This is a genomic window from Selenihalanaerobacter shriftii, from assembly GCF_900167185.1.
Taxonomy (GTDB): Bacteria; Bacillota; Halanaerobiia; order Halobacteroidales; family Acetohalobiaceae; genus Selenihalanaerobacter; species Selenihalanaerobacter shriftii.
Window position 1 is genome coordinate 230,685 of sequence record NZ_FUWM01000003.1, and the last position, 53,777, is coordinate 284,461.

The window sequence follows — 53,777 nt, forward strand, 5'->3', positions numbered from 1 at the left end:
TTTATATCTTCCTTGACCTAAATGAAGATCTAATTTAATTTTAATCTCATCTTGAGCCAGTAAATTTCGTAATTTATCTTCGTCTATTAAATTTTTTTGCCCATTTACCAATAATTTCTCACCATTAATCTCAACATCTAATCTATCTAATTCAACTTGACCTCCAGAATAACCAGCAGCAGCTACAATTCGTCCCCAATTTGGATCTTCACCAAAAATAGCAGTCTTAACCAATTGAGAATTCCCTATAGCTCTAGTAATTAATTTCGCATCACTTAATGTTAAAGCGTTGATTACTTCGATTTCTACAAATTTAGTCGCTCCTTCTCCATCACGAACTATTTGCTGAGCTAAGTACTTTGTTACTTCTTCTAAAACATTTAAAAATTTATAATAATTATCATCTTTAGTATTAATTAATTTATTTTCAGCAGTTTTGTTAGCTAAAATAGCCACTGTGTCATTAGTGCTTTGATCTCCATCAACAGTTATTAGATTAAAAGTACGATTAACTGCTGTTGATAATGCTTCCTGTAATAATGGTTGAGAAATATTTAAATTTGTTGATAAAAATCCTAACATTGTAGCCATATTAGGTTCAATCATTCCGGAACCTTTAGCCATTCCACCTATAATTACCTCTTTACCATCTATCTCAAAAGAAACTGCTATTTCTTTAGGATAAGTATCTGTAGTCATAATTGCTCTAACTGCTCGTTTACCACCTGCTGAATGAAGCTGTTCGCTGATGTCATTTATACCAGTAGTTATAGCATCCATTGGTAGTTGTTGTCCTATTATCCCTGTTGAAGCTGGAAATACTAAATCACTACTAATTCCCAATTTCTCACCAGTCAGTTCACAGATCCTCTCTGCATTCTTAAACCCTTCATCTCCAGTACAAGCATTAGCATTACCGCTATTAATAATTAAAGCTTGAGCTTTACCATTCTTTCTAAGCTTTTGACCGATAAATACTGGAGCAGCTTTTACCTGATTTTGGGTAAAAACCGCTGCTAACCTTGCTTCGGATTCACTATATATTAATGCTAAATCTCTATCATCCTTCTTAATCCCACAATTAATACCAGCTCCCGAAAAACCTGGGGTACTAGTAATACCTCCTGATATATCTTTAAACTGAATTTTTTTTAAATCTTCAGACATGATATTCCCTCCTCTTATTTATAGCTACATTTATTTATGGAAAGATTCCTGAAAATTTTAAACCAGTAGTTTCTGATAAACCTGATAATAAATTAAAATTCTGAATAGCCTGCCCACTAGAACCTTTAATTAAATTATCTATAGTAGATACTATTACTAATCGATTAGTTCTAGAATCTACCTTTAATCCAATGTCACAATAATTGGAATTCACTACATACTTAGTTTCTGGTAACTTCCCAACTTTATGTATTCGCACAAAAGGATGAGAACTATAAAAATCTTGATATAACTCTCTTAATTCTTTAGTAGTAAAATTCTGTTTAAGTTGGGTATAAACTGTACTTAAAATTCCTCGCTTCATTGGTACTAAATGGGGAGTAAAAGATAATACAACCTCTTTATTTGCTACCATTTTTACTCCATTTTCAATCTCTGATGTATGTCTATGTTGAGCTACCTTATAAGCTTTAAAATTTTCACTAACCTCACAAAAATGAGTAGCTCTACTTGGAGTTCTTCCGGCACCGGTTGCCCCGGATTTAGAATCAATAATAATTGAATTAAGATCTATAAGCCCTTTATTAACTACAGGTGTTAAAGCTAAAATAGCTGATGTCGGATAACATCCAGGATTAGCTATTAATCTACTCTCTTTAATAACTTCTCTATTTAATTCTGGCAAACCATACACAGCCTCACTTAATAAGTCTGGACTTTGATGTGACTCTGTATACCATTCTTCATATAATTCTTGGTCTTGATAACGATAATCACCACTTAAATCTATAACTTTAACTCCAACTTGTAATAGCTTAGGCACTACAGACATTGAAACTCCGTGTGGTAAAGCAGTAAAGACTACTTCTACTCTATCGGCAATCTCTGTGAAATCTAATTCTTCACATTCTAAATCTACAATCCCTTGTAAGTTAGGATAAATATCGGCAATCTTCTTCCCAGAAAAACTTCTAGAAGTAATTAATTTTAAACTAACTTTTGGATGTCTACTCAATAAACGTACTAATTCTACTCCTGTATATCCAGTTGAACCAACAACCCCTACTTTAATCATTATCTTCACCTCACTCAACTCTTTACCATTTACTATTTAAATTACTCATTTATATATAACGTTAGTTATAATTATACATAATAACGAATAAAAATGCAAACATTTTTTTAATAAACTTTTTACTTACCAAATCTTTGCAATTTTTTAATTAATCTACAAACATCTAATATGATAAATAATTCGCCGAGCACCCTCTTTTCTAAACTACACCACTTTAACCTCATGATAATTACTTTCATCTAAATTTTATTAAATCATACATGCATAAATCTTAAAACAATCTATATACTATTAATACGAGTAACATACTGTGTTTGAATTCAAACACAGATGTCACTCTTAAAGCAGGTGTCTATCTCTCCGAGACACCTGTCTTTATTTTTCTGATTTAGATGCTTTCTTGCCGGTCACTTTGATTCCATCATTTAAGCCATTAACTCCTTTTACATTTCTAATTATATCACGTACAACTTTAATAGCTGTTTCATGTTGTTCGGGACTATCTACTTCACCATCTAAGAAAATAGACCCACCAACAACATAAACTTTAACTTGTACAGGACTAACTCCATCTGTCTGCCCTAATTCACGTCTAATCATCGCTTCTAAAGCCGTATCTCCACCCACTCCACCTTTATGAGTAACTAACTCATTATTAATCTCTTGTAACCCTTCTATCTCTGCTAATAAATGATTAACCAATTCCTTAATTTCTATATTCAATACCGAACCTGTTAATATTGCCTTACCATCTTCAACTTCTATTGTAATCGCTGCTGAATCCACACGCTGGTCACTATTTAAAACTCTACTAACTTCATTACCAATAATACTATCCTCTTTAGAAATTATTTTTAAATTACTAACTATATCTTTAACACCAATAATTTGTCTAGTAAGCTGCATAGCTTTCTGTTCTTGGGCTACCTTCTTAATTTTCCCCTTCAAAAATACCCTACCACTTTTAACTATCACACCTATATTTAATAAATCGGATTCTTCATTAAATTTAGCGGTAATAATTTTACTTAATTCCTTATCTTTTCTAATACCATCTTGAGCTACAGCCAACCTGTTTTCTACTCCCTTGACCCCTCTTACTCTACTAGCAATTCTCTCTGCTTCTTCTTTGTCAGCTAATACATCTACTATTCCGTCTAAATGAATTATTCCATTTTCAGTATTGACCCTAACATCTAACGCCCCAACTTCTAAATCCTCTGTTAATGCTTTCTTCACTAACATGCTCAACCCTTCACCTTTGACTTCTTCATTAGACATTATATACAACCTCCTTTCTTACTCCCTATTATTGACATAACTAATTAGATAATACTATTTAAAAAGATTTCTGTATGATATGATTATTTGGTAGTTCATCTAAATCTAAACTTAATAAATCATTCTCTGGATTAATCAAACTTTCTAAAATAGTAGTACCTAAACCGATTTCATCACTTACATCATTTACTATATTATCTAATCCACCTATTACTGACTCAAAAAGATCAATCTTTTGGTATAATAAATTTAGTACTTTTTCTTCAATAGTACCTTGAGTAGATAGATTATAAATCTCTACATCCTTAGTTTGACCTAATCTGTGCACCCGACCGATCCTTTGCTCTAAGTTCATAGGATTCCAAGGCAAATCATAATTAATAATTACATTACAAAACTGCAAATTAATACCTTGTCCTCCAGCTTCAGTACTAACTAATACATCACCATGTTCAGCAAATATATGCTTAGCCCATTCCTTTTGATTATCACTTAACCCACCATCAAATCTGACCGGCATTATCCCACGATTATATAAATAATTACAGATATAATGTTGAGTAGCTAAATATTCTGTAAATATAACTGCTTGTCCATCTACTTTTCCTAAAATCTCCTCAATTACTTTAACTTTTTGATTAACTTCAATATTCTGGGCTAATACTAATAATCGTTCTATTTTGGGTTTGAGCATCTTAGGAGCTGATTTTAAAAATTTTCTTAATGTACCAACTACTGCAAATGAACTACTACATACTTCTCTTTGTAAAGTAATTAAATGCAATATACTTTTATCCTCAGAAATACAACGTTCATATTCTTTTTTAACTAAGTTAGTAACTCCATCATAAAGTTCTTGTTCAGGTGAGGTTAATTTGAGAGGAATTAACTTTACATTACGTTCAGTATATTCTAGTTTAGAATTAATTCTTTGATTTCTAATCATTATTTTAGATAATTTATTTTTTATAGCTTTATAGTCAGGAGAATTACTATTGAATTTAGATTTAAAATTACTATAACTATTAAATACTTTTGGTTTAAGAATAGAAACTAAATTATAAATTTCTTTCAAATTATTCTGAATAGGGGTAGCAGTTAAAAATAACATATATTTAGAAGAAAGTTTATTAACAAACTTCCAATTTAATGTGTCACTATTCTTTAATTTATGAGCTTCATCAACCACAACCATATCAAAATCTCGTTCATAAATCATATCACAATGCGGTTCTCTTTTAGCTAAATCAATAGAAGCAATCTGATTATTAAAATAATGCCAGGCTCTTCCTTTGCGATTATGAAATAAATCTATATTAAATTTATTAGTTAACTCATACCACCATTGATAACCCAAAGAAGCGGGAGTCAAGATTAATATTTTTTCAATCTCTCCTCGCAAAAGATACTCTTTTAAAATTAATCCTGCTTCAATTGTCTTACCTAAACCTACTTCATCAGCCAACAAAGCTCTACCATCAAATTTATTAATTACTCGGTGAGCCGTTTCTATCTGATGAGGAAATAAAGAAAACTCTACTTCTTCCCAAAACTCTTTTAATTCTTCCAATACTAATAGATTATTATCAATTGCTTGCTGGTTAACAACCATTCAACTATCTACCTCCCTTTCCACATTAAACTTCAAAGCTTATCTTTAGACTATCCACTTATTATCTAAATAATAAAGGTAGTTTAATGCAGAAAAGAAAATAAATGATTTTATTATTACTTTTTACTCTTCCAAGTACCTTCTTCTAAATCTAACCTTAATTCTAGCTGATTAATATTTTCTTCTTCTTCAGATATTAAATTTAAAATATCTTCTAATCTATTAAGTGCAGCCTTCAATTCCGATGGATCAACACTTTCTATCTCAGCAATAATCTCTATTCCTTGATATTCAAATTCAAATTCAAATTTAGGAATTTCTGATTTTTTCTTTTTAGAATCAATAAATAAACCTTTAAATTTACTCCAAATCTCTTTGCCAATCTCTTTTAAAAAACCACTGGTAATAGTTCCAAGAGCAAAGCTTAAAATCGCTGGTAGCCAATTAATTCCTCCTACATCTACAGATACGAATTCATCATTACTATATATCCTCTTGAATTCTATATTAAGTACCTCACTAATTTCTTTTGAATTCTTTCCTCGTAAATCAATATTTTCTTTATGATTACTTATCTTAATCACCTCGTTTACTGAAGATTAATTCCTAACATTCCACCAATAAACCCAGTTACTGTTCCAATAGCCAACATACCTCCAACTCCTACGGCTGATAAATTCTCTACCCAAAAAGTACTAATAATAAATATAACTGCCATATGACTAAGTCCAACTAAGCTACCATTTAACCATCCTTTCTTCTTAACTTCACCACCAGTTAAAAAAGAACCAACTAAAATAGAAATATAGTTAAAGATAATCAATATTCTTTGAACTACAATTTTATCAAAGTTAGCGAAAGTTATTATGAGACCAATTAAAATACTTCCTGACAATAAAAGGCCTAAACTAATCAATATTCCCCTTGATACACTTTGCACTTTTAACGATGTTTCATTAGCATTACGATCTTTAGCCATAAAAAAACCTCCTATAGAATATTTTATTATAAACTATTCATAAGAGGAAGATTTATGTTTATTTTATTCAACTTTATCTAAAAAAGTTCTAATTCTTTCTCATTTAAAGCTTTAATTTCTTTAAAATCTGTTAAATTAAGTCGAACAGGTGTAATAGATATTTGTTTTTGATTAATAGCAGTTACATCGGTACCTTCGTCATTGCCTTCCTCTACAATATCACCTGCTAGCCAATAATATACCTCTCCTCGAGGGTCAAACCTTTCATCAAACATATTAGTATAACTTCTATTTCCTAATTTAGTAATCTTGACACCTTTTAATTCATCTTTATCTAAAGAAGGTATATTAATATTTAACAATACTTCTGAACTTAAATCTTTTTGATTAAGATTTTGTACTAAACCACTAATAAATTCAGCAGCGTAAGTAAAGTTCCAATCTTCATAGGTAGCTAAAGAAACCGCTATAGAAGGAATACCTAATAACAACCCCTCAAAACCAGCTGAAACAGTACCGGAATATAAAACATCACATCCTAAATTAGGCCCACGATTAATTCCCGAAACAACAATATCTGGCTTCTCATCTAAAATAGCTTCTACTCCTAATTTCACACAGTCTGCAGGCGTTCCGTCAACAGCTAAAGTTTTTGAATCAATATCCTCAAAATTCATTTCCTTAACTCTTAATGGTCGATGCAAAGTAATAGCATGACCAGTAGCACTCTGTTCTCTATCTGGTGCTACGACTATTATTTCATGCTTATTTTCTTTTTCCAAAGCTTTAACTAAATACTGAATACCATCTGAATAAATTCCATCATCATTAGTAACCAAGATTTTCATTTTTTCTCTCCCCTTTATCTTTTTCTATATCCATGCTGTATTTTAAGCATTAGTTAGTGTAAACTAGTTTAATTAATGTAATTCTACTTTATAACAATTATTTAAGATTGACATCTGAAATGATATAAGTTATACTATTCATTGTCGCAACAGAAAATAGTATACTTTTCGGAGCGTGGCGCAGCCTGGTAGCGCACCTGGTTTGGGACCAGGGGGTCGAAGGTTCAAATCCTTTCGCTCCGACCATTGTGGACCCATAGCTCAGTTGGTCAGAGCACTCGGCTCATAACCGAGTAGTCCTAGGTTCGAATCCTAGTGGGTCCACCATTTCTTTAAATACATGATAATAACTTAGAGCCTATAATATATAAGGCTCTTTTCTAATTTACCACACTAAATAAATAATCATAACTATTATTAAATTCCAGGTAGCATGAGCAATAATATTTGTATATAAAGATTGACTAATTTCATAAATAATAATTAACCCTAATCCACCTAAGGCAGTAGCTAGAAAAGTCCATAAATTCAGATGAGCTATTCCAAATATACCAGAAGCTAATAATGCTCCATTAATAACTCCTAACCTATCTTTCAAATACTGGTATAATATCCCTCTAAAGAAGATTTCTTCAGTAATTGGTGCAATTATTACTATCAATAAAACATATGTTAAAAAGACAAATTCATTTTGACTATTAGTTAACTTAGATATTATCGATTGTGGTGGCATATTAATATTTAATAACTCCTCAACTAATCTTTGCAAACCAAAATTAGTTAATATAACGATTAGACAAATTAATACCCCTCCTATTATTCCTAAACCTAATATTCTATCTAAAGGTATTAATCTAAATCCAAAAGATTTTAAAGATAGATTATATTTAAAGGAAATAATATACCAACTTAATGCTAACATAGTGACAAATTGCAATAGATTAAGTAAAATTGATTTATAAAGCATCAAATTAGGATAAATTGTAGCTAAATAATCTAATAATAAATTTAATAAAAAACCACAACTAATAGTAATACTTAAAGTAACTAAAATCATAAATATAATATCTTGCCCATTCCAAATAACATTAATAGGTTCTGCTTGGTTCCTATCCATCTATACTTCACTTCCTATCATAATATATGAAAAACAAAATATATGAAAAACAAAAGGATATATTTAGGCTAATTCTAAATATATCCATAATTAAATCTGATTTTTTAAATTTAAAAAACTATTCAGAATTTAATTTAAATTCTTTCTCTATCACTTCACCTTGTTGACCAAAAGGACCAAATATTTTACCATTAGAAATAACCTTAACACCTGCAGCATTAGCAGTCAAAACTTTCATTCTCTGATCAGCATGCCAACTCTTCTTCTCGCCACTATTCAATATTTTTTCACAAACTACTTTCCCATCTATAACTACTTTAACCCAAGATGATTCTAATGCTTCAATAGTAACATTTAATTTTTGAGCCAATGATTGTGATTGATTAATCTGGTTTGTTTCATTACTATTTGTCTCTTTTTGAGCAGAACTAATTTTATCCTTCTTTACTTTTACATCTTCTTCATTTAATACTAGTTTTTCTTTCTTTACTGGATTTTCATTTATTTTCCGAACTTCTTTAGCTAGTTTAACTAAAGCTCTACTACGATATAAACCGAAAACTATAAGTAAGACTAATACTGTAATTGCTGTTGCAGTTACTACCCTTGTCCAATTGTTCTTCACTCTATTCTGTACCTTTTCCATTAAAGAGATTTTTTGATTTTCTTCCTCATTTAATTTATCTAATTCCTTCTTTTGTAAAGCTTTTAAATGATTATAGTCTTTTAAAATTTGACTACCATCAAGACCGACATGATTAGCATACACACGTAAAAAACCTTTAAGAAAAACTTCTTGGGGGATGATATTAAAATTCCCTTCTTCAATTGCTTTAAGATATTTACTACGAACTTTTGTTTCCTGCTGAACTTCTTCTATATCGATTTCCTTTGCTAAACGAGCCTCCTTAATCTTTTGGCCTATTTCTTTCATCTAGGTTACTCCTTCCTTTATTAAATTACCATTTTTCCCAGTTCCCCCTCTTAGTAACCAATTAACTTTACTATCTATATATGAAGTAATCCCTTATACTTAATCTCTCTATTATATTATTTTTCAATGTAAAGAAGATAATTCCTCTATATTTAACAAATATTTAATATGAATAATGTTAAATATCTAATTAAAGTTTAAAATCAAGATTAAGACTCCTATTCCCCAGACATAATAAGCAAAATAATTCAAATTCTCATTCTCTAAAAGTTTCAATAAAAATTTAATAGATAAATATCCAACTATTGTAGAAATAATCATTCCCGTAAACAAAGCTACAGTATTTATTCCTATAACTCCAGCTTGAATAACATCTAAAGTTTCTAATAAAGTCGCACCTAATACTGCTGGAATAAAAATTAAAAAAGAAAATCGAGCTGCCTCTTTCCTGCCTAATCCTAACAAAAGTCCAGCTACAATTGTAGAACCTGACCGAGAAACCCCAGGAGTAATTGCCATCCCTTGCGCAATGCCTATCAATATAACATGAAACCAACTTAAATCTAAAATGCTTTTATTAAACTTTATATCTAAATTTTCAACTAACCAAAGTAATAATCCGGTTACTACTAAAGCAACTCCCACAGCCAAAATAGAACCAAATAAGCTCTCAAAGATATCTTTTAAACCAAAACCTATTATAGCAGTAGGAATTGAAGCCATAATAATTAAAAAACGTTCTTTATTATGCTTAGGATCTAAGCTTAGTAATCTTTTAATATCCTTCCAATAAAAGATTAAAACTGCAATTAAGGTTCCAAAATGTAAGAATACATTATAAATTAACTGTGGTTCTTTAAGTCCCAGTAATCTTTGGAAAATGACTAGGTGTCCTGAACTACTAATAGGCAAGAATTCAGTTATTCCTTGTACTATCCCCAAAATAATACTTTCTAATGTAGACATTAATTTGTCACTTCCTTAACCCTAAAAATTTTACTATCTATTCTTTATTATTCTACGTTAAATATAAATTTTTAATTACTCTCTTTAAAATCTTCCTATCTGCAAATTAATTCTCTATTATAACCTTATCTATAATACTTATATAATCTAATAAAGCTAATCCTGTAGGAACTAACTTGTACTTTTCTTTAGCTATCTCATCATACGGAATACTCTTTCTTCCGCCTTGGCGTTGATGAACCATATACTTATCTAATAATTCAAAGGGTAGATAATATGCTTCATCTAACCCTTTGAACCTAATCAATAAAAAGGCAATAGCACCACATTCATATTGATCCTTTAGATATCTATACTGATGTTGTTTAATATTCTTCAAATCAAATCTAGTATCAACATTAGTCCCTTTAGCATCAAAAACTATAGTCCTACCTTGATAAGTACCTATATAATCCACTGTTGACTTTTTTTCATAAAAAGCACTAGTAATCTTGCCACTTTGTGAATTAACATTAAGTACTTTAATAGGAATCGGTATCTTTTGGATTTTCGCTATCCCTTGTGAATTATAATATTGGTTAGTAGTTTCTAATTCAATTTCTAACTGTTTACCACGGTTAGCATAACTCCTATTATATTTGACCACTATATCACCCCAAATAGCCTTTTAATTGCTTAATACGAGTAGGATGTTTTAATCTATTTAATGCTTTTAATTGAATTTGTCTAATTCTTTCACGAGTTACTCCAAATTCCTCGCCAACTTCTTTTAAAGTTCTTGGTCTACTATCTCTTAAACCAAATCGAAGTCTAATTACTTCAGCTTCTCTATCTGATAGTTGAGTTAATAGTTCTTCTAAATCTTCTCTTAATAACTGCCTGCTAGTTCCTTCTACAGGGTCATCTGCACCATTACTAGGTACTAATTCTCCTAATTCCGTGCTATCATCATCACCTACTAATTGATTCAAAGAAGTTAAATTTTGATCAGTTACTATCTGTAATACCTCTTTTACTTTTTCTAATGATATATCTGTCTCATTAGCTATATCCTCAGCAGTAGGCTCTCTTCCTAACTCATTTTGTAATTTTCCTTTAGTCTTAAATATTTTATTTGTCTTCTGCCAAACATGAACCGGTATCCTAATTGTCTTACCTTGATTAGCTATAGCTCTAGTCACCCTTTGCTTAATCCACCAGGAAGCATAAGTACTAAACCGATACCCTTTATCAGGATCAAATTTCTCTACAGCTGTAATTAAACCTATATTCCCCTCCTGTACTAAATCTTGTAAATCTAAACCTTTTCCTTGGTATTTATTAGCTATACTTACTACTAAACGCAAATTATGTTCTATAAGTTTATCCTTAGCTTCTGAATCACCTTTTTGGGCTCTTTTAGCTAATGAAATTTCTTCCTTTTTTGACAAAATATCATGAGAGATATCTTTATAGTATTGATTAATAGAATTAATCGTATTTCCCTCCTAAACTAATAATCTTAGCTCTTAAATTTAATTTTATTATTTTATACAGTTACCATGTTATCCTTCTTTAAAACCCCCTATCATTCCTGCCTAATTGATGAAGTTAAATAAATTATTATAATTTTCTTACCAAAAATTAATTATAATAAATTACATATTATTATCCATCATGTTACAGACTAACTCATAAATAAAGTTTAAACATAAAGGAGTTGATATAACTTGGATACTTTAAATAAACTAGCACTTATTCTAATAATTGTTGGCGCCTTAAATTGGGGATCTATTGGATTATTTCAATATGATCTAGTAGCTGCTTTATTTGGTGGTCAAGCTTCAGCACTTAGTAGAGCAGTCTATTCCTTAGTTGGATTAGCAGGACTTTATTCCATACTCTTTTTATTTAATGACCAAACTGTTACCGAAGAAGAATAAGGCAAAAGCGACTACCATCATGGTAGTCGCTTTTCATTAAAGTCAATTAAAATTCAATTTCTACTCTATCACGGTCTAACCTTCTCCCATTAGTGTTTACAAAGTATGCACTATAAAATCCTTCTTCTACAAATTGATCTTTTGGTACTGTAACCAAATGATATCCTCTAGCCTTTCGTTCAACTTCTACTGTAATCATGTTATCTTCTAAAGACATATCTACAATATTATATTCTATAGCTCCAATTACTATTTCTTCATTAAAATCTATTCCACTTGGAACTCTAATATCAAATCGTTCTAATATTCTTCGTAATTGGAATCTAGTACTGACAGCAAAAAATCTTTCATCTAATCTTGCTCTATAATTAATCTCATTATCTATTGCCACAGTTTTAAAATCTAGTCCACCTACACCATTCTCATCTCCATCCTCATCTGGACATGGTACAATTAATCTTCGTCCTGGGAATATTAAATCAGGATTGCTAATACTATTAAAGAAGACTAGCTGACTAACAGTTGTATCAAATTCTTGAGCTATTTCAAATAAAGTATCTCCTTGGCTTACTGTATACTCATTGAAACAATCAGGTGGTGGTGGTAAAAGAATTGGTAAATTAATTACCATACCAGCTTGAATCTCATCTGGATCTTCAATATCCGGATTTAACCTTAATAAAGTTCGCACTGTAGTATTATATTTTTGAGCAAGTACGAACAGGGTTTCACCTGGCTGCACAACATGTTGGGCATATCTAATATCTGGAGCAGGAGCTTCCCCTAAGTCATCAATCAATTCATTTAACATATCAATTTGATTCATTTGACATTCCATTAATCGATCAACCATATCATTTAAATCTGGATCAGTAACTTGATTATTTAATTCTCTATATAAAGTCAGCAATGCTTTCTCTCTACTTAAAATCTCTCTAGCTGTTAACAAACCATCCATGCTTTTTCCTCCTTTCACATTTCATTTCTACACTTTATGATATGTTTATGCACTAAAGTACAATCTGTGAATCATAAAATAAAAAAAGACCTTCAAATATTTGAAGGTCTTTAAGAATTTATCGTTTTCCTTTTTCAAATGGTTCACCAACAGCTGCCGGTGGAGTTGCTTTTCCAATAACTCCAGCTAAAGCAATAATAGTAAAGATATATGGAATCATCTGTATAAATTCAGTAGGAATACCCATCCCTTGTAAGCGAATCTGTACTGCTTGAGCAAATCCAAACAATAAGCTAGCTCCTAATGCCCCAAATGGTGTCCATTTACCAAAAATCATGGCTGCTAAAGCTATAAATCCTCGTCCAGCTGTCATTCCTTCTCGAAAACTATCCAATACACCTAAAGAAAGATGAGCGCCTGCTAGACCAGCTAATACTCCACTGATTCCTACACAGATATATCTAAGTTTTTCTACATCAATCCCAACAGAATCAGCAGCATGAGGATGCTCACCTACTGATCTTACTCGTAAGCCAAAAGGAGTATAAAATAAAATATAATGAGCTATAGCAACAACTCCTAAACCTAAATAAACTGTTGGTTTAAATGGGCCCCAATAGGGCAATGCTTGGACTCCATCAGAAGTACCAGAAGTATTAAATATAATATTTAATAGAAAAACAGTTCCTCCAGTAGCTAACATATTAATAGCTACCCCACTAACAACTTGATCAGCATGATATTTAATACTAACTATAGCATGAATCATAGAAAATAACCCGCCAAAAATTAATGCACCTATAATTCCTAACCAAGGACTTCCTGTAAAATAACTAACAACTACCGCTACAAAGGCTCCTGCTAACATTAATCCTTCTAGTGCAATATTAATAATTCCGGCACGCTCAGAATAGAGTCCTCCTACAGCAGCTATCATTAGAGGTGTAGCCATTCTTAGAGTTGAAGCTAAGGTTTTTAAATTAAATATTTCTGATAAAATATCCATTATGCTACACCTCCTTTACTTTTATTAGGAATAAACTTTCTAAAGAAAGCATCAGCTGCTACAAAGAAGATAATAATGGACTGAATAATAGTTACTAGATCAATCGGCACTCCGGCAGACATATTCATAAAGGTTCGTCCATTAGCTAAAGCCCCAAATAGAATACCAGCTAATAAGATTCCTGCTGGATGATTTCTACCTAATAAAGCAACAGCAATTCCCGTAAAACCATAACCTGGTGAAAAACCTTGAATATAATAGTGATATAATCCTAATGCCCGTTCTGCTCCTCCTAAACCAGCCAAACCACCACTGATTAACATAGCTAAAACAATATTTTTTGGAGCACTAATACCGCCGTATTCAGCGGCATCAGGATTAATCCCTACCGCCCTAATTTCATATCCAATAGTTGTCTTCCATAATAAATAATAGATAAATAATAATACGATTAAAACTATTATAAAACCTAAATTCAAATAAGATCTAATATTCAAAATATTAGAGAAACGCCATAAGTATGCACTTGATTCAATTGGAGGCGTCTTAATCTGACCAGGATTCGCTAACACTTTTAAACTTATATATGCTACTAAAGCATAAGATATATAATTCATCATAATTGTCGTAATTACTTCATGAACACCTAAAAAAGCCTTTAAAACTGCTGGAACTGCAATCCATAAGGCTCCAGCTACAACTGCTGCAGTAATAGCTAAAGGTAAATGTAGTATTAAAGGTAACCCTTTAAATGTACCAACCCATGCTGCTGCTATCCCCCCTACTAACAATTGACCTTCTCCGCCAATATTAAATATTCCACATCTAAAAGCAAATGCGACTGATAACCCAGTCAAAATCAATGGTGTAGCAGATAATAATGTGTCAGCAAATCTGTTTAAATTTCCAAAAGCACCTTGCAAAAGTGCAGAATATGTGGCAACAGGATCATATCCAAAAGCTAATACGATCACTGCCCCAATAATAAATGAAAAGATAATTGCTAAAACTGGAATCAAAAGTTCAATAGCAAGTGATTTAAAATCAATCTTATCTAGCCCCATTGTAGTACCTCCTATCGCTTAATTTACTTCTTCTAGACTTCCTCCAGCCATTAAGATACCTAACTTTTCCTCAGTAGCTTCATCAGCATCAACAATTTCTACAATTTCTCCCTCATACATAACTGCAATTCGATCACTTAATGACATTACTTCCGGTAGTTCTGCCGAAACTAGTAAAATAGCTTTTCCTTGAGCTCGTTGTTTAAGGATTCTCCGATGAATGAATTCAATCGCTCCAACATCAACTCCTCTAGTAGGTTGAGAAGCAATTAAAAATTCTGGATCTAAATATAATTCTCTGGCAACAATAATTTTTTGTTGATTTCCTCCAGATAAAGAACGAACCAAAGCTTCTTTATTTCTAGGGCGAATATCATATTCTGGAATTAAATGTTTGGCATGTTTATTTAATTCATTAAAATCTAAATTGATCCCTTTAGCAAATGGCTTACGATAGTAATATCCTAACACTAGATTATCTTCAACAGTGTAATCTAATACTAAACCATGTTTATGTCTATCCTCAGGAATATGAGCAACTTTAGCCTCTTGAATATTTCTAGCAGATTCATTGTAAAGACTTTTTTCATGTACAGTATAATCTCCACTAATTGCCTCTCTTAATCCACTTAAGACTTCAACTAATTCTGTTTGACCATTTCCTTCCACTCCTGCTATTCCTAGAATTTCACCTGAGTGAATCTGAAACGAAACCGAATCTAAAGCCGATATATTCTTTTCATTAGTAACAGATAGATCATTAACATCTACTACTACTTCTCCTAAATCAACCTCTTCTTTCTCTACTTCTAATAATACTTCTCTACCTACCATCATTTTAGCTAAACTTTCTTGTGTAGCCTCTTCTGTATCAACTGTTCCTATTGACTTTCCTTTTCTTAAAACTGTAATACGATCTGAAACTGTTAAAACTTCTTTCAATTTATGGGTAATAAATATAATTGATTTACCTTGCTTTGTTAATGAATTCATAATTTTATATAATCCTTCTACTTCTTGAGGAGTCAATACAGCAGTTGGTTCATCTAGAATTAATATTTCAGCACCTCGATATAATGCTTTTAAAATTTCCACCCGTTGCTGCATACCTACTGGTATATCCTTAATTTTAGCAGTAGCATCAACCTCTAAGCCAAATTTATCTGATAATTCATCAACCTCTTTAATAGCTTCTTTGATATTGATTCTTAAACCTTTAGTTGGTTCAGAACCCAATACTATATTTTCAGCTACTGTTAACGTCGGTACCAACATAAAGTGTTGATGTACCATTCCAATACCACGTTCAATGGCATCTTGAGGATCATCTATATCCAATTCTTCTCCTCTATAAAAAATTTTACCTTCCTCAGGAGTATACATACCAAAGAGAACACTCATTAAAGTTGATTTCCCAGCTCCATTTTCACCGATTAAAGCATGAATTTCTCCTTGGCACAGATCTAAATTAACTTGATCATTGGCTATAACTCCTGGAAAACGCTTAGTAATATTCCTCATCTCCAGGATTTTATTCAACTAAATTACCCCCTTCATTATTAATATAAATTATCAATTTGTGAATATTAAGTATTAATAACAATGATACCCAAATAAATAATTACTAATGAATAAAGTAGTTATTAGGGGAATTCCCCTAATAACTACTTTGCCTACTAAAGTTATCTTATATAGATATAGATCTTACTCTTGACTTTGCTTTAAATAATTAGGTACCTCGATTTCACCAGAGATAATCTTCTTTCTAATATCCATGATTCTTTCTTTAATATCTTCTGGAATTCTATTCTTCATTTTCTTGATATCTTCTACATCTTCTTTAGTAATATCTCCTAACTTCTGAGCTGATTTAACTGTAGGACCTACCCCAGTTAATGGTGTTAAACCTACACCTTCCTCTTCTAAACCAAACTCCTGAACTCCTGCTTGGAAATTATCATTCTTAACAGCTTTAACTGTTTGATATACAGCATTATCTACTTGCTTTAACATACTAGTTAAAACAAAGCCAGGCTGCACCCAATCTTGGTCTGAATCAACTCCAATAGCATAATTACCTGTTTTAGCAGCAGCTTTAAATAATCCACCGCCAGTACCACCAGAAGCATGATAAATAATATCTGCACCATTGTCATATTGAGATAGTGCAATTTCTTTTCCTTTAGCTGGGTTATTAAACGCTGATGGAGAAGTTCCAGCATAAGCAATCTTCACCTTTACATTAGTTCCTTCTTGCTTATTTATATACTCTACTCCGGACGTATAACCTAACTCAAACTTATGAATTAATGGCATATTCATTCCGCCTAAAAATCCTACCACTTCTTCATTATTAATCCCTTTAACTTCTTCATGAGTAGTTAATAAAGCAGATAAAGCTCCTGCTAAAAATGAACCCTCATGCTCTTTAAAAGTTAAAGAAGCTACATTATCACGTTTGACAACATCATCAATTAAAGCAAATTTAGTATCCTTAAATTCCTTAGAAACCTTATCTACTGCATCCTTTTGCATAAATCCAACACCAATTACTAAATCATAACCATTTTGTGCTAAAAATCTTAATCCTTTTTCTGCTGCTGAAACCTCTTTCGGCTCTATATATTTATATTCAATATCGAATTCTTTCTTAGCTCTCTCTAATCCACGAATAGCTGAGTCATTAAAGGACTTATCACCTTTACCTCCGCTCGATAAAACAATACCTACTTTGAAGTTTTCCCCTTGCTCATTTGGTACACCTTCTTCAGTTTGATTACCCCCACCAGCACAACCAGCTACTATAATTCCTAACATTAAAATAGTTACTAATAATGCAGTGCTTCGCTTAAATTTAAACATTAAATTACCTCCTAGTTAGAATTTTATTAATTCACAAATTAAGTAAGTAGGTTAATCTTTTATCAATTTTAAGTCATATTCACCCCCTATTAACTTCGTTTCCTTACTACGTGAAATCTAAACTTATCACTTCTAAAATAACTCTCTGAATATAGTATTGGCCTATCTTCAGCATCATAATGCATCTGCTTTAAAAGTAACAAAGGAACTCTATCATCACTAATTCCTAAAATCTTATTTACTTCATGGTCAATAGTAATTGGAATAACATCGGAAACAGCATGAGTAATAAATATACCACATTTATCTTGTAACAATTCAAAAATAGAACCATACAAATCCTCATGATCGACCATATCTGTTAATACTTCTTTTAATAAATAATCATTACAATAAGCAACTGGCTCCTCATCGGCAGTCCTAATTCTTTGAATATTTAATAGCAAACTACCTTCTTTGGTATCAAACCTTTTTGCTAATTCACCATTTGCTTTTATATCTTCACTATCTAAACAAGTAGTCCCGGCATTTAAACCTAAGTCCTCTATCATTTCAGTTAAACTAGATAATTCTTCAATGCCACCTTCAAACCATAATGAATCTTCTTTAATAAATGTCCCTACACCATGCTTCCTATTAACTTTACCTTCTTCTAGTACTCTCAATCCTTCTCTCAAAGTAGCCCTGCTCACTCCAAATTCTTCAGCAAGCTTGGATTCAGAAGGCAATTGATCACCTGGTTGATATATGCCATCTGCTATCAATTCTTCAAGCTTATTTTTAACTAATATATATAATGGTCTAGAATCCTGTCTGATTAGACTCATTTTCTATCCTCCTAGCTACTTATTTAACACCTAATTCAAGCTCTATCTTTTTTTAAAGTCTATAAGTAATTTTGATTTAAACCAATTTTCAAACAATTTAAGTTAACTGCTAGACGTCTAACATCTAACAACTACCATTATAATACCAAACCTAATTTTAAATGTCAAGTAATGTCTATAACATAAAGAATAGTGAGAATTGCAGACTTACTATCATCAATCTAATTTCAACTTAAAATCACTCTGATAAATCTAAATTTTGAGTACGAAGGTCAGCCACTGCATCTGTTATCTTCTCATTTAGATTTATAATATTCTGATTTACTTCTTCTATATTTTGTACTAAATTACTAGACTTATTGGCTAAATCTTTTACAGCACCAGCAACTACTGAAAAACCTTTTCCTGATTCTCCAGCATGCGCAGCTTCAATTGAAGCATTAATCGCTAACATATTTAAATCACTGGTCACTTTTTCAATCTCCATTACTGATTTATTGACATCTCGTGAATTTTCTCCAATATTATCATGTACTTCTACTAAATGATTGGTTACAGTTTCCAATAGTTCCTGTTGAGAACGTTTATATTCTTGGATAATATTAAAGAGTAAGAAAGAAGCATTACCTGTAATTACATTTACTTCTGATCTCTTATTCTCTTCAATGATGGCTAAAACTTCTTTAGAACCCGTAACTTCTATGATTAAATCAATCTCTCTTGCTTTAATCACATCCATAATTTCAGTAGTAGTCTTAACCCCTTCTTCTTTAGCTAATAAGATTGCTGGTGCATCTACATCTATATCTGCTATACAATTAACTTTAATAGAATCCATAGATAAAAATATTTTTAGTAATTCTTCGCCTCCAGTGCCGCCACCAATAATCCCTATTCTTACTTTTTCTAAACTCATTTATCTATCCTCCTATTACTACTATTAGATATAATTATTCTACTCCTGAATCAAATATATCCTCTAAATCTTCTTCACTAATCAAAACTTCTCTAGCTTTACTACCTCGATGTTCACCTACAATCCCTTCTTCTTCCATAGTATCTATTAATCTAGCAGCTCTAGTATAGCCAATCCGTAATCTGCGTTGTAACATAGATATGGAAGCTCTCTTATCTACTACTAAATGTACCGCTTTTTCATATAATTCATCTTTATCTTCTGTGTCTATAGTAATATCTTTATTCTTAATTTCAGCAATCTTTTCGGCATATTCTGGATCATCTTGTTCCTTTACATACTTAACCAAATTCTTCACTTCCTGCTCTGAAATGAATGCCCCTTGAATTCTAGTTGATTTTTGTGAACCTACTGGTGAATATAACATATCACCTTTACCTAATAATTTTTCAGCCCCTCCAGTATCTAAAATAGTCCGAGAATCTGTCTGGGAGGAAACCGCGAATGAAATTCTACTAGGTATATTAGCTTTAATTAATCCAGTAATTACATCTACTGAAGGCCGCTGAGTAGCTATGATTAAATGAATTCCTGCTGCTCTAGCCATTTGAGCTAAACGGCAAATAGCATCCTCTACTTGATTGGCTGCTACCATCATTAAATCAGACAATTCATCTATAACCACTACCACATAAGGCAGTCTTTCATCAGCTTCATCTGAATATTGCCTATTATAACTTTCAATCCCTTTAGCACCACTAGAAGCAAATAGTTCATAACGATTCTCCATCTCTTCTACTATCCATTTAAGTGCAGTAGCGGCTTTTTTAGCATCAGTTATTACTGGAGCTATTAAATGAGGTATCTTATTATATATAGATAATTCCACCATCTTAGGGTCAATGAGCATTAATTTAATATCATCAGGATTACCTTTATAAAGCAGACTACTAATAATTGAATTAATACAGACACTCTTACCAGATCCAGTAGCCCCTGCTACTAATAAGTGAGGCATCTGTGCTAAATTAGCTACTATTGGTTTCCCTGCTATATCCTTACCTAAGGCAACACTTAATTTAGATTTAGAGTTCTTAAATTCTTTAGTATCCAATATTTCTCGTAAATGAACCATAACTTGTTCTTGATTAGGCACCTCAATACCAACGGCTGCCTTTCCAGGAATAGGTGCTTCAATTCTAACATCAGCTGCTGCTAAAGAAAGAGCAATATCATTAGCTAAATTAGATATCTTACTTACTTTAACACCTGGAGCCGGTTGAATTTCATAACGTGTAATTGTCGGCCCATAGCTAACATCTACCACTTTAGCTTGTACACCAAAACTACTTAAAGTCTCCTCTAATAATTTAGCGTTAGCCTGATTAACATCAGCACTATCTACTACTTCAATAGATTGAAGTAATGATAATGGCGGAAGTGTATATCCATCTGCATCCTCAACTGCTATCTCATCAGCTGAACATTCTGGTTCCCCTATATTCTCTTCATTTGTTTTATTTATCTCACTTGTTTCATCTTTTACTTCATCATTAGTCAATGAAGAGGATAATTGATTAGAGTCCTGCTCATCATCAACTGAAGTTTCTTCTTCTGGCTCAATTAAAACTTCATCTACTTCTTCCAAATCTTCTACATCTTCTTGTCGTTTTATTAATTTCTGCTTCAATTTGCTAAACTGTAACTTTTCTTTTAAAGTACTTATGAAATTTATAATCTTCTCTTTTATATTTCTTATTATAGTAACTAAAAACAAATTAGTCATTAATAAAAAACCAACTAAACTTAAAGCACCTAAGATAACATAAACCCCAATTTGTCCTACAGCTTGTCTCAATATGTATAAAGTTCCAGCACCAATTATTCCGCCACCTTTACCTTTTAAAGCTATCTCAAATTCAGTACCTGGCTGAACGTTTACATGTAACATTGTAACTCCTGCCAAAGCCAGTAAAAACAGACCTACTCCTCGAACAGTAATTTCAAATTCTTCTGATTTTATTAAACCAATCCCCCATAATAAGAATACCATAGGTAAAATATATGCTCCATCTCCTATAAAACGCTTAAATCCGGTGGTTAATACCTCTCCTATTAAGCCTGCAACTTCAAAATAAAAATTAAACCCTAATATAATAGCTAATACAATTAAAAATATTCCTAATAATTCATTATTTCTCTCTTTATATATTTTAATTAACACGGATTTCAATTTTACCACCTCACCTCCTGTATTCTATATTAAATTAAAATAATCCTGCATTTAAGTAGTTATGTATAAAGTCAAATCATTTCTATTAATTAATTTAAATATAATAAAGAGAAATGTGTACACACATTTCTCTTTATCTTTGTTATCAATTATTCAGATTTTAAGTCTTCTAAAACCGAATGAGCAACTTTAGTAGCTTGATCACCTATATGTTCAACAGCCTGTAAAATTTCTAAGAAAACAACACCTGAAACCGGTAAACAATCACCAGCATTTAAACGTCCAAGATGAGCATTACGATAATCTGCTTCTAAAGTATCAATTTCACCTTCTAGTTCTAAGATCCACTTTGCCTTTTCAACATCTAATTCTTCTAATGCAATTATCGAAGTATCTATGATATTCTCTGCCTTTGTAAACATATTCTTAACATCATCTTTCCCTTGCTCAGAAAATTCTAATTCATGTTCAATCTTATATTCTGCTAATTCAATAATATTTTCAGCATGATCTCCCATGCTCTCAACAGCATCTGCTATATTCAAAAAACCATTTAACCTCTTAACATCCTCCTCAGCTAAAGAATGATTTGATATTTCAGCTAAATAAGCCACAATACTATGTTCTAAATCATCAATAATATCTTCCTTTTTTTGAACTTCAGCTATAATATCCTCATCTCCATTTAAGAAAGCCTCTCCTGCTTGAGATACTGATTCTTTAGCTAACTTAGTCATTCTAATTAACTCTTTATTAGTCTGGTCTAAAGCAACACCTGGAGTTTCTAACATTCTCTTATCAATATATTTAGTTCCTTCTTCCATCTTCTCTTCTTTTTCTGGAATTATTTTATTAACTATTTTAACTATAATCCCTACAAACGGTAACCAAATAAGAGCATTCAAAATATTGAATGCTGAATGAGTATTCGCTAACATTCTATTAGCACTTATTTCCTGTCCAAAATAATGAGAAATATTAATAAAGAATCTTTCTAATACCCCTGGTAAATCAGGAATTACATATAATGCTACAATAAAGACAACAGTTCCTATTACATTAAATACCATATGTGCTAAGGCTGCACGCTTAGCAGTAGAATTAGTGCCAATACTAGATAATAAAGCAGTAACAGTAGTTCCTATATTATCACCTAGTAAAATTGGAACTGCCATCTGATAACTAATAATACCTGTTGACATCAACCCCATTAAAATACCTATACTAGCACTACTACTCTGGACTATAACCGTTATTAAAGTCCCTAAGATTACACCTAAAATTGGTGAAGCTCCAAATTTAGCCATAACATCTAAAAATACTTGAGAATCACGTAAAGGCTTCATGGTATCTTTCATAGTACTTAATCCTAAAAATAAAATACCAAACCCTAGAAAAACTTGTCCAATATTTTTAGTCTTCTGCTTCTTTCCAAATAGATATAATGCTGCACCAATAGCTATTGCATGAAAAGAATAATGAGTTAATTTAAAAGCAATCAACTGAGCTGTAATTGTTGTACCAATATTAGCTCCCATAATAACACCAATTGACTGCTTTAAATTCATTAATCCAGCATTTACAAACCCAACCACCATCACAGTAGTCGCACTACTACTTTGAATAATAGCTGTTACTCCGGTTCCTACTAATACTCCTGCTATCCGATTAGTAGTTAGCATTTCTAAAAGTTTTCTTAGTTTCCTACCTGCTGTCTTCTGTAACCCATCTCCCATCTGTTTCATCCCATAAATAAATAAACCTAAACCACCTAATAATTTAAATACCATTTCTACCGACAAAAGATCCCACTCCTCTCCAAACTATTTAGCCACAATTATTATAACATACAAAAGTTATGGATGCTAGTTTAAAAAAAGAATTAATTAAATTATTCACTTATCTTTTTTACTATTTCTATAAATTTATCAAAAAAGAAATAGAATAAAACAGCATTAATTAAATTAAAAATTGTATGTCCATTAGCTATCTGCCTTACAATTTGATTACTCGTTAAAGCCACTAAATATGAAAAGGGAGTTACTAAAGGATAAAAAAATATTACACCTAATAAGTTAAAAATTATATGCCCCACTGCCACCTGAATTGCCTTTAATGACCCATTAACTGATGCTATGACAGCTGTAATACAAGTTCCTATATTACTACCTAATAATAATAAAATTGCTGTAGGCAATTGAATTAATCCCTCTTTACTCAAAGTTAAAATCACTCCTATAAAAGCACTACTACTCTGTAAAATAGATGTCCCTAAAGTACCACTTAACAACGCTAAAAAATTATTATGAGATAGATTTATGATAAACTTTAAAAAAAATTCTGTATCCTTGAGAGGAGTTAAAGCATCACCTAAGAAATTTAATCCTAAAAAAATCAAGCCAAAACCGATAAAAGTTTTGGCTAAAATTAACCATTTATTTTTTTGTCTATTATAGATTCGATAAATTAAATAAAAGACTAATCCAATTAAAAAGAACAACCAAAAATTATCTTCTAAATTAAAAGAAATAATCTGTCCAGTAATTGTAGTTCCAATATTTGTTCCAATTATCATTCCTAATGCCTGAGCTAAACCTAATAATTCGGCATTTACAAAGCTAATAATCAAAACAATAGTAGCACTACTACTCTGCATTAAAGCAGTTACTAATATACCACTTAAAATACTTAATAATTTTGTTCCTGTAATATATTTCAGCAAATACCTACTTTGAGTGTTAACCCTATCTTGTAATCCTACCTTCACTACATGCATCCCATATATGAAAATAATTAAACCACTTATTAAATATAAAATTGTTAATAACATTTAATCTTTCTCCTCTTTTTCCATTATCTTATTAAATTAATATACAACTCAGAGGAGATTTATTCATTATAAAATTGAGGAGTAAATTCAATTTTATTTCCCGGTTGATAATCTAATTGCATATAATCCTGAGGGTCTGAACTAATAACTTTAACTACTTTCCCTTTATCTATTTCCGTTTGATCAATTACCATTGTCACTCCATTAACCTCTACTTCTAATAGTTCCACCTCATTTTCTTCTTCTTCCGTAAATATCATATCACCAGGGATTATAGAATAATATACCATACTCTACCACCTCTACTCTTCATTATCTTCAATTACTGACTCAATTGATGAATCTAAGTCAGGTGATACTTTATCTGATGTAGCTAATTCATTAGATTCATTAGATTCTTTACCATCTTCACCAATCATACTATTTAATGATTTAATAGCTTGACTTAATCCACCTGTTCCATCAATAAGACCTTCCTTAACGGCTTCATCCCCAATTAATACTGTTCCTACATCTCTAACTAATTCACCAGTTTGAAACATTAATCTCCTGAAGTTTTCTTCTGTTATATCTGAATGCTTACTAACAAAATCAACAACCCTATCCTGCATCTTATCTAAATATTCATAAGTCTGTGGCACACCAATTACCATTCCAGTCAATCTTATAGGATGAATTATCATAGTAGCAGTTGGAGCAATAAAAGACTTATTAGTAGCTACTGCAATGGGAACACCAATGCTATGTCCGCCTCCTAATACTAAAGATACTGTAGGGATTGAAAGGCTACTTAACATCTCTGAAATAGCTAATCCAGCTTCTATATCTCCACCAACTGTATTTAGAATTAAAATTACACCTTTTATCTTAGGATTCTGTTCTATAGCAACTAATTGTGGAATTAAATGTTCATACTTAGTAGTTTTGTTCTTTGGCGGCAAATTCCTATGTCCCTCTATCTGACCTACAATATTTATACAATGAATATTGGATCCTGCATTGTCAGGTAAATCAGTCTGACCTAACTGTTTTAAGGTTTGTAAGGTATTCCCTTTTTGAGGAGATTTTTTTCCCTTCTTACGGCGACTAGGTTTGGAAGCGGGTTTTGCAATTCGAGAAGGGTTTATCCTCTGTCTATAATTATCATATCGAGTCAAAATAATCACTCTCCTGAGTAATAGTTTAATTTTAGTATGATTAAATCAAACTTATTTATACATTACCTCATTAAATAATTTATTTATAATATTTGTGAAGAATATAAAAAAGACAGATAGAAAGTATATACTTTCTATCTGTCTTAATAATTATACTTCCATAATAATTGGAAGTATCATTGGTCTCCGCTTTATTTTATGATAAATAAAGCTACCTAAAGCATTTTTAATTTTTGATTTTAAGACTGACCATTCTGTAACATTATTTTCTTCACATTCTTCTAATGCGTTCTCTACCCTACTTGTAGCAGCAGAAATTAACGCTTCTGATTCACGTACATAAACAAAACCACGAGAGATAATATCTGGACCAGCAACATTCTTTCCTTTTTTATCAATAGTTACAACAACAATTAAAATTCCATCTTGAGAGAGTAAACGACGGTCTCTTAAAACAATATTCCCTACATCTCCTACACCTAAACCATCTACTAAAACTCGACCAGCTTTAACTGAACCAGCAGTTTGACCATTGCTATTACTAAATTCTAATACATTTCCTGGCTCAGTTATAAAGATATTTTCTTCAGGAATTCCTACCTCTTTAGCTAGATTAGCATGTCGATGCAAATGACGGTATTCACCATGGACGGGAACAAAAAACTTAGGCTGTACTAAGTTCATCATTAATTTCAATTCTTCTTGGCTGGCATGTCCAGAAACATGAACGCCAGAAACTGACTCATATATAACTTCAGCTCCTCGCTTAAGAAGTTTATTAATAGTTCTTCCAACCGACCGTTCATTACCAGGAATTGCTCTAGCAGAAACAACAACTGTGTCACCATCTTGAATATTTATATGTCTATGGTCACCACGAGCCATCCTAGTTAAGGCTGCCATTGGTTCCCCTTGACTTCCAGTAGTTATTAATACAATCTTATCATCATTTAGACCACTTAAATCCTGCATATCTACTAACATACCATCAGGAATATTTAAATAACCTAACTCTTTAGCAATATGAACATTATTAATCATGCTTCTTCCTGTAACAGCAATTTTACGATTGTTTTCGAAAGCTGAATCTATAAATTGCTGAATTCTATCAATATTAGAAGCAAATGATGCAACAATAATTCTTCCCCTAGCATTACTAAATATTTCATCGATAGATTCACCGACTACCTTCTCTGACATAGTATATCCTGGCCGTTCTGCATTGGTACTATCAGAAAATAAAGCTAGTACACCTTCATCACCTAACTCTGCCAATCGGTGAATATCGGCCATCTGCCCATTAGTAGGGGTTTGATCAAATTTAAAATCACTAGCATATACTAAAACACCAGCAGGGGTATGAATTGCTAAAGCACAAGCATCAGCAATGCTGTGATTTACCCGAATAAATTCCACATTAAAATTTTGACCAATTTCTACTGAATGTCCTGGGTAAACATGCTTTAAATAAGAATCACTTAAGACACCATGTTCCTTTAACTTACCTCTTAATAAACCTAAAGTAAGTTTTGTCCCATAAACTGGAACATTAATCTCTTTTAAAATATAAGGCAAAGCCCCAATATGGTCTAGGTGCCCATGAGTAAGCACGATTCCTTTAATACGCTCTTGATTCTTTTTTAAATAAGTAATATCTGGAATTACTAGATCTATCCCTAATAGATCATCTTCTGGAAACATAATTCCAGCATCAACTATTAATATCTCATCTTCTACTTCAACTACCATCATATTCTTTCCGATCTCCCCAACCCCACCTAATGGAATTAAAGAAACATTATCTATTTGATTGTGATTATTCGACATTTAATTAATTAACACCTCCATAGTTTTTTTAATATTATCTCTCAATTATACTTTTAACTACTTTTTAATTTATTTAAAAGCCGATCCCGCTCTCAAGATCTAAAAAATAACAAAACCCGTCCCTAATTATCCTATTTATTATTATAAAGGATTTATCCCATTAAAACAAGGAAAAAAATAAAAAAGGCCAATATATCTCTCTTAAAAGATATATTGACCAATAAATAGATTTATAATAACTTAAATATATAATCTAATTTAATCTAATCCAATCTCTCCTGTTTCAGCATCTAGTGCATGACAGCTGACACAACCTGCTGTTCCACTCTTTACATCTGCTAGAAAATGATTTTCTTCAGGAGTTCCTACTAAATGCACCTCATGTAATATCTTACCAAAATTACTTGAGTGACAAGTCATACACTTTTCAGGTCCCTCATTACTTACCATAGAAGAAACATCAGCATGCTTCCCTTCTTTAGCCATAGCCTTAATTTCGTTCTTTAAATTATATTTACTATCCGGTTTATGGCAACTTACAGCACAACCCTTATTCTGTTTTACCATATCTTCAACTGATTTAGGACTACTAGCAAAAACTAGTGTAGTCATTAAAGTAATCATGACTGCAACCATTAATAAAATTAACAACGATTTTTTCATACCTACCCCTCCTAATAATAAACATCATTTTATAGATTTTTTATATTCCTTATGTATATTATTTCACATATAAATCATCATCAAAAGATGTCAAATGTCCTAATATTTTTGTGATATTTGTCCTATAATAAAATACAAGTTAAAAATGCTATAAACTTAGAAAACTAAGTTATAAATAAAAAAGGTGTGTAGTTAACTACACACCTTTAATCTTACACTAAATTATACTCTTTTAAAAGTACCTCTAATACTGCTTTTTCTTCTTGATCAATATCAGCTAAAGGCGGCCTAACCGGTCCCACTTTTTGCCCTAATAAGTTTAAAGAACATTTAACAGGTATTGGATTAGGAGTTATAAACATTTTGCCAAATAGTTCTCCTAATTCAGCATTTAAATCTGCTGCTTCCTTTACTTTACCAGCTTTATAAAGAGTAATCATTTCTTTAATCTGATTACCTACTAAATGGGAAGATACACTAATCACTCCAGTTCCTCCTATACTTAAAATAGGTAAAGTTAATCCATCATCACCACTATAAATCAAAAATTCATCATCTGTTAGACGATTAATAGTAGCCGCCTGCTCTACATCTCCACTGGCTTCTTTAATAGCTACTATGTTTTCAATTTCAGCTAACTTAGCCACTGTTTCAGGTTCAATATTTCTAGAAGTTCTTCCAGGAACATTATATAAAATCACTGGTAGGTCAGTTTCTTTAGCTACCATTTTAAAATGACGGTATAAGCCTGATTGAGGTGGTTTGTTATAATACGGAGTAACTAACATTACACCATCTACTCCTATTGCTTCTATCTTTTTAGTCATTTCTATACTAGCACTAGTTGAATAAGATCCAGTTCCTACAATAACTTTAGCTCTTCCACCTACTTCTTCCTTAACAGTTTTTACTAATTTAATCTTTTCATCTTTAGTTAAAGTCGGTACTTCACCAGTAGTTCCTAAGACTAATATTCCATCTGAACCATTTTCAACTAAGTAATTAGCTAGTTCTGCTGTAGCTTCATAATCAACTTCTAAATCAGTATTAAACGGAGTCACCATTGCCGTTATCACTTCACCAAATTCCATATTAAACCCCTCCATAAAATTAATCTGCTAAATTAAATTGATCATGTAATGCACATAGAGCCTTCTTTTCATCTTCTTTGTTAATTAAACAAGAAATAGTAGTATGTGAATCAGTTGTTTGATAAATGGATATATTATTACCATCTAAAGCTTTCGTTACCCGGGCCATTACTCCAGGAAGCCCAGTCATTCCTGCTCCTACAACGGAAACTTTAATCAAACTATTTCCTATTTCATAATTATATTCAGTTTCAGATAATACTTCTTCTGTCTTCTCTACCAAGCGTTCATCAATTATAAATGTAATCATCTCCGGTCGCACATTAATAAAGTCAACACTAATCCCTGTATTGGCTAAAACTTCAAAACAGCCTAAAGCAGTAGCATTCTCTTTTTCTGCTCGAGGAATAATTTTGACTAAACTAACATTAGTACGACTAGTAACTCCGGTTACTGGTCTATCTCCTTTTATATCTATTTCATTATTATGCTTAAATGCATTAGAAATAACAGTGCCTGAACTATCACTAAATGTAGATTTAATCATTAAAGGAACTCTTTCCCGCATAGCTATTTCTGCTGCTCGTGGATGGATGACTCGAGCTCCTTGATAAGCTAATTCACATGCTTCATTGTAAGTAACATGTTTTAAAGTCTTAGCATTAGGTACTAAATTAGGATCAGCTGTCATGACTCCTTCTACATCAGTATAAATCTCTACCATTTCTGCATGTAATGCAGCCCCTAATACACAAGCTGTTGTATCACTACCTCCTCTACCTAAAGTAGTTATATCACCATCCTTAGTAATACCCTGAAATCCAGCTACTATAGGTATTAAATTATCATCTAGTGTCTCTCTAATTTTAGTAGGTTTCACTTCTAAAATCCTAGTGTCCCCATAATTATCATCTGTTATAATACCGGCCTGAGCTCCTGTTAAAGATCTATAATCATACCCTCGAGCTTTTAATCCTTGCCCTATTATGACTGTAGAGATAATCTCACCACAAGACATTATAAGATCCTTATCTCTAGGATTAATATGCTCATAAGCACCTTCAGCTAAGCCAATTAAAGTGTCTGTAGCATAAGGGGCTCCTTCTCGTCCCATAGCTGATACAACAATTACTGGTCTATAGCCTTGATTAATACTATTAATCACCTTTTCAACGACCATTTGTCTCTTTTTTTCTGTATCTAAAGAAGATCCCCCAAATTTTTGAATTAAGGTATTTCGCATTCCCCCACCTCTCTTTCTAACTATAAAGCATTATTCTCAATTAATTTTTCAGCAATCTGAACTGTATTTAATGCTGCTCCTTTCCGTAGGTTGTTAGCTACAATCCAAAGGTTTAAACCTGCATCTATAGTATTATCCTTTCGAATTCTACCTACTAAGATATCATCTATTTCCTCTATTTGATTCTGCATTGGATAAACTAATTCTTCTGGATTATCAACTACCCTTACTCCTTCAGCAGCATCTAACAGTTCTTTTGCTTCTTTTACTTCTAATTCAGCCCCTAGCTCTAAATTAACGGATTCTGCATGACCAATTAATACTGGAATCCTTACTGTAGTTGCTGTTACTTTAATAGAATCATCACCCATAATCTTTTTAGTTTCATTAACCATCTTCATCTCTTCTTTAGTATAGCCATCATCAAAAAAGATATCAATATGTGGCAAAGCATTAAAAGCAATTTGGTGTGGATATACTTCAGCCTTAGCTTCTTTTCCTTCTAAAATACTCTTAGACTGTTCTAATAATTCATCCATAGCAGCTTTACCAGATCCTGAAACCGCTTGATAAGTCGACACTACAATTCTTTTAATCCCTACCTGATCGTAAATTGGTTTCAAAGCACCTACCATTTGAATAGTAGAACAATTAGGATTAGCAATAATACCTTTATGATTATTAATATCTTCTGGATTCACTTCTGGAACTACTAATGGTATTTCTGGATCCATTCTAAATGCACTACTATTATCAACTACCACTGTTCCCCTCTTAGCTGCTTCTGGTGCAAGTTTTTTACTAGCTGCACTACCAGCACTAAATAAAGCAATATCAATATCCTCAAATACTTCAGGAGTAGCTTCTATCGCCTCATATTCTACTCCATCCTCAGTAGTAAATGTTCCATCTTCTTTTTCTAATAATCTTAATTCATTATATGGAAGTCCTCTTTCTTGAACTATACTTAACATTTCTCTTCCTACTGCTCCCGCAGCACCGACTATCGCTACATTATATTTTCCCATAATTATTAATACCTCCTATACATTTTAGTGTATAAATTTATATTTAATCCATAATTAATAACATAATTAGTAAGTAACTATTCTTTTATATTAAACTCATTAATTATCACCATATAATTATTATATACCATTATATTCTATAATTACAGGCTGAATTTGCTTCTCATCTAAAGCATACTCTATAACTTCAGGAATTAAATCAATTCTAGCAATTAATGAATTAACTTTCTCTTGAGGATTATCTTGCCCAAAAGGAACAAAGTATATATTTTTAGTATTTAATAACTTACCTATATTCTGGGCATTATTCCCTAATCCATCATTAGTTGCTATTGCTATAACTACCGGCCTATCATTTCTTAAATGCGCTTTAATAGCCATTAAAACTGTAGTATCTGTGATTGCATTAGCAAGTTTAGCTACAGTATTTCCAGTACAAGGTGCTACTATTAATATATCTAAAAGCTTGCCTGGACCAATAGGTTCCGCTTCTATAATGTTAGTTCTTAACTCATTTCCTGTAATATCCTCTATTTTATTTATCCATTTATCTGTTGTACCAAACTTAGTATCTGTCTCTTGAACAACTTCAGAAATGATAGGATAAACTATTCCCCCCGCCTCTACTATTCTTTTTAATTGAGGGATGATTTTAGCTAAAGTACAGAATGAACCAGTAACTGCAAAACCTATTCTTTTACCCTTTAATTTCAAATATGCACACCTCCTTTGGAAGGTCAATATCTATAATTCTTCTATAATTAAACGTGGAATAACATCTCCTAAAATTTGACCAGCAGTCTTAGGGGCTACTTTTCCTGGTAAACCTAAACTCAGTATTGATTTAATACCTAATTCCTCTGCAGCGTCAAAATCTGTGCCACCAGGACTAGATGCTAGGTCGATAATTATAGCTTCCTGCTTTACTCTAGTTAAGATATCTCTAGTTAAGACCATTTTCGGAACAGTATTAAAAATAAAATCCATATCCGTAATGGTTACTTTTAACTCAGAAAAATCAACAGGGATAATTCCCATTTCTTTTGCTCTAGCTCTATCAGCTGGATTTCTAGCTACCCCATAAGTCTTACTTCCTAATCCAGCTAACATCCTAGCTTGAGTTAAGCCAACCCTACCTAAACCTAAAACCATGGATTTATTACTATGTAGTGTAATGTTTGATTCTTCCATTGCAACCTGAATTGCACCTTCAGCAGTAGGAATGGCATTAAGAATAGCTATTTCATCTAATTTGGCCATTTCAACCAGTTTTATATTATGTTTCTCACAATAATCTACTAACTTACCTCTAGCTATTCCAATAAAAAATAAAGTTCCAAATTCTAAATTAGCAAAGAATTCTTCTGTTAATTTGATCTCTTTATCAATAAAAGTAGCCTTAAGATATCCTGTTTCATCAGCACTGACCATAGGAGCAATAACTACATCAACATTATTAGTAACTTCTGATAACTCATCTTTTACTATAATATCTAAGTCTTCATCTGCAGGCATTCCTAAAGTTTTAATATGAGCTCCTGTAGCTACTAAGAGTTTAAGCATTCTTTGTTCACGTCTGTCCCCGCCTAAAACTGCTATTTTAGTTCCTTTTAATCCCGTTTTCATTTAATCCTCCTTCCTCGCAACTTTTCTAATCATTAATATTATATGGTTAACCTTCCAAAGTAGTGCTTGTCAACTTTAAAATTTCATTAAATTATCTAATCCATAAACTACTCCATCTATATTCTTTAGCTTGTCAATAGCTAATTTAACCCCTGGCATAAATGAACGACGATCAATCGAATCATGTCTAATCTTTAATGTCTGCCCTACTCCTCCAAAAATCACTTCTTGATGAGCAACTAAACCTGGTAAACGAACACTATGTATATTTAATCCTTCTTGCTCTCCACCACGAGCACCTGGAATCTTTTCTATCACATCTTTTTCAACCTTTTTGTTCTTTCTAACCTGATTAATCAATTCCGCTGTTTTAATTGCAGTCCCAGAAGGTGCATCTAACTTTTGATCATGATGTAATTCAATAATTTCTGCCTGGTCTAAATATTTAGCAGCCATCTTAGAAAACTCCATCATCAAAATAGCACCTATAGCAAAATTAGGAGCAATAATAATATTAGTTTCTGTCTCCATAGCTAATACTTCTAGATTTTCAATGTCTACTTCAGTAATCCCAGTCGTTCCTACTACCATATCAACCCCAGCTTCTAAACCAGTTTTGATATTCTCCATTACTACCTGAGGAGTTGTAAAATCTACAATAACATCCGGAGATTTGTCTGCAATAGCTAACTTTAAATCAGTTTCAATCTCTACCTCCCCTGATAAACTCAATAACTCACCAATATCCTCATCTACATCTACTAAATCAACTGCTCCTGCTAACTCTAAGTCTTCTTTTCTATCTATTAACTTTACTACTTCTTCTCCCATCTTTCCTCTAGCACCATTTACTAATACTCTTTTCATATCTTTTTTACAGCTCCTTTCTAATTTAGGTAATTAATATTTAATAACCACCTACTTATGATTAATAATTATAACTTATAATAATCAAAAAATGATTGGCAAGAACACCAATCATTATAAATATACAGGTTTATAACGATTAAGATAGTCCTCCACCAGTTTAGCTGATGACAGTCTTAAAGTTATTAACTTTAAGCCCAACCTAAATTCAATGTACCAAATTGAATCTAAATTTCGGCAATGACCCCTTTCTTTAAAGAAAAATTGGCCTTAACTCTTTAAATACTAATAATCACTGCTCCTCAACCTCAATCTTATTCAGATTTTAATATAATTTTTAATTCTCTTTTATTTTCTAACAAATTATATTAAATGTCAAGTCTAAATAGAAAAAGGAGAGAAATTATTTCTCTCCTTTTAAATTATTTATTTAATATAATTCAACATCTACAGCACCATTTCGCTGCATAATAGCCGCTATTTCAGCTGTATCTTCTTCATTCTCAGCTCCTTCAAATACAGCCAACATATTACCTCTACGAATATGATCTTCATAATCTTGACTAACTTCTTCTGGAATCCCATAATCAACTAAGGCTCCAGCTAGTCCACCAGCCACTGCTCCACTTAAACCAGCAGCAATTGGACCAGCAGCAACAATAGCGCCAATTCCAGGGATAGCCAAGGCCCCGGCTCCAGCCAATAAACCAGCAACACCCCCAAAAGTCCCACCAGCCGCAGTTCCATCAGTTAAATTTTGTTCTTGAAAATTCATTTCTGTGCCGCCAACATCCTTTTGAGCCGCATAATTTCCTTCTCTATCATAGACTGATTCACCGTAATCATCTCCATAGTAGCCACCTTCTCCATACTCTTCTTCATCCTTATGCAGTTCCCCAGTAGCATTTTGAGCCTGTTTAGCTACTAAAGATATCTCCTGTTCTTCATAGCCAGATTTCCTAATTTCATTGACTGCTCTCTCTGCTTGATCTCTTTGATTAAAAACACCTATTACAGATGCCATAAAATATTTAACCTCCTTTGATATCTTTAAAATTAACATATCCAAAAGCTAAGGAGGATATTCTAAAACCACATTTACATAGAAGCACGCTGTGGTTGTAAATCATTCTCTAAATCTACAATAATTACTTCTGTTCCAACCTTTTTCACTGCTTGCCAAGGAATTATCAAGTACTTTTCTTCACTGAAGACACTTAATAAACCACCTTGATTTGGAATAATAATTGATTCGACATCTCCACTATTAGAATCCAAAATCAATTCACTTTCACCTATTATCCCTAATCTACATCCATCATACATATTTATAATCTCTTTTCCTTGTAATTCACTTAATTTCATTTTAATACCTCCTGATAACCTATTCTTATAATATTCTATGCAAAGATTTCAGAAGGTATTAAAAGATCCAAGGTTAATCTAAAATTCCTGTATGCCCAAAGCCGCCTTCACCTCTAACTGTATTAGATAATTCATCTACTTCTTCCCATCTAACTTCTTCATATTTTTGAATAATTAATTGAGCAATTCTTGCTCCTTTATTGACTCTAAAAGACTCTTTACCATGATTAATTAAAGGAACTCCAATTTCACCACGATAACCAGGATCAATTACACCATCAGCATTTAAAACTGTAACCCCATAATTAACAGCTAAACCACTTCTAGGATTAACAAATCCCGCATAACCACGTGGTAATTCAATCGCTATTCCTGTCTTAAACATTCTATATTCACCAGGTTCTAAAACTCCTTCTTCTCTAGAACAAAGATCTAAACCAACATCTTCTCCTGGATGCTTATATTCTGGTAGAGATATTGAATCATCTAGGCGTTTAATTTTAATTTTCATATTTAGTTTCCTCCATTATCTAGTTTAGTATGAAATTAACCTTAAAATAAAAATCATCAAAATATTATATGATAATAAAACAAAAAGGTTATATTGAAAAAATTATTTTATAGAGAAATATAACCTTTTTGTAACCAATTCCTTATATGCTTTTAATTTAATTCATTAAAAAAAAATTTATTCCTGCCTTTTGCCTAATATTTTAATTACTACTTGTCGTCCATAAACACTACCCTTAATTATTATTGGAAAAGAATATTGATTATAAAATTTAAAATCTAATATTTCCCACACAACTGCTGCATCTTGACCTTTAGGTACATATCTAACCGGTTTAGAATGAGGGGATCGTTCGACCACTTTCAAATCGGCTTCTTGCACAGCATTATACAAAGTACTAGAAGTTTGACAAATGCCTCCACCTACTCCTGGCATAACAACTCCATTAAAGAATACTGGTGCTTCTTGATAACCTCGTTTTTTAGTTCGAGGACCTACTACTTCATTAAACGAAAAAATTTCTTCAGATAAAACTAAGGTATTATTAATGCTTTTAGTAGCTAACCTAATATTCTTAACTCTACTTGAACTCCCACCTATAGAAGTACGATAAATACCTATTACTTCTGTAACTTCTTTCAAGACTTCTTTAGTCATATAAGGTCTAACTTTATAAATATTTGGACTTACTTCAGTATTTGCTTCAGCAGCCATAATTTCATTTGCAGTACTTTCTACATCTAAAATTATTCCTAGCCGTTCAGCATTTATCTTGCCGGTTTTAGAATCTATTGTCGCTTCTTTACTCCAGATTCGCTTTTCAATGGCGTCTTCTGTTATCCGTTGATAAACTTCTTTTCGAAAAAAATATTCCATCTTTTCTCCTTGATAAGTAACTCCTGGTTTTACTCCATATAATTTCCTAGTTATCTTTTCTAACATTAAATTAGTAATCAAAAAAAATAATATTATTATTAAAATGACTGCTATAATCAAATTGCAATTAATAATCTGAACTCGAAATTTCTTTAACATTTAATCACCCTGTCCCATTAACAACTGAGTTACCGTTACTAATTCATATCCTTCCTTTCTTAATTTGTCTATCATGGTTGGTAAAGACTTAGCAGTTGGTGCAGTAGGATGCATTAAGACAATTCCTCCATTACTAGCTTTTTTAGTTATTCTACTTATTATTACCTCTGGGGCAGGACGTTGCCAATCAATAGTATCAGCTGTCCAAAGGATCGTTCTATATCCTAAGTCATCAGCTATCTTTACTACTCTATCATTATATTCTCCATAAGGAGGAGCAAATAATTTAGTTTGATGACCAGTTACTTCAATCAATAACTCTTCATTCTTTTTAATTAAATTTGTCAAAGCCTGTTTGGATAACTGATTAGGATGCGAGTGACGATAACCATGATTTCCTATCTCATGCCCGCCTTCAGCTATTTGTTTAGTTAATTCTGGAAACTTTTCTACCCATCTTCCTATAAAGAAGAAAGTAGCTTTAACCTCTTTTTCTTTTAATACTTTTAACATTTGTGGTATATGTTCCTGTCCCCAAGCTACATTAATAGTCAAAGCCATCTCTGCTTTATCTTCTGACCCATGATAATATGGTTTTACTTCATTAAATACCGGCTCTACTTCATTCATAAAACTATTAGCTAAAAAGCTAATAGCTATCAATAAAAATAATATCCCTAATAAAACTCCACGATGCAAAGGTATAAAATAAAACTTAATCTTTTTATTAAACACTTAGTCCACCCTCCCTGGATTGATTCTACGTTTTTGAACTCCAGAATGGCTCTCAATATAATAATTATCTTTATATACTAATTCCGAAAGCTTAACTACTTCATATCCTTTTGCCTTTAATTTTGGTAATAATACTTCTAATGCATCAGCTGTATGCAAACCATTATTATGCATTAAAATGATATCACCTGGCCCTATTTTCTTTGAAATACGATCTGTAATTACATCAGCTCCTGGTTCTTTCCAGTCCAAGGAATCTATACTCCATTGGATTGTTTGAAAGTTTAAATCTTTTGCTACATTAATTACTTTATTACTATATTCACCAAACGGTGGTCTAAATAATTTTGGCTGTTCACCTACTAGATTTTTTATTAATTGCTGATTTCTAACTAATTCTTCTTCTATTTCTTCTTTGGTTAAAGAATTTAAATGAGGGTGACTATAGGTATGATTTCCAATTTCATGTCCATTATCAACTATCTTTTTAGCCATATCTGGATAATCCTCTAACCAATTACCGCCAAAAAAGAAAGTAATTTGTATATCGTTTTCTTTGAAAATCTCTAATAATCGTGGAGTATATTTCGCTCCCCACATACCATCTAAAGTAATAGCTACTTTTTTCTTTCGCGTGTCAACCTTATAAACAGGAACTAATCTGTCTGAGGTCAGCATCATCACCTGCTTACTCAAATTCGGGCTTAAATTTCCTAAAAGAAAGATTCCTATTCCAATAATTAAAGTTAACATAAACGCAATTCTTTTTGAAAGATATAAACTCATCATTAATTCCTCCTTATAATGACCATCCCTGCTAACTACTTATTCATAACAGAGTTTAAATATACCTAGAATATATACTGGTAAATTTTACTGAACATATTTTCTTTAGAATTTAATATAATTTTATAGATAGACACACAAGGAGCTTAAAAGATGAAAAGAACTAGTTTTTTAATTATTACTAAACAAAAGTTAATTATTGGAATTGCTATCCTCTTCTTTATTTGTAGTATATTTGCCAGCGGTATCACTCAAAATAATAATTATTCAACGTTAGAAAAGAGAATCATAATAGATGCTGGTCATGGTGGGATAGACACAGGCACTCGTAATAACGGTACTCATGAAAAGGATATTAATTTATCAATAGCTAAACATTTAGCTAATTACCTAAATAAAGGTAACATGAAAATAATAATGTCTCGTGCAAGTGACTCTTTATACCAGAATAATCGGAATAAAGATATTATATATAGAGCTAAATTAGCTAATCAAGAAAATACTGACTTATTTATTAGCATACACGTTAATAGTTTTCCAAGTACTAAATCCTTCGGTGGTCAAACTTTCTATACCCCAAACTCAGCAAAAAGCAAAAAGCTTGCTAAATTTATCCAAAAAGAATTGATTGCTATTCAACCCAAAAATTATCGTCAAGTGAAACCTGGAGCATTTTATGTGTTAGAAAGGACTAAAATGCCAGCAGTTTTAGTAGAAGTAGGCTTTTTAAGTAATCCTGAAGACTATCAGCGCTTAACTAATAACAAAACTAGAAAAAAGATTGCTAAAGCTATTGAACAAGGTATTATTAATTATCTAAATAGCAATTTACATTTACCTCCATCTAACAAGGAGAAACCAGCCTCTTTAACTAATAATTATCCAAAAGAAAAAATTACAATTGATAATAATTTTAAACTTTATTTTGCTGAAGCTAATAATAATCAAGAAAGCTTAACTCCTGTTGCAAAAGAGATCCCTGTTACTAAAATATTTACTAATAATCAATCTTTAATAGAAAACATTGCTTATAGATCTTTACTGGATTTAATCTCTGGACCTAAACCTAATTCAAATCTCTATCCAGTAATACCACCAGAAACTAAATTATTAGGGATTGAAGTGAAGAATGACATAGCTTATGTTAATTTTAGTGAAGAATTGACAACTAATCATTGGGGAGGAAGTACCAGTGAAATCTTAACTGTCTCTTCTATCGTAAAAACCTTAACTCAATTTTCTGAGATTGAAAAGGTTCAAATTCTGATTTCTGGTAAGAAAATAAAATCGATCAATGGGCATCTCCTCCTTAATAATGCTATAACTAAGAAAGACCTCCCTCTTTAATTGAGGCAGGTCTTTCTTAGTTATACTTATTAAATTTTAAATTATTTGGCAAATACATGATCTCCAATCTTAACAATAGTATCTCGAGTTGATAACCACCATAAAGTCTTTGCGGTTTTGGGATTATAAAAATATACTGCTCCTCGAGAGGGATCTTGTCCAGCTAAAGCAGCTTTAGCTGCCTGATAAGCCGTCCAATTAGGTTTAATGTTAATCTGACCATTACTCACAGGACTAAATTGCCCTTTTTGATATATAACTGATCTTATAGTATCTGGAAAATAATCATCTACTACTCGATTTAAAACCACAGCTCCTACTGCAACCTGTCCAATGTATGACTCTCCTCTTGCCTCACCACTAATTAATCTGGCTAACAAGTCTAATTCTTCACGTGATATTGTCTTTGAAATTACTTGTTTCGGAGTTAAATTATTAATCGGTAAAGCTATTTGATCTCCTATTTTTATTATATCACTCTCTTTTAAATCATTTAATTTTTTAATTACTGCTACTGAAGTATTAAACTCTTGCGCTAATTCATAAATAGTATCTCCTGATTTAATATAATAGTCCAAAGTTCTAAGGTTTGAAACATCTATATTTTCAGTAGAATCTTTATTTATCTTAATAATCACCTTACCAGTATTATTGCTTTTTAACTTATAATTATTATTACTATTATCTTCATATAATTCAGCTAATAATTTACTATTATCTGTATTCTTTTTATCATCCTTTATTTCATACTTTTGAGGAATTATAATTTCTTCCCCGGCTTTAATCTGTCTATCTTCTAAATTATTTACTTCCTTTAATTTATCCACTGAAGTACCAAATTCTCTAGCAATCCCAATTAAAGTGTCCCCTGATTGAACTTTATAGTAAAGTTCAAATTTAGGAGAAGCAATTCCTATACTCCCTAACATAAGTAATAAAATAGATAAAATAAGAAAAACCATAACTAATCTCTTCTGACGCATACCCATCCTCCTAGTTGTCAAATTAATATAAATTGTTTAACTCATACTCTTATTTCGCGATTCTATATTTCAATTCCTGTTTTAATCTTTAAATTCTTTAATTTTTTTAAAAAGGTGACTAGATTTATCAACTACTATCTGACAACCCTGGGGAATAGAATTAATAAAATTCTTACCATATCTCTTAGTAATAATTCTTTTATCTAAAACAATAACTGACCCTTGGTCATTATTAGTTCTAATTAATCTGCCAAATCCTTGTTTAAATTTAATTACTGCTCTTGGTAACATATATTCCCTAAAAGCATTTCTACCTTCATCCTGTAATTCCTCTACTTTAGCTTCTATAATTGGATCAGTCGGAACTTCAAAAGGTAACTTTACAATAATTACTGAACTCAATTGTTCACCAGGAATATCAATTCCTTCCCAAAAACTAGCTGTCCCAAAAATCACTGGTGCCATTTCCTGTTTGAAATCCTTTACTAATAAGTGTCTAGACTTCTCCCCTTGCCGATATAAACTTAGTTTTGTCTCTTCTAACTGAGGCTTTAATTTATAATAAAATTGATTTAACATCCCATAAGAAGTAAATAAAACTAAGCTCCGTCCTTGATTTTCAATTAACAACTCTTTTAAGATATTTAATGCTTGAGAGGTAAACTCTGGACTATATGGTTCTCTAAGGTCAGTAGGAATCCCTAACATAGCTTGTTCTTGATAATTAAATGGGTCTCCTGTTCTTAATTCCGCTACTAAATCCTCATCTAATCCTAATCTATCTCTAATATAATTAAAGGATTTATCAATAGTTAAAGTAGCTGAAGTAAATATAATAGAATCCATTTCAATTAAAAGATTATCTCTAAATTCATTAGATATATTAATCGGAGCTGAATTCAAACTGCATTTTACTTGATCCTTACTATTTCTACTTATATCTAACCAATCTACTCTTTCTGAATCATTTTCATTTATGACTGTGTCAAGTATTTTACTCATCTCTTTTAAACGACCTATCTTAGACACTAAATCCACTAATAAACCTTCATAATCTTCAATATCTGCATCAGCCAATAATTCAATCTTATTTTGTAATCCAGATAATTTTCGATTAAGCTGATTCATTGCTACCAACAAATTCTCTGTTTCATCTTCTATTCGCTGCCATTCTTCAACTTCTATTATCTCTTCTTTTAATCTTAACTTACTCTCTTTTTCTTCTTTAGATTCTAATTGCTCCTTAAATTCAACTAAAAGATTAAAAAAAGTATTAGCCCTATCGGTAGTCTTTAAAACTTGAGGTTGCAAAATATTATCTATCATTCTTTGAATCTCTATTCTAAAATCTTTATCAATCTTATCACGAGCTTGATTAATTTTAAATCTTGTTTCCATTAAAAAACCTTGTATACCCTTTTTGGCCTTCTGAGGATGTAATTTATGCAAAAACTTTAGTAAATGTTGTTTACTAAGTCTATCACCTAAATAACTAGTAGCAACTTCCTCAATATTATGAGCTTCATCCAAAATAACATGTTTATATTTAGGCAAAACTGCCACTTCTAAATCCATTCCCTCTTCTTTACGGACTGCGATATCTGAAAACAATAGGTGATGATTAACAACTAAAATATCAGCTTTAATACTCTTTAATCTGGCCTTAGTAAAGAAACAATCACCATGATGATGACAATTACTCCTTAAACAAGTGTCACTTTCAGAAGCAACCCGTTCCCAAACTGAATATTCTGGTTGAAATACTAATTCAGAACGACACCCAGTCTTCGCATCATTAGCCCAATCTAATAATTTTAAGTATGATTCACGTTCTTTATTCTCTAAAACCTGATCGGCTAATTCCTGAAGACTATATAACTTCCTTAAACAGACATAATTTCTCCTCCCTTTAACTAAAACAGCATTAAATTCTATATCTAATGCTTTCTTTAAAAGAGGAATATCCTTCTTTATTAACTGCTCTTGAAGATTAATAGTATTAGTAGAAACAACTACTTTCTGATCATTCTCGACTGCCCAATAAATACTTGGAATCAAGTAAGCTAAAGACTTGCCAGTACCGGTTCCAGCTTCTACTAATAAATGGGTTCTTCGATTAAATGCCTTACTAATAACCTCAGCCATAGTCTGTTGTTGATACCTATATTCATATTGAGCCAATGTCTGATCTAATAAATTATCAGCTACAAAGATCTCACTGATCTCCTCTACATCTAAATCTGTTATCTCTAATTCTAAACTAGGTTCAACTACTACATAAAGATCATCTACTTTATTATTAATAATAATAGCTCCTATGCCTTGTGCTCCAAATTTAGCTGCTAAATTAAGATCAGGCTGGGAAGGACTCAAATTACCGCTAGGATGATTATGAATCATTACCTCTCCTGGGCTTAACTTAGTAGCTGGAGCTGGAACAGCCACCTTATTACCTCTAGCTACCACCTCAATTTCATTGATTAGTGGCTCCTCCCCTGTTAAACGTCCAATACAATATACTTCTTGTCCAGCTACTTCTTTAATTTTCTCTTTTAATTTATCTTGGGCTTTAGATGTGAAATAGTCTTCTATTAGCATTAAATCCACCTCAAAATTATTCTACTAAATTTTCAATCTGTTTTAAGTTAAACTCATCATTACCATTTTCATCAATTGGAGTTTCAATAATAAATACCTTATCATGTAAATTGGAATGATTAACTAACCTTTTAAAACCATCTACCCCTATCTTCCCTTGACCTATATGATAATGACGGTCTGTATTATTTCCTAATTCTCCTTTAGAATCATTAGTATGAATTACTTCCAGATTATCAATTCCAAAAGTCTCATCGATTTCATTTAAAAGCTTAATTAAACCTTCTTTCTCACTTAAATCGTAGCCAGCTGCAAAAGCATGGCAAGTATCTAAACAGACTCCTACTTTACCCGATTGAATGCCTACTCTCATTTTAAATAACTCTTCAATATTAGCTCCTATCTCAGTACCAGCCCCAGCTACATTTTCTAATAATAATTTTACTTTAGGATTAGCTTCAGCAATAACTTCTTTTAATGCTTGATTAATTCTATTAATCCCTGCTTCAATCCCTGAACCAGTATGGTTCCCTGGATGTAAAACTAAATAATCAGCATTTAAACAATCTGCTCGTTTGATATCATCTTTAAGTGCATCTTTTGATTTTTGATACAACTCATCTTTAGGAGTAGCTAAATTAATTAAATAATTGACATGGACAACTACTGCCTCAAACATCTCATCTTTAACTTTAGTTTTGAATAATTCAACTTCTTCTTCTTTTAAAGTCTTTCCTTTCCAACCTCTAGGATTCTTCGCAAAAATTTGGAATGCATTTGTTTCTAAATCTTTAGCTCTATCTACTGCTTTATCTATACCACCAGCAATTGATACATGGGCACCTAATTTCATCTATTTCACCTTCCTCTAGAATGCATGTTCGATTATAAAGCTTAAAAAACATAAACTAGAATAAATCCAGTTTATGTTTAAAAGAAAAGTATGAAAAAAGCAATAGATAAAATTTTAATTTTATCTATCGTTTTCTTTATCTTCTTTCGGTAAAGCATCTTTTCTAGATAGGTTAATACGATCTCTATCATCTATTCCAATCACCTTAACTAATACTTCATCACCTTCATTTAGAATATCTTCTACTTTCTTTACATGGTGATCTGCTAATTCAGAAATATGAACTAATCCTTCTTTACCTGGTAGAACTTCTACAAAAGCACCAAAGTTAGTAACTTTCTTCACTTCACCTAAATAGATCTTACCTACTTCTACATCTTCGGTTATCTTCTCTACTCTTCTCTTAGCTTCTTGACCACTTTCTTGATCATCTGCTGCAATGAAGACTGTTCCATCGTCTTCTATATCAATTTTAACACCGGTTTCTTCTATAATCTTCTTGATCGTTTTACCACCTGGTCCGATTACATCTCTAATTTTTTCAGAATCAATTTCCATAGTAATAATACTTGGAGCATAAGGTGATAATTCATTTCGTGATTCAGAAATTACTTCTAACATTTCATTTAAAATATGAAGCCTTCCTTTTCTTGCCTGTTCTAAGGCTTCCTTTAAAATCTCTTTAGATACACCTTTAATCTTGACATCCATTTGTAAGGCTGTAATTCCTTCTTCAGTTCCTGCTACCTTAAAGTCCATGTCACCATTAAAGTCTTCAATCCCTTGAATATCTGATAAGATTTGAACCTTATCTCCTTCTTTCATTAATCCCATAGCTATTCCAGCAACTGGTGCTTTAATCGGTACTCCAGCATCCATTAAAGCTAAAGTACTACCACAAATACTAGCTTGTGAAGTTGAACCATTAGATTCTAAAACTTCAGAAACCATTCGAATTGTATAAGGAAACTCATCGTGCCCTGGAATCATCGGCCTTAAAGCTCTTTCTCCTAAAGCACCATGACCTATTTCACGACGTCCTGGTCCTCTAATAGGTCCTGTCTCACCTACACTGAATGATGGGAAATTATAATGATGCATATATCTTTTAGATTCTTGGTCTTCTAATCCATCTAACATCTGTTCATCTCCAACAGCACCTAAAGTAGCCACAGTCATCGCCTGCGTCTGACCTCTAGTGAAGACTCCAGAACCATGAGTTCTTGGTAACACACCTACTTTACACCAAATAGGACGGACCTCATCAGTAGCTCGTCCATCAATTCTAACTCCTTCATCTAATACTACACTGCGGATATCATCTTTTAGAATCACATCTAAAGTTTGACTAACTACTTTCATCTTCTCTTGTATTTGTGCACCTTCTAACTCTTCGTTCTCATTAAACTTCTTTTGAAAATGCTCCTTAACCTCTGCCTTAACTTCATCAACTTCTTTATCTCTAGTAGCTTTATCTTTATTCTGTACTGCTTCTTTAAGCTTTGTACCTACATATTCTCTAACTTCTTTTTCAACCTCTTGGTCTTCAACGGTAACTAAGTCCACATCTGCTTTCTCTTTACCTATCTCATCTACTATCTTATCTTGAAACTTTATTACTTTTTCATTTACTTTTTGACCAAATTCAATAGCTTCGATCATATCTGCTTCTGAAACTTCATTAGAAGCGGCTTCTACCATCATTACGCCATCTTTATTTCCAGCAACAATTAAATCTAAAGGACTTTCTTCTTTCTGATCTAATGTAGGGTTAATTATAAAGTCATCATTAATCATACCCACATTTACTCCACCAATAGGCCCATCAAAAGGAATATCAGAAATAGCTAACGCAGCAGATGCCCCAATCATGGCTACTATATCAGGTGCATTATTATTATCAACTGACAAAACAGTTGCTATGATTTGTACATCATCTCTAAATCCTTTAGGGAATAGTGGACGCAACGGTCTATCAATTAACCTAGATGTTAACGTAGCTACCTCACTAGGTCTTCCTTCCCTCTTAATAAATCCTCCTGGAATCTTACCAGCAGCATATAAACGTTCTTCATAATTAATCATTAATGGAAAATAGTTAATTCCAGGTCGTGGATCTGCCATGGTAGCTGTCACCAATACAACGGTCTCACCATATCTAACTAAAACTGAACCATTAGCTTGTTGGGCTAAACTTCCTGCTTCAACAGTAATCTGTCTACCACCAAGCTCCATACTCCATTCTTTGCTCATATATCAACTCTCCTTTTCTTTTATAATTTATGCAATATGTAAAATAATTACTTATAGTAAAAAATGCTAAAATTTAAGAGCGGGATCTCCCGCTCTTAATTATTTAGCCTCTAAGTCCTAATTCATCAATTAACGTTCTATATCTTTCTACATCAGAATCTCTTAAATGCTTAAGTAGTCTCTTCCTTTTCCCAACCATCTTTAGTAGACCACGTCGAGAGTTATGATCTTTTTTATGCATCTTAAGATGCTCTGTTAACTCTTCAATACGAGCAGTTAAAATAGCAACCTGTATCTCCGGAGAACCTGTATCATCTTCATGACGCTTAAACTTTTCAATCAATTCTTGCTTCTCTTCTAATTCTAACATTACTGCTTCACCTCCCTAATTTTAATCCCCATTAACCAAGAAGTACGTTGGTGACTCGCGACTCCTAGTCAATGGTTTAAACTTCTATATAATTTTAACATAAAGTTATTAGGTTGTAAACTAATTTCTATTTTTAGTTAATAGTTCTTTAGCTTTTCTTATATCATTTTCAATTTGACTAATTAATGCTATTTCATCTTTAAAACATAATTCACCACGTAATCGTTTAATAAATTCTACTTCAATCTCTTGTTGATAAAGATTACCTGTAAAATCAAAAATATGAACTTCAATCGTAAATTCATGCTTATTAAATGTTGGCCGCGGACCTAAATGAGCTATTCCTTGCAATCGTTCATCACCTATGTGGGCATAGATAGCATAAACTCCAGTTTTAGGAATAACATAGTTTGTTACTGGTTTTAAATTAGCCGTTGGAAAGCCTAACTCTCTACCACGCTGGTCCCCATTAATTACTTGCCCCTCTAAAAAATAATTTCTAGATAAATACTTCTTTACATCTCCTATTTGGCCTTTTTTAATCAAATTTCTAATATAAGTACTACTAACTACCTGTTTATCGATTTTCACAGGGACTAATACCTCAACTTCAAAGTTAAACTTTTTTCCTAACTTCTTTAGTCTACCCACATTACCTAATCCTTTATATCCAAACCTAAAATCTTTTCCAACTATTATTTTTTTAGCATTAATCCCCTCAACTAGGTAATCCTTGACAAAGTCTTCAAAATGCAATTTAGAAAACTCATTAGTAAATTCCTCTAAAAACACTTTATCAATACCAAGCTCTTCTAAAATTTTAAATTTCTGTTCCCAACTAGTTATTAAAAATGGAGCCTTTTTAGGAGTAACTACACTCAAAGGATGGGGAGTAAAACTAAATAAAGCACTCTTGCAACCTAGCTCATCAGCACTCTTAATCGCTTCATTCAGAATTTGCTGATGACCATAATGAATTCCATCAAAAGTTCCTAAAGCTACCACTACCTCTTCATTCTCTGATTTAATTGAATTACCTCGAATCACTTCCATGTTAATCTCTCCCCTTTAACAAAAAAGTCTAACCGGTTTAAAGAGATCATCCTCGATGATTTTAGCATATTAATTATACCTTGCATTCATCTTTAACACTTAGCTTGCTTTTTAAAACTTAGATTCTAATTTGTCTATTACTAGCTCTTCAGCTTCTATTAATGGTAATTGAATAGTACATCCGGCGGCTCTAGAATGACCACCACCACCAAATTCATGAGCAAATTCATCAACTGGAAAGTAAGTATTCGACCTAAAACTAACTCGAGTTTTATTAAAACCCACTTCCTTAAAAAGGATTCCTACTTCTACATCTTTTAAGCTACGAGGATAATTTACTAATCCTTCTGTATCTTCCCAAGTAGCTCCTAGATGGTCTAATGTCTCTTGATTTATACTTATCCATGCAATTTGTTGTTGAGCAGCTATTTGTAGATTATTTAATGCTTCACCTTTTAATCTTAGGCTACTATAACTTTCAGTTCCATAAACCTGTTTAATTATCTTTTGAGTATCCACTCCAAGTTCTAACATATCTGCAATAATTCTGTGTGTTTCAGAGGAAGTATTTGAATATTTAAAATTACCAGTGTCAGTAATAATTGCCGTAGTAATTGCCATGCCAAAGTCAACCTGATAATTACTTCCTAACTCTATGGCCAAATTATAAATCAACTCACCAGTAGCAGAAACTGTGGAGTCTACATAATTATAGACTCCGTACTCATTATTATCCCCATGATGATCTATATTAATTATCTTCTCATCTGCTGATATAAGCTGCTGTACTTCTCCAATTCTTTCTAAAGTTCCACAATCTAAGGTGAAATACAGATCATAATCCTTTTTATTCATTTTAAAATCTAGTTCTTCATATAAATGTATGTCGTCTGTTCCATTTAAAAATCTTAAGTACTCTGGTACTGGATCAGCTAAAATAATATCAATCTCTTTAGCATAAGGTTCTAATAAATATTTTAATCCTAAAAGTGAACCTATGCTATCTCCATCTGGGCTAACATGGGAAGTCAATAAGAAGGTATCTCTTTTATCTATAAGATTAATCAAATTTTGATACTTTTTCATAGCACCCAATCCTTTTATTCATCATTTTCATTCTTCAAATCCTCTAAAATTTTAAAAATCTTAGTTCCACGTTCAATAGAATTATCATATCTAAATAGGATCTCTGGTGTATGTCTAAGACGAATGCGCTGCCCTAACTCACGGCGGATATAACCAATGGCATTCTCTAACCCTTCCATAGTCTCTTCTTTGACTCCTTCATCTTTATCATAAACACTAACAAATACTTTAGCATGTCTTAAATCACCGGAAACTTCAACATCAGTTATAGTTACAAATCCAATTCGAGGGTCTTTTATTTCATCTTGTAGTAACATTTGACTAATCTCTTTTTTTATTAATTCTCCTACTCTTCTTGGGCGATGATTCGCCATACCAAATCACTCCTATTAATTACAAGGTTCTTTTAACTTCTTCATAATCATATATTTCAACAACATCTCCTTGTTTGATATCATTGAAGTTTTCTAAACCTATTCCACATTCATAACCTTGAGAGACTTCACGTACGTCATCTTGAAATCGTTTAAGTGAACTAATATCTCCTTCAAATATAACTACTCCATCTCTTAATAATCTAGCCTGAGCATTTCTATTTACTTTACCACTTGTCACATAAGATCCCGCAATAGTACCTACTTTAGGAATACCAAACGTATCTCTAACTTCTACTCGTCCTAATACTATCTCTTTATAGTCTGGATCTAATAGTCCTTCCATAGCTGCTCTTATATCTTCAATAGCTTTATAGATTACACGATAAGTTCTAACGTCAACCTTCTCTTTTTCAGCTATTTGACGGGCATTATTGTCAGGTCTAACATTAAATCCAATTACAATAGCATTAGAAGCAGTAGCTAACATAATATCAGCCTCACGAATAGCTCCTACACCACTATGTACAACTTTAACCTGTACTTCTTCAGTGCTTTGCTGTACTATAGCATCCTTAACGGCTTCTACTGATCCTTGTACATCACCTTTAATAATTAAATTTAAATCTTTTATTTCTCCTTGCTGAATCTGTTCAAATAAGTCATCTAAACTTACTGTCTGCTTTTGGCCTAAATCTTGTTGTCGTTTTTTACTCTGACGATCTTCAGCTAAATTTCTAACTTCTTTTTCATCCTCTAATACTTGTAATAAATCTCCTGCTTGTGGCACAGAATTAAAGCCTAAAACTTCAACTGGAGTTGAAGGTCCAGCCTCTTCTATTCTTTCTCCTTGATCATCAATCATAGCTCTTACTCGACCATGAGATAATCCGGCTACTATTGAATCTCCTATTTTTAAAGTGCCGTTTTGTACTAAAACAGTCGCTACAGCTCCTCTACCTTTATCTAATTCTGCTTCTACAATTACTCCATTAGCTGGCCGATCAGGATTTGCTTTTAACTCCTCCATTTCAGCTACTAAAGTAACCATCTCTAATAGACCATCTATATTTTCTTTCTTTAAGGCAGATATTGGTACGCAAATAGTATCTCCGCCCCACTCTTCTGGTACCAAACCATACTCTGTTAACTCTTGTTTTACCCGTTCTGGTTGAGCATTATGCCTATCAATCTTATTAATAGCAACAATAATTGGAACCTCCGCTGCTTGAGCATGATTAATAGCCTCAACTGTCTGTGGCATAACTCCATCATCAGCAGCAACTATTAAAATAGTAATATCCGTTGCTTGTGCTCCTCTAGCACGCATAGAAGTAAATGCTTCGTGACCAGGAGTATCCAAAAATGTAAGCTTATCTCCATTAATATTTGCTTGATAAGCACCTATATGTTGAGTAATTCCACCTGCTTCACTAGCAGTTACATTAGCTTTTCGAATAACATCTAATAATGTAGTCTTACCATGGTCAACATGACCCATTACTGTAACCACTGCTGGTCTATCCTGTAAATCTTCAGGATTATCTTCTATATCTTGAACTAATTCATTTAATCCTAAATCTTCTTCTTTAATTTCTTCTTCAGGCTCAGTCGTAACTTCATAGCCATATTCATCAGCTATAACTTCAATAGTGTCTTCATCTAATTCTTGATTGATTGTAGCCATAATCCCTAACCCAATTAATTCCTGCATCAATGAATTGGGTTCCACCTCTAGCTTTTCAGCTAACTTCTTAACTGTTAATGAACTGTCAACTTTAATTACATTTTCCTCACTTTCATTCTCACCGTTATTTTTTTCTTGGTTATCTATATTTTTATTTTCATCTTGTGTATCTACATTAGGGGTACCATTAATATCTCCTGCTTCTTGGTCTAATACCATCTCCATTAATAATTCAGATGTCTTTGTGTCAATAGTACTCATATGACTACTTACATCTACATCTAGTTCATTTAATAACTCTATTACTTCTGAACTAGATAACTCTAAATCCTGAGCTAATTTATAAACTCTAACCTTTCCCATATTACACACCTCCAACTAATTATTCAGACTCCTCACTTAAATCTATCTCTGTAAAATCAAAATCAGAGCTGAGTTCTTCCGTTTCTACTTCCTCCGAACTTTCTATATCATCTAATACTTCTTCATCATCTAATGCTTTTTCTTCAACTTGTGATTCACTCTTGATATCTATTTTCCAACCAGTTAACTTAGCAGCTAACCTAGCATTTTGACCTTCTTTCCCAATAGCTAATGATAATTGATAGTCAGGAACAATTACTTCCGCTACCTTTTCAGTTTCTTCTACTTTTACTTCTAATACTTCAGCTGGACTTAAAGAATTAGAAATTAATTTAGCAGGATCTTCACTCCACCTTACAATATCTACCTTTTCATCATTTAACTCATTAACTACTGCTTGCACTCTCATTCCATTAGGTCCCACACAAGCACCAATAGCATCTACTTCAGAATCATTGGAATATACAGCCATCTTAGACCTATATCCTGCTTCACGTGCTATTGCTTCAATTTCCACAATTCCATCATGAATCTCTGGAACTTCTAACTCAAATAATCGTTTTAAAAGTCCTGGATGAGTTCTCGAAACTAAAATATTTGGACCTTTAGTAGTCTGCTTGACTTCTACAATATAAATCTTAATTCTTTCATTTGGTTCATATGCTTCATTAGGAATCTGTTCTGGTGGAATTAAGATAGCTTCAGTCCTACCTAGATCAACAATCACATTATCCTTATGATAACGTTGAATAATTCCGGTTAGAATATCTCCTTCTAAGTTTGCAAATTCTTCATAAACTATGTCTCTTTCTGCTTCCCGAATTCTCTGAATAACAACCTGTTTAGCTGTCTGATCAGCTATTCGTCCAAAATTACCAGGCGTAACTTCAATTTTAACCATATCTCCTAACTCATAATCAGGGGCTATTTCCTGAGCTTCAGCTAAAGAAATCTCAACATTGGAATCCTCTACTTCTTCTACTACTTCCTTATTGGAGTAAACATTTACTTCTCCAACATCCTCTTCAATGTCTATTTCTACATTTTGCACAGAACCAAAATTCTTCTTATAAGCAGACTTAAGTGCTGCTTTGATAGCATCCAACAACATTTCTTTAGGAATCCCTTTATCCTTCTCAATATCTTCTAACGCCCGAATCAATTCTACATTCATGCTAAACGCCTCCCTTAGTAATTCCTAAAAATCCAAAGCTAAATTAGCTTTTGCAATCTTAGCCCTAGGAATTTCGATAACTTCATTATCATCTGTTTTCAATTTAACCTTATCATCATGCATACCTAATAATTCTCCAGTAAATGACCGACTACCATCAACAGGTGCATATGTAGAAATATCAACTAAATGACCTGAAAATCTTATAAAATCCTCATCCTTCTTTAAAGGTCTATCTAAGCCTGGTGAAGAAACTTCCAATATATATGAATCTTCAATAAGGTCTTCAATATCTAGTAAGTTACTTATCTCTTTACTAACATTTTGACAGTTTTCTAAAGTTATACCTGCTTCATCATCAATAAAAATTCTTAAAATCCAATTTTGACCTTCTTTTTGATATTCTACATCTACTAGCTCTAATTCTTCTTCTTTAATAATCGGCTGAGCTAAATCGAAAACATAATCCTCTGTCTTCTTCCCCATCTAATTGTTCCCTCCTTTTCTTTTTAGTCTTCCCTAAAGGCTTTGCATTATTCTATTACAATGCTCACTACATTACTACGAGTCTAATCTTTAAATCTATCTTTAACTCACCTAAAAAAGATGATTTTTTTGATTAACAACAAAGGAAAGAGTGGGTCAAACAACTCGCCCCCACTCTTACCATTACTAAAAATATATACATTATGTCCACATAACATTTTAGCATATTCTCCAACTCTTTGCAAGTTTAATAATGATTAACTAAATAATTGAGAATTGCAAGGTTAAATGCACGGTTTTTCTAAAAAAATTGTCCTCTGTTTATTTATCCAAAATTTTACATAAAAATAAATGATCTGCTTATCTATAATAATTATATATCAATACTTTAAATAATAATTCATTTGTTTTCCCTACAAATACTCAAAATATATTTTTTAAATCTGTCAAGGACGTGCGATAGCACGGGCAAAGCCTTTATCCTTGTACTGATCTAAAAAATATTTTATAATCTTCAGCTAAGGAAAACAATTAAAATTGTATCTGATTTTACTGTGGTATTTAGAATAAAATTATATTTGTTAAGCAACCGATATTTTTTCTTTAAATATTTCTCTAG

Annotated in this window: 51 protein-coding genes, 2 tRNA genes and 1 riboswitch (1 of these 54 only partly in view); of the genes, 4 read left to right on the forward strand and 49 right to left on the reverse strand. The window is 32.1% G+C overall.

Features of this window, described 5'->3' with window-relative positions; all coding sequences use genetic code 11:
- From argJ to surE, 7 genes are all read right to left on the reverse strand, one after another.
- A protein-coding gene (argJ, locus tag B5D41_RS01110) for a bifunctional glutamate N-acetyltransferase/amino-acid acetyltransferase ArgJ (protein ID WP_078808753.1) crosses the window boundary here: on the reverse strand, positions 1 to 1,167 show its 5' portion. It extends 60 nt beyond the left edge of the window; the window shows 1,167 of its 1,227 coding nt (coding positions 1-1,167); the start codon lies at positions 1,165 to 1,167; its stop codon lies beyond the left edge, outside the window.
- A 34-nt stretch (positions 1,168 to 1,201) separates the two neighbouring features.
- Positions 1,202 to 2,242: an N-acetyl-gamma-glutamyl-phosphate reductase gene (gene argC, locus B5D41_RS01115; RefSeq protein ID WP_078808754.1), complete on the reverse strand. Its 1,041-nt coding sequence runs from the start codon at positions 2,240 to 2,242 to the stop codon at positions 1,202 to 1,204.
- Between the two features lie 375 nt (positions 2,243 to 2,617).
- On the reverse strand, positions 2,618 to 3,523 hold the full coding sequence (locus B5D41_RS01120) for a BON domain-containing protein (protein WP_078808755.1): 906 nt from the start codon (positions 3,521 to 3,523) through the stop codon (positions 2,618 to 2,620).
- A gap of 58 nt (positions 3,524 to 3,581) precedes the next feature.
- A complete protein-coding gene (locus tag B5D41_RS01125) occupies positions 3,582 to 5,135 on the reverse strand; it encodes a DEAD/DEAH box helicase (RefSeq protein WP_078808756.1) in 1,554 nt (517 codons plus the stop codon).
- A 116-nt stretch (positions 5,136 to 5,251) separates the two neighbouring features.
- Positions 5,252 to 5,719 (reverse strand): hypothetical protein, encoded by a 468-nt coding sequence (locus tag B5D41_RS01130; protein ID WP_078808757.1) that lies wholly within the window; start codon positions 5,717 to 5,719, stop codon positions 5,252 to 5,254.
- A 5-nt stretch (positions 5,720 to 5,724) separates the two neighbouring features.
- On the reverse strand, positions 5,725 to 6,114 hold the full coding sequence (locus B5D41_RS01135) for a TIGR04086 family membrane protein (RefSeq protein WP_078808758.1): 390 nt from the start codon (positions 6,112 to 6,114) through the stop codon (positions 5,725 to 5,727).
- A gap of 77 nt (positions 6,115 to 6,191) precedes the next feature.
- Entirely contained in the window at positions 6,192 to 6,962 is a 771-nt protein-coding gene (gene surE, locus B5D41_RS01140; RefSeq protein ID WP_078808759.1) for a 5'/3'-nucleotidase SurE, read from the reverse strand.
- A 169-nt stretch (positions 6,963 to 7,131) separates the two neighbouring features.
- On the opposite strand from surE, the gene B5D41_RS01145 reads away from it, so the two are divergent.
- Both B5D41_RS01145 and B5D41_RS01150 read left to right on the forward strand, forming a co-directional pair.
- Positions 7,132 to 7,208, forward strand: a tRNA-Pro gene (locus B5D41_RS01145).
- A gap of 4 nt (positions 7,209 to 7,212) precedes the next feature.
- Positions 7,213 to 7,289: transfer RNA gene (locus B5D41_RS01150), tRNA-Ile, on the forward strand.
- Positions 7,290 to 7,347: 58 nt separating this feature from the next.
- Here the strand turns inward: B5D41_RS01150 and B5D41_RS01155 are convergent.
- From B5D41_RS01155 to B5D41_RS01175, 5 genes are all read right to left on the reverse strand, one after another.
- The gene (locus B5D41_RS01155; RefSeq protein ID WP_078808760.1) at positions 7,348 to 8,079 is read right to left on the reverse strand and encodes a CPBP family intramembrane glutamic endopeptidase; all 732 of its coding nucleotides are present in this window, start codon (positions 8,077 to 8,079) and stop codon (positions 7,348 to 7,350) included.
- A 118-nt stretch (positions 8,080 to 8,197) separates the two neighbouring features.
- Positions 8,198 to 9,013 carry a helix-turn-helix domain-containing protein gene (locus B5D41_RS01160; protein WP_078808761.1) on the reverse strand — a complete coding sequence of 272 codons (816 nt, stop codon included), beginning with the start codon at positions 9,011 to 9,013 and terminating at the stop codon, positions 8,198 to 8,200.
- A 186-nt stretch (positions 9,014 to 9,199) separates the two neighbouring features.
- Positions 9,200 to 9,979, reverse strand: a complete 780-nt coding sequence (locus tag B5D41_RS01165) for an undecaprenyl-diphosphate phosphatase (RefSeq protein WP_078808762.1) — start codon at positions 9,977 to 9,979, stop codon at positions 9,200 to 9,202.
- A gap of 106 nt (positions 9,980 to 10,085) precedes the next feature.
- Entirely contained in the window at positions 10,086 to 10,625 is a 540-nt protein-coding gene (locus B5D41_RS01170) for a Holliday junction resolvase RecU (protein WP_078808763.1), read from the reverse strand.
- 4 nt (positions 10,626 to 10,629) lie between these two features.
- On the reverse strand, positions 10,630 to 11,454 hold the full coding sequence (locus tag B5D41_RS01175) for a sigma-70 family RNA polymerase sigma factor (RefSeq protein ID WP_078808764.1): 825 nt from the start codon (positions 11,452 to 11,454) through the stop codon (positions 10,630 to 10,632).
- 234 nt (positions 11,455 to 11,688) lie between these two features.
- Here B5D41_RS01175 and B5D41_RS01180 point away from each other — a divergent pair, with 234 nt between their 5' ends.
- Positions 11,689 to 11,901 carry a DUF378 domain-containing protein gene (locus B5D41_RS01180; RefSeq protein WP_078808765.1) on the forward strand — a complete coding sequence of 71 codons (213 nt, stop codon included), beginning with the start codon at positions 11,689 to 11,691 and terminating at the stop codon, positions 11,899 to 11,901.
- A 46-nt stretch (positions 11,902 to 11,947) separates the two neighbouring features.
- Here the strand turns inward: B5D41_RS01180 and B5D41_RS01185 are convergent, their stop codons facing one another.
- The 26 genes from B5D41_RS01185 to B5D41_RS01310 form a co-directional block, all read right to left on the reverse strand.
- Positions 11,948 to 12,859: a LysM peptidoglycan-binding domain-containing protein gene (locus B5D41_RS01185; RefSeq protein WP_078808766.1), complete on the reverse strand. Its 912-nt coding sequence runs from the start codon at positions 12,857 to 12,859 to the stop codon at positions 11,948 to 11,950.
- A 118-nt stretch (positions 12,860 to 12,977) separates the two neighbouring features.
- Entirely contained in the window at positions 12,978 to 13,865 is an 888-nt protein-coding gene (locus tag B5D41_RS01190; RefSeq protein ID WP_078808767.1) for an ABC transporter permease, read from the reverse strand.
- Entirely contained in the window at positions 13,865 to 14,929 is a 1,065-nt protein-coding gene (locus tag B5D41_RS01195) for an ABC transporter permease (protein ID WP_078808768.1), read from the reverse strand. Before B5D41_RS01195 ends, B5D41_RS01190 begins: the two co-directional genes overlap by 1 nt.
- Before the next feature lie 18 nt (positions 14,930 to 14,947).
- Entirely contained in the window at positions 14,948 to 16,468 is a 1,521-nt protein-coding gene (locus B5D41_RS01200; RefSeq protein WP_078808769.1) for an ABC transporter ATP-binding protein, read from the reverse strand.
- A 165-nt stretch (positions 16,469 to 16,633) separates the two neighbouring features.
- Complete coding sequence (locus B5D41_RS01205) at positions 16,634 to 17,791, reverse strand: BMP family lipoprotein (protein ID WP_078808770.1); 1,158 nt, start codon at positions 17,789 to 17,791, stop codon at positions 16,634 to 16,636.
- Between the two features lie 89 nt (positions 17,792 to 17,880).
- Positions 17,881 to 18,618 carry a GntR family transcriptional regulator gene (locus tag B5D41_RS01210; RefSeq protein ID WP_078808771.1) on the reverse strand — a complete coding sequence of 246 codons (738 nt, stop codon included), beginning with the start codon at positions 18,616 to 18,618 and terminating at the stop codon, positions 17,881 to 17,883.
- 238 nt (positions 18,619 to 18,856) lie between these two features.
- Positions 18,857 to 19,534 carry a methyl-accepting chemotaxis protein gene (locus tag B5D41_RS01215; protein ID WP_078808772.1) on the reverse strand — a complete coding sequence of 226 codons (678 nt, stop codon included), beginning with the start codon at positions 19,532 to 19,534 and terminating at the stop codon, positions 18,857 to 18,859.
- A 34-nt stretch (positions 19,535 to 19,568) separates the two neighbouring features.
- Entirely contained in the window at positions 19,569 to 21,758 is a 2,190-nt protein-coding gene (locus B5D41_RS01220; RefSeq protein WP_234983861.1) for an FtsK/SpoIIIE family DNA translocase, read from the reverse strand.
- A 158-nt stretch (positions 21,759 to 21,916) separates the two neighbouring features.
- Complete coding sequence (locus B5D41_RS01225) at positions 21,917 to 23,569, reverse strand: Na/Pi cotransporter family protein (protein WP_078808773.1); 1,653 nt, start codon at positions 23,567 to 23,569, stop codon at positions 21,917 to 21,919.
- 89 nt (positions 23,570 to 23,658) lie between these two features.
- Positions 23,659 to 24,597, reverse strand: coding sequence for a Na/Pi cotransporter family protein (locus tag B5D41_RS01230; protein WP_078808774.1), 939 nt, complete (start codon positions 24,595 to 24,597; stop codon positions 23,659 to 23,661).
- Positions 24,598 to 24,656: 59 nt separating this feature from the next.
- Positions 24,657 to 24,887 (reverse strand): YlzJ-like family protein, encoded by a 231-nt coding sequence (locus tag B5D41_RS01235; protein WP_078808775.1) that lies wholly within the window; start codon positions 24,885 to 24,887, stop codon positions 24,657 to 24,659.
- A 12-nt stretch (positions 24,888 to 24,899) separates the two neighbouring features.
- Complete coding sequence (locus B5D41_RS01240; protein ID WP_078808776.1) at positions 24,900 to 25,754, reverse strand: ClpP family protease; 855 nt, start codon at positions 25,752 to 25,754, stop codon at positions 24,900 to 24,902.
- 150 nt (positions 25,755 to 25,904) lie between these two features.
- A complete protein-coding gene (locus B5D41_RS01245; protein WP_078808777.1) occupies positions 25,905 to 27,581 on the reverse strand; it encodes a ribonuclease J in 1,677 nt (558 codons plus the stop codon).
- Between the two features lie 258 nt (positions 27,582 to 27,839).
- Complete coding sequence (locus tag B5D41_RS01250; RefSeq protein ID WP_078808778.1) at positions 27,840 to 28,244, reverse strand: hypothetical protein; 405 nt, start codon at positions 28,242 to 28,244, stop codon at positions 27,840 to 27,842.
- A 212-nt stretch (positions 28,245 to 28,456) separates the two neighbouring features.
- Positions 28,457 to 29,335 carry a 4-hydroxy-tetrahydrodipicolinate synthase gene (gene dapA, locus B5D41_RS01255; RefSeq protein WP_078808779.1) on the reverse strand — a complete coding sequence of 293 codons (879 nt, stop codon included), beginning with the start codon at positions 29,333 to 29,335 and terminating at the stop codon, positions 28,457 to 28,459.
- 19 nt (positions 29,336 to 29,354) lie between these two features.
- Positions 29,355 to 30,578 carry an aspartate kinase gene (dapG, locus tag B5D41_RS01260; RefSeq protein ID WP_078808780.1) on the reverse strand — a complete coding sequence of 408 codons (1,224 nt, stop codon included), beginning with the start codon at positions 30,576 to 30,578 and terminating at the stop codon, positions 29,355 to 29,357.
- Positions 30,579 to 30,598: 20 nt separating this feature from the next.
- Positions 30,599 to 31,606, reverse strand: a complete 1,008-nt coding sequence (locus B5D41_RS01265) for an aspartate-semialdehyde dehydrogenase (RefSeq protein WP_078808781.1) — start codon at positions 31,604 to 31,606, stop codon at positions 30,599 to 30,601.
- Positions 31,607 to 31,726: 120 nt separating this feature from the next.
- Complete coding sequence (locus B5D41_RS01270; protein WP_078808782.1) at positions 31,727 to 32,320, reverse strand: dipicolinate synthase subunit B; 594 nt, start codon at positions 32,318 to 32,320, stop codon at positions 31,727 to 31,729.
- 30 nt (positions 32,321 to 32,350) lie between these two features.
- Positions 32,351 to 33,232, reverse strand: coding sequence for a dipicolinate synthase subunit DpsA (gene dpsA / locus B5D41_RS01275; RefSeq protein WP_078808783.1), 882 nt, complete (start codon positions 33,230 to 33,232; stop codon positions 32,351 to 32,353).
- A gap of 75 nt (positions 33,233 to 33,307) precedes the next feature.
- Positions 33,308 to 34,099 (reverse strand): 4-hydroxy-tetrahydrodipicolinate reductase, encoded by a 792-nt coding sequence (gene dapB / locus B5D41_RS01280; protein WP_078808784.1) that lies wholly within the window; start codon positions 34,097 to 34,099, stop codon positions 33,308 to 33,310.
- A 137-nt stretch (positions 34,100 to 34,236) separates the two neighbouring features.
- Positions 34,237 to 34,413, reverse strand: a riboswitch (Lysine riboswitch).
- A 116-nt stretch (positions 34,414 to 34,529) separates the two neighbouring features.
- Positions 34,530 to 35,123 (reverse strand): hypothetical protein, encoded by a 594-nt coding sequence (locus tag B5D41_RS01285; protein WP_078808785.1) that lies wholly within the window; start codon positions 35,121 to 35,123, stop codon positions 34,530 to 34,532.
- Between the two features lie 74 nt (positions 35,124 to 35,197).
- Positions 35,198 to 35,464 carry a YlmC/YmxH family sporulation protein gene (locus B5D41_RS01290; protein WP_078808786.1) on the reverse strand — a complete coding sequence of 89 codons (267 nt, stop codon included), beginning with the start codon at positions 35,462 to 35,464 and terminating at the stop codon, positions 35,198 to 35,200.
- A gap of 73 nt (positions 35,465 to 35,537) precedes the next feature.
- On the reverse strand, positions 35,538 to 35,975 hold the full coding sequence (gene dut / locus B5D41_RS01295; protein WP_078808787.1) for a dUTP diphosphatase: 438 nt from the start codon (positions 35,973 to 35,975) through the stop codon (positions 35,538 to 35,540).
- A gap of 177 nt (positions 35,976 to 36,152) precedes the next feature.
- On the reverse strand, positions 36,153 to 37,010 hold the full coding sequence (locus B5D41_RS01300) for a VanW family protein (protein WP_078808788.1): 858 nt from the start codon (positions 37,008 to 37,010) through the stop codon (positions 36,153 to 36,155).
- Positions 37,011 to 37,745 (reverse strand): polysaccharide deacetylase family protein, encoded by a 735-nt coding sequence (locus tag B5D41_RS01305; protein WP_078808789.1) that lies wholly within the window; start codon positions 37,743 to 37,745, stop codon positions 37,011 to 37,013.
- A complete protein-coding gene (locus B5D41_RS01310; RefSeq protein WP_078808790.1) occupies positions 37,746 to 38,531 on the reverse strand; it encodes a polysaccharide deacetylase family protein in 786 nt (261 codons plus the stop codon).
- A gap of 153 nt (positions 38,532 to 38,684) precedes the next feature.
- On the opposite strand from B5D41_RS01310, the gene B5D41_RS01315 reads away from it, so the two are divergent.
- On the forward strand, positions 38,685 to 39,878 hold the full coding sequence (locus B5D41_RS01315; protein ID WP_078808791.1) for an N-acetylmuramoyl-L-alanine amidase: 1,194 nt from the start codon (positions 38,685 to 38,687) through the stop codon (positions 39,876 to 39,878).
- Between the two features lie 41 nt (positions 39,879 to 39,919).
- On the opposite strand, the gene B5D41_RS01320 is transcribed toward B5D41_RS01315, so the two are convergent.
- From B5D41_RS01320 to rimP, 11 genes are all read right to left on the reverse strand, one after another.
- On the reverse strand, positions 39,920 to 40,861 hold the full coding sequence (locus B5D41_RS01320) for a cell wall hydrolase (protein ID WP_078808792.1): 942 nt from the start codon (positions 40,859 to 40,861) through the stop codon (positions 39,920 to 39,922).
- Between the two features lie 81 nt (positions 40,862 to 40,942).
- On the reverse strand, positions 40,943 to 43,459 hold the full coding sequence (locus B5D41_RS01325; protein ID WP_078808793.1) for an ATP-dependent DNA helicase: 2,517 nt from the start codon (positions 43,457 to 43,459) through the stop codon (positions 40,943 to 40,945).
- A gap of 16 nt (positions 43,460 to 43,475) precedes the next feature.
- The gene (locus tag B5D41_RS01330) at positions 43,476 to 44,312 is read right to left on the reverse strand and encodes a deoxyribonuclease IV (RefSeq protein WP_078808794.1); all 837 of its coding nucleotides are present in this window, start codon (positions 44,310 to 44,312) and stop codon (positions 43,476 to 43,478) included.
- Positions 44,313 to 44,432: 120 nt separating this feature from the next.
- Positions 44,433 to 46,565 carry a polyribonucleotide nucleotidyltransferase gene (pnp, locus tag B5D41_RS01335; RefSeq protein ID WP_078808795.1) on the reverse strand — a complete coding sequence of 711 codons (2,133 nt, stop codon included), beginning with the start codon at positions 46,563 to 46,565 and terminating at the stop codon, positions 44,433 to 44,435.
- Positions 46,566 to 46,668: 103 nt separating this feature from the next.
- A complete protein-coding gene (gene rpsO, locus B5D41_RS01340) occupies positions 46,669 to 46,935 on the reverse strand; it encodes a 30S ribosomal protein S15 (RefSeq protein ID WP_078808796.1) in 267 nt (88 codons plus the stop codon).
- Positions 46,936 to 47,055: 120 nt separating this feature from the next.
- Positions 47,056 to 47,988 carry a bifunctional riboflavin kinase/FAD synthetase gene (locus B5D41_RS01345; protein WP_078808797.1) on the reverse strand — a complete coding sequence of 311 codons (933 nt, stop codon included), beginning with the start codon at positions 47,986 to 47,988 and terminating at the stop codon, positions 47,056 to 47,058.
- Between the two features lie 111 nt (positions 47,989 to 48,099).
- A complete protein-coding gene (locus B5D41_RS01350; protein ID WP_078808798.1) occupies positions 48,100 to 49,074 on the reverse strand; it encodes a DHH family phosphoesterase in 975 nt (324 codons plus the stop codon).
- A 14-nt stretch (positions 49,075 to 49,088) separates the two neighbouring features.
- Positions 49,089 to 49,448, reverse strand: coding sequence for a 30S ribosome-binding factor RbfA (gene rbfA / locus B5D41_RS01355; RefSeq protein ID WP_078808799.1), 360 nt, complete (start codon positions 49,446 to 49,448; stop codon positions 49,089 to 49,091).
- A 19-nt stretch (positions 49,449 to 49,467) separates the two neighbouring features.
- Positions 49,468 to 51,498 (reverse strand): translation initiation factor IF-2, encoded by a 2,031-nt coding sequence (infB, locus tag B5D41_RS01360; RefSeq protein WP_143555627.1) that lies wholly within the window; start codon positions 51,496 to 51,498, stop codon positions 49,468 to 49,470.
- 19 nt (positions 51,499 to 51,517) lie between these two features.
- The gene (gene nusA, locus B5D41_RS01365) at positions 51,518 to 52,672 is read right to left on the reverse strand and encodes a transcription termination factor NusA (RefSeq protein WP_078808801.1); all 1,155 of its coding nucleotides are present in this window, start codon (positions 52,670 to 52,672) and stop codon (positions 51,518 to 51,520) included.
- A gap of 24 nt (positions 52,673 to 52,696) precedes the next feature.
- A complete protein-coding gene (gene rimP, locus B5D41_RS01370) occupies positions 52,697 to 53,158 on the reverse strand; it encodes a ribosome maturation factor RimP (protein ID WP_078808802.1) in 462 nt (153 codons plus the stop codon).
- Between the last annotated feature and the right edge of the window lie 619 nt (positions 53,159 to 53,777).

Coding starts and splice junctions, on each gene's coding strand:
- B5D41_RS01300 (WP_078808788.1), bottom strand. CDS start 37,010: ATGTTAAAGAAATTTCGAGTTCAGATTATTAATTGCAATTTGATTATA.
- B5D41_RS01230 (WP_078808774.1), bottom strand. CDS start 24,597: ATGTTATTAACAATTTTATATTTAATAAGTGGTTTAATTATTTTCATA.
- B5D41_RS01185 (WP_078808766.1), bottom strand. CDS start 12,859: ATGGATGGTTTGTTAACAGCTAGAGAGATTTTAAGTAGAGAGAAAGCA.
- rimP (WP_078808802.1), bottom strand. CDS start 53,158: ATGGGGAAGAAGACAGAGGATTATGTTTTCGATTTAGCTCAGCCGATT.
- rbfA (WP_078808799.1), bottom strand. CDS start 49,448: ATGGCGAATCATCGCCCAAGAAGAGTAGGAGAATTAATAAAAAAAGAG.
- B5D41_RS01210 (WP_078808771.1), bottom strand. CDS start 18,618: ATGAGTCTAATCAGACAGGATTCTAGACCATTATATATATTAGTTAAA.
- B5D41_RS01235 (WP_078808775.1), bottom strand. CDS start 24,887: ATGGTATATTATTCTATAATCCCTGGTGATATGATATTTACGGAAGAA.
- B5D41_RS01135 (WP_078808758.1), bottom strand. CDS start 6,114: ATGGCTAAAGATCGTAATGCTAATGAAACATCGTTAAAAGTGCAAAGT.
- dapA (WP_078808779.1), bottom strand. CDS start 29,335: ATGGAATTTGGTGAAGTGATAACGGCAATGGTGACTCCGTTTAATACT.
- B5D41_RS01195 (WP_078808768.1), bottom strand. CDS start 14,929: ATGGGGCTAGATAAGATTGATTTTAAATCACTTGCTATTGAACTTTTG.
- B5D41_RS01120 (WP_078808755.1), bottom strand. CDS start 3,523: ATGTCTAATGAAGAAGTCAAAGGTGAAGGGTTGAGCATGTTAGTGAAG.
- dapB (WP_078808784.1), bottom strand. CDS start 34,099: ATGAAAAGAGTATTAGTAAATGGTGCTAGAGGAAAGATGGGAGAAGAA.
- B5D41_RS01155 (WP_078808760.1), bottom strand. CDS start 8,079: ATGGATAGGAACCAAGCAGAACCTATTAATGTTATTTGGAATGGGCAA.
- infB (WP_143555627.1), bottom strand. CDS start 51,498: ATGGGAAAGGTTAGAGTTTATAAATTAGCTCAGGATTTAGAGTTATCT.
- B5D41_RS01205 (WP_078808770.1), bottom strand. CDS start 17,791: ATGTTTAAATTTAAGCGAAGCACTGCATTATTAGTAACTATTTTAATG.
- nusA (WP_078808801.1), bottom strand. CDS start 52,672: ATGAATGTAGAATTGATTCGGGCGTTAGAAGATATTGAGAAGGATAAA.
- dapG (WP_078808780.1), bottom strand. CDS start 30,578: ATGCGAAATACCTTAATTCAAAAATTTGGGGGATCTTCTTTAGATACA.
- dpsA (WP_078808783.1), bottom strand. CDS start 33,232: ATGAAAACGGGATTAAAAGGAACTAAAATAGCAGTTTTAGGCGGGGAC.
- pnp (WP_078808795.1), bottom strand. CDS start 46,565: ATGAGCAAAGAATGGAGTATGGAGCTTGGTGGTAGACAGATTACTGTT.
- B5D41_RS01285 (WP_078808785.1), bottom strand. CDS start 35,123: ATGGCATCTGTAATAGGTGTTTTTAATCAAAGAGATCAAGCAGAGAGA.
- B5D41_RS01245 (WP_078808777.1), bottom strand. CDS start 27,581: ATGTCGAATAATCACAATCAAATAGATAATGTTTCTTTAATTCCATTA.
- B5D41_RS01310 (WP_078808790.1), bottom strand. CDS start 38,531: ATGAGTTTATATCTTTCAAAAAGAATTGCGTTTATGTTAACTTTAATT.
- B5D41_RS01350 (WP_078808798.1), bottom strand. CDS start 49,074: ATGAAAAAGTATCAAAATTTGATTAATCTTATAGATAAAAGAGATACC.
- B5D41_RS01215 (WP_078808772.1), bottom strand. CDS start 19,534: ATGAGTTTAGAAAAAGTAAGAATAGGGATTATTGGTGGCGGCACTGGA.
- B5D41_RS01345 (WP_078808797.1), bottom strand. CDS start 47,988: ATGGAAGTGATTCGAGGTAATTCAATTAAATCAGAGAATGAAGAGGTA.
- B5D41_RS01320 (WP_078808792.1), bottom strand. CDS start 40,861: ATGCGTCAGAAGAGATTAGTTATGGTTTTTCTTATTTTATCTATTTTA.
- B5D41_RS01325 (WP_078808793.1), bottom strand. CDS start 43,459: ATGCTAATAGAAGACTATTTCACATCTAAAGCCCAAGATAAATTAAAA.
- B5D41_RS01160 (WP_078808761.1), bottom strand. CDS start 9,013: ATGAAAGAAATAGGCCAAAAGATTAAGGAGGCTCGTTTAGCAAAGGAA.
- B5D41_RS01315 (WP_078808791.1), top strand. CDS start 38,685: ATGAAAAGAACTAGTTTTTTAATTATTACTAAACAAAAGTTAATTATT.
- B5D41_RS01190 (WP_078808767.1), bottom strand. CDS start 13,865: ATGGATATTTTATCAGAAATATTTAATTTAAAAACCTTAGCTTCAACT.
- B5D41_RS01330 (WP_078808794.1), bottom strand. CDS start 44,312: ATGAAATTAGGTGCCCATGTATCAATTGCTGGTGGTATAGATAAAGCA.
- B5D41_RS01125 (WP_078808756.1), bottom strand. CDS start 5,135: ATGGTTGTTAACCAGCAAGCAATTGATAATAATCTATTAGTATTGGAA.
- B5D41_RS01250 (WP_078808778.1), bottom strand. CDS start 28,244: ATGAAAAAATCGTTGTTAATTTTATTAATGGTTGCAGTCATGATTACT.
- dut (WP_078808787.1), bottom strand. CDS start 35,975: ATGAAAATTAAAATTAAACGCCTAGATGATTCAATATCTCTACCAGAA.
- B5D41_RS01265 (WP_078808781.1), bottom strand. CDS start 31,606: ATGGGAAAATATAATGTAGCGATAGTCGGTGCTGCGGGAGCAGTAGGA.
- rpsO (WP_078808796.1), bottom strand. CDS start 46,935: ATGTTAGAATTAGAAGAGAAGCAAGAATTGATTGAAAAGTTTAAGCGT.
- B5D41_RS01290 (WP_078808786.1), bottom strand. CDS start 35,464: ATGAAATTAAGTGAATTACAAGGAAAAGAGATTATAAATATGTATGAT.
- argC (WP_078808754.1), bottom strand. CDS start 2,242: ATGATTAAAGTAGGGGTTGTTGGTTCAACTGGATATACAGGAGTAGAA.
- B5D41_RS01165 (WP_078808762.1), bottom strand. CDS start 9,979: ATGTCTACATTAGAAAGTATTATTTTGGGGATAGTACAAGGAATAACT.
- surE (WP_078808759.1), bottom strand. CDS start 6,962: ATGAAAATCTTGGTTACTAATGATGATGGAATTTATTCAGATGGTATT.